The sequence below is a fragment of the Blautia sp. TM10-2 genome (assembly GCF_003480845.1).
Classification (GTDB): domain Bacteria; phylum Bacillota; class Clostridia; order Lachnospirales; family Lachnospiraceae; genus Fusicatenibacter; species Fusicatenibacter saccharivorans.
The window spans coordinates 115,344-173,014 of the sequence record NZ_QUJZ01000008.1 but is presented as its reverse complement, the minus strand read 5'-3'; the positions used below and the strand labels follow the sequence as shown (position 1 = coordinate 173,014).

General features: G+C 48.9%; 52 protein-coding genes, 1 pseudogene and 1 other annotated feature (2 of these 54 cut by a window edge). Of the genes and pseudogenes, 14 read left to right on the top strand and 39 right to left on the bottom strand.

Features of this window, described 5'->3' with window-relative positions; all coding sequences use genetic code 11:
- From DXD92_RS09975 to DXD92_RS09945, 7 genes and pseudogenes are all read right to left on the bottom strand, one after another.
- Positions 1-412, bottom strand: partial view of an ABC transporter ATP-binding protein gene (locus DXD92_RS09975; RefSeq protein WP_022462667.1) — the beginning only. Its footprint begins 620 nt before the window's first position; the window shows 412 of its 1,032 coding nt (coding positions 1-412); the start codon lies at positions 410-412; its stop codon lies off the left edge, out of view.
- An 18-nt stretch (positions 413-430) separates the two neighbouring features.
- Positions 431-1,348, bottom strand: coding sequence for an ABC transporter permease (locus DXD92_RS09970; protein ID WP_022462668.1), 918 nt, complete (start codon positions 1,346-1,348; stop codon positions 431-433).
- Between the two features lie 10 nt (positions 1,349-1,358).
- Positions 1,359-2,315, bottom strand: a complete 957-nt coding sequence (locus tag DXD92_RS09965; RefSeq protein ID WP_117509869.1) for an ABC transporter permease — start codon at positions 2,313-2,315, stop codon at positions 1,359-1,361.
- 115 nt (positions 2,316-2,430) lie between these two features.
- Positions 2,431-4,182: a peptide ABC transporter substrate-binding protein gene (locus DXD92_RS09960; protein ID WP_118640485.1), complete on the bottom strand. Its 1,752-nt coding sequence runs from the start codon at positions 4,180-4,182 to the stop codon at positions 2,431-2,433.
- A 358-nt stretch (positions 4,183-4,540) separates the two neighbouring features.
- Positions 4,541-5,332 carry a shikimate kinase gene (locus DXD92_RS09955; protein ID WP_117761637.1) on the bottom strand — a complete coding sequence of 264 codons (792 nt, stop codon included), beginning with the start codon at positions 5,330-5,332 and terminating at the stop codon, positions 4,541-4,543.
- A 292-nt stretch (positions 5,333-5,624) separates the two neighbouring features.
- Positions 5,625-7,664 carry a diguanylate cyclase gene (locus tag DXD92_RS09950; RefSeq protein WP_330427580.1) on the bottom strand — a complete coding sequence of 680 codons (2,040 nt, stop codon included), beginning with the start codon at positions 7,662-7,664 and terminating at the stop codon, positions 5,625-5,627.
- Positions 7,665-7,855: 191 nt separating this feature from the next.
- Positions 7,856-8,092 (bottom strand): annotated as a pseudogene (locus DXD92_RS09945) (TIM-barrel domain-containing protein); the annotation flags it as partial.
- Between the two features lie 256 nt (positions 8,093-8,348).
- Here DXD92_RS09945 and DXD92_RS09940 point away from each other — a divergent pair.
- Positions 8,349-9,563: a GNAT family N-acetyltransferase gene (locus tag DXD92_RS09940; RefSeq protein WP_022462381.1), complete on the top strand. Its 1,215-nt coding sequence runs from the start codon at positions 8,349-8,351 to the stop codon at positions 9,561-9,563.
- Between the two features lie 67 nt (positions 9,564-9,630).
- On the opposite strand, the gene DXD92_RS09935 is transcribed toward DXD92_RS09940, so the two are convergent.
- Positions 9,631-10,857 (bottom strand): dicarboxylate/amino acid:cation symporter, encoded by a 1,227-nt coding sequence (locus DXD92_RS09935; RefSeq protein ID WP_117802377.1) that lies wholly within the window; start codon positions 10,855-10,857, stop codon positions 9,631-9,633.
- Positions 10,858-11,019: 162 nt separating this feature from the next.
- Positions 11,020-12,351, bottom strand: a complete 1,332-nt coding sequence (locus DXD92_RS09930; RefSeq protein ID WP_117804950.1) for an MATE family efflux transporter — start codon at positions 12,349-12,351, stop codon at positions 11,020-11,022.
- A 212-nt stretch (positions 12,352-12,563) separates the two neighbouring features.
- Here DXD92_RS09930 and rfbD point away from each other — a divergent pair, with 212 nt between their 5' ends.
- Positions 12,564-13,409: a dTDP-4-dehydrorhamnose reductase gene (gene rfbD / locus DXD92_RS09925; RefSeq protein WP_117509864.1), complete on the top strand. Its 846-nt coding sequence runs from the start codon at positions 12,564-12,566 to the stop codon at positions 13,407-13,409.
- Entirely contained in the window at positions 13,409-14,707 is a 1,299-nt protein-coding gene (locus DXD92_RS09920) for a dicarboxylate/amino acid:cation symporter (protein WP_022462385.1), read from the top strand. Before rfbD ends, DXD92_RS09920 begins: the two co-directional genes overlap by 1 nt.
- 150 nt (positions 14,708-14,857) lie before the next feature.
- Here the strand turns inward: DXD92_RS09920 and DXD92_RS09915 are convergent, their stop codons facing one another.
- The 4 genes from DXD92_RS09915 to DXD92_RS09900 all read right to left on the bottom strand — a co-directional run bounded on the left by DXD92_RS09915 (position 14,858) and on the right by DXD92_RS09900 (position 18,825).
- Positions 14,858-15,361, bottom strand: a complete 504-nt coding sequence (locus DXD92_RS09915; RefSeq protein ID WP_117804932.1) for an NUDIX hydrolase — start codon at positions 15,359-15,361, stop codon at positions 14,858-14,860.
- A gap of 74 nt (positions 15,362-15,435) precedes the next feature.
- A complete protein-coding gene (locus DXD92_RS09910; RefSeq protein ID WP_022462387.1) occupies positions 15,436-17,139 on the bottom strand; it encodes a proline--tRNA ligase in 1,704 nt (567 codons plus the stop codon).
- Positions 17,140-17,319: 180 nt separating this feature from the next.
- Positions 17,320-17,622: a binding site (T-box leader), on the bottom strand.
- A 79-nt stretch (positions 17,623-17,701) separates the two neighbouring features.
- Positions 17,702-17,974 (bottom strand): hypothetical protein, encoded by a 273-nt coding sequence (locus DXD92_RS09905; RefSeq protein WP_022461797.1) that lies wholly within the window; start codon positions 17,972-17,974, stop codon positions 17,702-17,704.
- Between the two features lie 20 nt (positions 17,975-17,994).
- The gene (locus tag DXD92_RS09900) at positions 17,995-18,825 is read right to left on the bottom strand and encodes an alpha/beta hydrolase (protein ID WP_055219937.1); all 831 of its coding nucleotides are present in this window, start codon (positions 18,823-18,825) and stop codon (positions 17,995-17,997) included.
- Positions 18,826-19,156: 331 nt separating this feature from the next.
- Here DXD92_RS09900 and DXD92_RS09895 point away from each other — a divergent pair, with 331 nt between their 5' ends.
- Positions 19,157-19,972, top strand: a complete 816-nt coding sequence (locus DXD92_RS09895; protein ID WP_117509860.1) for a Cof-type HAD-IIB family hydrolase — start codon at positions 19,157-19,159, stop codon at positions 19,970-19,972.
- A gap of 55 nt (positions 19,973-20,027) precedes the next feature.
- On the opposite strand, the gene DXD92_RS09890 is transcribed toward DXD92_RS09895, so the two are convergent.
- The 10 genes from DXD92_RS09890 to DXD92_RS09845 all read right to left on the bottom strand — a co-directional run bounded on the left by DXD92_RS09890 (position 20,028) and on the right by DXD92_RS09845 (position 33,544).
- Entirely contained in the window at positions 20,028-21,068 is a 1,041-nt protein-coding gene (locus DXD92_RS09890; protein ID WP_118640484.1) for a YeiH family protein, read from the bottom strand.
- 66 nt (positions 21,069-21,134) lie between these two features.
- Positions 21,135-22,484 (bottom strand): MATE family efflux transporter, encoded by a 1,350-nt coding sequence (locus DXD92_RS09885; protein ID WP_118640483.1) that lies wholly within the window; start codon positions 22,482-22,484, stop codon positions 21,135-21,137.
- Positions 22,485-22,600: 116 nt separating this feature from the next.
- Positions 22,601-23,158, bottom strand: a complete 558-nt coding sequence (locus tag DXD92_RS09880; protein WP_117804929.1) for a hypothetical protein — start codon at positions 23,156-23,158, stop codon at positions 22,601-22,603.
- Positions 23,159-23,249: 91 nt separating this feature from the next.
- Positions 23,250-23,735 carry a hypothetical protein gene (locus DXD92_RS09875; RefSeq protein ID WP_117804928.1) on the bottom strand — a complete coding sequence of 162 codons (486 nt, stop codon included), beginning with the start codon at positions 23,733-23,735 and terminating at the stop codon, positions 23,250-23,252.
- 25 nt (positions 23,736-23,760) lie between these two features.
- The gene (locus DXD92_RS09870; protein ID WP_117761627.1) at positions 23,761-24,243 is read right to left on the bottom strand and encodes a hypothetical protein; all 483 of its coding nucleotides are present in this window, start codon (positions 24,241-24,243) and stop codon (positions 23,761-23,763) included.
- Positions 24,244-24,370: 127 nt separating this feature from the next.
- On the bottom strand, positions 24,371-24,625 hold the full coding sequence (locus tag DXD92_RS09865) for a hypothetical protein (RefSeq protein ID WP_055219949.1): 255 nt from the start codon (positions 24,623-24,625) through the stop codon (positions 24,371-24,373).
- A gap of 158 nt (positions 24,626-24,783) precedes the next feature.
- Positions 24,784-25,503 (bottom strand): N-acetylmuramoyl-L-alanine amidase, encoded by a 720-nt coding sequence (locus tag DXD92_RS09860; RefSeq protein ID WP_118640482.1) that lies wholly within the window; start codon positions 25,501-25,503, stop codon positions 24,784-24,786.
- Positions 25,500-25,919 carry a phage holin family protein gene (locus DXD92_RS09855; RefSeq protein WP_118640481.1) on the bottom strand — a complete coding sequence of 140 codons (420 nt, stop codon included), beginning with the start codon at positions 25,917-25,919 and terminating at the stop codon, positions 25,500-25,502. Before DXD92_RS09855 ends, DXD92_RS09860 begins: the two co-directional genes overlap by 4 nt.
- Before the next feature lie 95 nt (positions 25,920-26,014).
- Positions 26,015-26,500, bottom strand: coding sequence for a hypothetical protein (locus DXD92_RS09850; protein ID WP_055219954.1), 486 nt, complete (start codon positions 26,498-26,500; stop codon positions 26,015-26,017).
- Positions 26,501-26,581: 81 nt separating this feature from the next.
- On the bottom strand, positions 26,582-33,544 hold the full coding sequence (locus DXD92_RS09845; RefSeq protein ID WP_118640480.1) for a DNRLRE domain-containing protein: 6,963 nt from the start codon (positions 33,542-33,544) through the stop codon (positions 26,582-26,584).
- A gap of 249 nt (positions 33,545-33,793) precedes the next feature.
- On the opposite strand from DXD92_RS09845, the gene DXD92_RS09840 reads away from it, so the two are divergent.
- A complete protein-coding gene (locus DXD92_RS09840; protein WP_055219958.1) occupies positions 33,794-34,210 on the top strand; it encodes a helix-turn-helix domain-containing protein in 417 nt (138 codons plus the stop codon).
- Positions 34,211-34,215: 5 nt separating this feature from the next.
- Positions 34,216-34,659 (top strand): ImmA/IrrE family metallo-endopeptidase, encoded by a 444-nt coding sequence (locus DXD92_RS09835; protein ID WP_055219960.1) that lies wholly within the window; start codon positions 34,216-34,218, stop codon positions 34,657-34,659.
- Positions 34,660-34,737: 78 nt separating this feature from the next.
- Here the strand turns inward: DXD92_RS09835 and DXD92_RS09830 are convergent, their stop codons facing one another.
- Both DXD92_RS09830 and DXD92_RS09825 read right to left on the bottom strand, forming a co-directional pair.
- Complete coding sequence (locus DXD92_RS09830; RefSeq protein ID WP_118594866.1) at positions 34,738-36,291, bottom strand: DUF3794 and LysM peptidoglycan-binding domain-containing protein; 1,554 nt, start codon at positions 36,289-36,291, stop codon at positions 34,738-34,740.
- A gap of 15 nt (positions 36,292-36,306) precedes the next feature.
- Positions 36,307-36,729 (bottom strand): protease complex subunit PrcB family protein, encoded by a 423-nt coding sequence (locus DXD92_RS09825; RefSeq protein WP_022461788.1) that lies wholly within the window; start codon positions 36,727-36,729, stop codon positions 36,307-36,309.
- A 177-nt stretch (positions 36,730-36,906) separates the two neighbouring features.
- Here DXD92_RS09825 and DXD92_RS09820 point away from each other — a divergent pair, with 177 nt between their 5' ends.
- A complete protein-coding gene (locus DXD92_RS09820; RefSeq protein ID WP_055228029.1) occupies positions 36,907-37,638 on the top strand; it encodes a lysophospholipid acyltransferase family protein in 732 nt (243 codons plus the stop codon).
- A 131-nt stretch (positions 37,639-37,769) separates the two neighbouring features.
- Here DXD92_RS09820 and DXD92_RS18995 read toward each other — a convergent pair whose 3' ends face one another.
- The 6 genes from DXD92_RS18995 to DXD92_RS09795 form a co-directional block, all read right to left on the bottom strand.
- On the bottom strand, positions 37,770-37,886 hold the full coding sequence (locus DXD92_RS18995; protein ID WP_226906323.1) for a putative holin-like toxin: 117 nt from the start codon (positions 37,884-37,886) through the stop codon (positions 37,770-37,772).
- Between the two features lie 81 nt (positions 37,887-37,967).
- Positions 37,968-39,347: a UDP-N-acetylmuramoyl-tripeptide--D-alanyl-D-alanine ligase gene (locus tag DXD92_RS09815; RefSeq protein ID WP_055228032.1), complete on the bottom strand. Its 1,380-nt coding sequence runs from the start codon at positions 39,345-39,347 to the stop codon at positions 37,968-37,970.
- Positions 39,344-40,393 carry a D-alanine--D-alanine ligase family protein gene (locus DXD92_RS09810; RefSeq protein WP_055228033.1) on the bottom strand — a complete coding sequence of 350 codons (1,050 nt, stop codon included), beginning with the start codon at positions 40,391-40,393 and terminating at the stop codon, positions 39,344-39,346. Before DXD92_RS09810 ends, DXD92_RS09815 begins: the two co-directional genes overlap by 4 nt.
- A gap of 55 nt (positions 40,394-40,448) precedes the next feature.
- Positions 40,449-41,867 (bottom strand): L,D-transpeptidase family protein, encoded by a 1,419-nt coding sequence (locus tag DXD92_RS09805; RefSeq protein WP_118640479.1) that lies wholly within the window; start codon positions 41,865-41,867, stop codon positions 40,449-40,451.
- A gap of 130 nt (positions 41,868-41,997) precedes the next feature.
- On the bottom strand, positions 41,998-43,284 hold the full coding sequence (locus tag DXD92_RS09800) for an aminotransferase (protein ID WP_118640478.1): 1,287 nt from the start codon (positions 43,282-43,284) through the stop codon (positions 41,998-42,000).
- A gap of 218 nt (positions 43,285-43,502) precedes the next feature.
- Positions 43,503-44,369 carry a class I SAM-dependent methyltransferase gene (locus DXD92_RS09795; RefSeq protein WP_022461781.1) on the bottom strand — a complete coding sequence of 289 codons (867 nt, stop codon included), beginning with the start codon at positions 44,367-44,369 and terminating at the stop codon, positions 43,503-43,505.
- Positions 44,370-44,532: 163 nt separating this feature from the next.
- Here DXD92_RS09795 and DXD92_RS09790 point away from each other — a divergent pair, with 163 nt between their 5' ends.
- Positions 44,533-44,913: a DUF3783 domain-containing protein gene (locus DXD92_RS09790; protein ID WP_055219975.1), complete on the top strand. Its 381-nt coding sequence runs from the start codon at positions 44,533-44,535 to the stop codon at positions 44,911-44,913.
- Positions 44,914-45,023: 110 nt separating this feature from the next.
- On the top strand, positions 45,024-45,617 hold the full coding sequence (locus tag DXD92_RS09785; protein WP_022461779.1) for an ECF transporter S component: 594 nt from the start codon (positions 45,024-45,026) through the stop codon (positions 45,615-45,617).
- 82 nt (positions 45,618-45,699) lie between these two features.
- On the opposite strand, the gene DXD92_RS09780 is transcribed toward DXD92_RS09785, so the two are convergent.
- Complete coding sequence (locus DXD92_RS09780; RefSeq protein WP_082424949.1) at positions 45,700-46,812, bottom strand: NUDIX domain-containing protein; 1,113 nt, start codon at positions 46,810-46,812, stop codon at positions 45,700-45,702.
- Between the two features lie 278 nt (positions 46,813-47,090).
- On the opposite strand from DXD92_RS09780, the gene proB reads away from it, so the two are divergent.
- Positions 47,091-48,173, top strand: a complete 1,083-nt coding sequence (gene proB, locus DXD92_RS09775; RefSeq protein ID WP_243104878.1) for a glutamate 5-kinase — start codon at positions 47,091-47,093, stop codon at positions 48,171-48,173.
- Positions 48,174-48,348: 175 nt separating this feature from the next.
- Positions 48,349-49,551, top strand: coding sequence for a MalY/PatB family protein (locus DXD92_RS09770; protein WP_055219980.1), 1,203 nt, complete (start codon positions 48,349-48,351; stop codon positions 49,549-49,551).
- 99 nt (positions 49,552-49,650) lie between these two features.
- Here DXD92_RS09770 and DXD92_RS09765 read toward each other — a convergent pair whose 3' ends face one another.
- The 3 genes from DXD92_RS09765 to spoVAD all read right to left on the bottom strand — a co-directional run bounded on the left by DXD92_RS09765 (position 49,651) and on the right by spoVAD (position 51,860).
- Complete coding sequence (locus DXD92_RS09765) at positions 49,651-50,313, bottom strand: methylated-DNA--[protein]-cysteine S-methyltransferase (RefSeq protein WP_055220159.1); 663 nt, start codon at positions 50,311-50,313, stop codon at positions 49,651-49,653.
- A 157-nt stretch (positions 50,314-50,470) separates the two neighbouring features.
- Complete coding sequence (locus tag DXD92_RS09760) at positions 50,471-50,827, bottom strand: SpoVA/SpoVAEb family sporulation membrane protein (protein ID WP_055220161.1); 357 nt, start codon at positions 50,825-50,827, stop codon at positions 50,471-50,473.
- 13 nt (positions 50,828-50,840) lie between these two features.
- Positions 50,841-51,860, bottom strand: coding sequence for a stage V sporulation protein AD (gene spoVAD / locus DXD92_RS09755; protein WP_055219982.1), 1,020 nt, complete (start codon positions 51,858-51,860; stop codon positions 50,841-50,843).
- 157 nt (positions 51,861-52,017) lie between these two features.
- Here spoVAD and DXD92_RS09750 point away from each other — a divergent pair, with 157 nt between their 5' ends.
- Genes DXD92_RS09750 through spoVAC form a run of 3 tightly spaced genes read left to right on the top strand, consistent with a single transcriptional unit; the run spans position 52,018 to position 53,558 of the window.
- The gene (locus tag DXD92_RS09750) at positions 52,018-52,686 is read left to right on the top strand and encodes a stage V sporulation protein AA (protein WP_118640476.1); all 669 of its coding nucleotides are present in this window, start codon (positions 52,018-52,020) and stop codon (positions 52,684-52,686) included.
- Positions 52,643-53,065: a stage V sporulation protein AB gene (locus tag DXD92_RS09745; protein ID WP_055219986.1), complete on the top strand. Its 423-nt coding sequence runs from the start codon at positions 52,643-52,645 to the stop codon at positions 53,063-53,065. The genes DXD92_RS09750 and DXD92_RS09745 overlap by 44 nt, the downstream gene beginning before the upstream one ends.
- A 19-nt stretch (positions 53,066-53,084) precedes the next feature.
- The gene (gene spoVAC / locus DXD92_RS09740) at positions 53,085-53,558 is read left to right on the top strand and encodes a stage V sporulation protein AC (RefSeq protein WP_022461770.1); all 474 of its coding nucleotides are present in this window, start codon (positions 53,085-53,087) and stop codon (positions 53,556-53,558) included.
- A 1-nt stretch (position 53,559) separates the two neighbouring features.
- On the opposite strand, the gene DXD92_RS09735 is transcribed toward spoVAC, so the two are convergent.
- The 4 genes from DXD92_RS09735 to DXD92_RS09720 form a co-directional block, all read right to left on the bottom strand.
- Entirely contained in the window at positions 53,560-54,939 is a 1,380-nt protein-coding gene (locus tag DXD92_RS09735) for a DUF4129 domain-containing protein (protein ID WP_118594861.1), read from the bottom strand.
- Positions 54,930-56,060, bottom strand: a complete 1,131-nt coding sequence (locus tag DXD92_RS09730) for a DUF58 domain-containing protein (RefSeq protein ID WP_022461768.1) — start codon at positions 56,058-56,060, stop codon at positions 54,930-54,932. The genes DXD92_RS09735 and DXD92_RS09730 overlap by 10 nt, the downstream gene beginning before the upstream one ends.
- A 6-nt stretch (positions 56,061-56,066) precedes the next feature.
- Positions 56,067-57,011 (bottom strand): AAA family ATPase, encoded by a 945-nt coding sequence (locus tag DXD92_RS09725; RefSeq protein ID WP_055219993.1) that lies wholly within the window; start codon positions 57,009-57,011, stop codon positions 56,067-56,069.
- 187 nt (positions 57,012-57,198) lie between these two features.
- Positions 57,199-57,671 carry the 3' end of an iron-containing alcohol dehydrogenase family protein gene (locus DXD92_RS09720; protein WP_118594888.1) on the bottom strand. 712 nt of this gene lie beyond the right edge of the window, so the window shows 473 of its 1,185 coding nt (coding positions 713-1,185); the start codon falls outside the window, past its right edge — the gene reads right to left on this strand; it ends in the stop codon at positions 57,199-57,201.

Genomic DNA, 57,671 nt, shown 5'->3' with positions numbered 1-57,671 from the left:
CCTCCTTTGCCGCTTCCTGTTTTGTCATGTTTTTGTGGCCCATCAGATTTTCCATAATCTGTTTTCCGACACGCATCGTCGGATTTAAGGAAGCCAGCGCATCCTGGAAAATGATTGCACACTCGCCGCCTTTGTAATGCTGCCACTGTTTTTTGTTGTATTTCAGAATATTCTCTCCATGATAGAGAATTTCACTGTTCTCTTTAATCTCACCCTGCGGGGCCTTGATGAGGCCCATGATGGATTTCGCCGTTACAGATTTTCCGCAGCCGGATTCGCCCACAATTGCGAGCGCCTGACCTTTCTCGAGAGAAAACTGTACACCGCGGACTGCCTTTACTTCACCGGCATAGGTGTGATAAGAGACTCTTAAGTTTTTTACTTCCAGAATCGGATTGTTTTGTTCGTTCATATCGTTATCTCCCACTTATTACTGGCGAAGTCTCGGATCCAGGGCATCGCGCAGGCCGTCTCCCAGAAGGTTGAATGCCATAACGATGATACAGAGCACGAGACATGGGAACAGAAGCTGTGACGGATAGAAATCCATGTTCTGCTGTCCCATCGAAATCAGGACACCAAGGCTGATCGATGGTGCCTTGAGGCCGATGCCGAGGAAGCTAAGACCTGCCTCCGTAAAAATAAACATCGGGATTGCCGTCGCCGTATCCAGAATCAGGATACCCAGCATATTCGGTACATAGTGTTTTAAGATGATGCGGAGCGGTTTTGCACCGAGCACCTCCGCCGCGTAAACGTATTCCGTCTCACGGAGCTGTTTGATCATACCGCGCACCTGACGTGCCGTGTTACACCATGCGGTGACACTAAGCGCGACCAGAAGTGCAAACAGGTTATTTCCAAGAATCATCATGATCAGAATCGTAAGAAGCAGAGACGGAATCGAGTTGATAACCTCGATGATCCGCATCAGAACCTCATCGACCCAGCCGCCGAAATGTGCCATCAGCGCGCCATATACCGTTCCGATGATGAGTTTGATTGCCGTTGCAACGATCGCGATGATCAGTGATGCCCGCGCGCCGACCCAGACTCTTGAGAAGAGGTCACGTCCCAGGTTGTCGGTTCCAAACCAGTATTTTGACGATACGCCCTGGTTTTTCTCGGCGATATTCATGGATACATAATCATATCCTTTGATATGCGGTCCGATGATGACCATGACAAGCAGAATACCGAGCACAACAAGAGATCCCATTGCGATCGGGTTTTTGCGGAGCCGTCTCCAGGCGTCCTGCCAGTAGGAAATGGTCGGGCGGTCAATCCGGTTCGCATCTTCCTCGGTGTATCCTATTACTTTAAATTTTTCCGGTGTTAATGCTGCCATAATATCCTCCTTATCTGCTCTTTCCTGTCAGACTGATTCTCGGGTCAACGACCACGTACAGCAGGTCCGTGATAAAGAGAACACCGATGTAAAGTGCTGCGATAATAACCGTCTCTCCCATGATAATGGAAAGATCCTGGTTATTGACCGCCGTCACATAATACTGTCCGATTCCCGGGATGGAAAAGATGCTCTCGATGAAGAAGGAGCCTGTGATACACATGGCAACCGACATCGGAAGCTGTGTGATAACCGGGATAAACGAGTTCCGAAGGATATGGCGGCGGATAATCTGTCCGCGGCTTAAGCCCTTCGATTCAGCAGTCAGCACGTAATCCTGATTGATCACATCGAGCATCGAGGTTTTCAGCAGACGCGCATACGTTGCGATATAAGAAAAGCATCCTGTCAGGGTCGGAAGAATCGTGTATTCCCATCCTCCGAACCACAGATCCTTTCCCGCAGGCCAGCCGATCGTCGGCAGAACCTTCAGGTTACCTGCGAAAATTTTCTGAAGCATCAGACCAAAGATCAGGTTCGGAATGGAAATCAAGAGGACCGACAGGGCGATCACCATATAGTCCCAGAAGCTTCCCCTCCTCATTGCCGCAAGAATTCCAAGCAGCAGACCGATCGTGATACCGGCCAGCACCTGCTGGATACCAAGGCGGGCGGATACCGGAAGACGGTCATGAATCAGCTTCTGTACCGTCTGTCCCGCATAGACAACAGATTCCCCGAACTCTCCCTTGCAGATTCCCTTCATTGTGATCACATAGCGCTCCATCATCGGCTTGTCGAGGCCGTAGCGCTTATAGAGGTTTTCCTTTACGGTCGGCGAGAGCTTGCTCGCACGCTCCGTCAGCGGATCTCCCGGAACCGCTTCCAGAAGGAAAAACGTGGCCGTTGCAATCAGAAACAGTGTGATCAGCATTTCCGCGAAACGGCGCAGTAAATATTTTGGCATAAAAATCCTCTCCCTGTCCGGTCTTTTTCGACCGGAATTTTATTATGATAGCGAAAGAAGAGCCTATTGTTTCATAAGCCCTTCTTCCCTCATTTCTTCTGTTTTGCTGCTTTTTTTATTTCTCTACAGTTGCTCTGTAAAGCTCCTGGCTTGCGCCGAAGGAGGATGTGTAGAAATCTTTTACCCAGTTCTGATAATAGTAATGTTTATCAGAGTAGTACAGCGGTGCAACACCACAATCCTGTGCAACCAGCAGATCTTCCAGCTTCTGGTAAATCTCAAGGCGTTTTGCGTTGTCGTTCTCTCCGGTCAGAGAATCGATCAGGCTGTCGTACTCGCTGTTGCTATAGAGGCCGTAGGAATCATAAACGCCTGTCTTCATGATGTTCAGGAAATCCAGCGGATCGTTGTAATCGCTGAACCATCCGCCTACAAAGATATCGTAGTTCTTGTTATCGCGCTCGTTTGCAAACATCTGGTAATCGCCAACGGTATTCAGCTCTACCTTTACGCCCAGATTCTGGGAAATGGACTGCTGCAGGTACTCTCTCTCGAGCTGATTCTCGGTAGCAGAACCCTGGGACAGCAGTGTAATGGTGATGTCTTCCGGTTTATCGGTGATACCAAGCTCATCAAGGCCTTTCTGGAACAGTGCTTTTAACTTGTCTGCATCTCCTGCATACTGCTCATATTCCTTTTTCATCGTCTCCGACGCCTGCTTGCGGTAGGAAGTTCCGTCGAGCGTGATCGCCGGGGAAACGAAGCCGTAAGCTGCGGTGTATCTTCCGTAAACAGCTGATACCATCTCCTCACGGTTGATGGAGTAGGAAATTGCCTTGCGGATGTTTACGTTTTTCATCAGACCGGATTTTCCGCCCTCAGACTGCTCGTAGCACAAAACCATAGTTCCCGGGTACTCGGTGGTCATGGTCTGCATATTGCCTGCTTCTACTTCTTTGTCATATTTTGCAATGTAATCGCCTGCTGCATCGAAAACGTCCAGCTGTCCGTTATCGAACATGGTTGCTGCTGTTGCGTTCTCTGCTACACAGTACCAGTTTACCTGATTCAGTTTTACGTTGTCCTTATCCCAGTACTGGTCATTCTTTACCCATGTCATGGAGTTATCTTCTACCAGGTTGGTCATGGCAAACGGTCCGTTGTAGACACACTTTGTCCAGTCTTTTCCCCACTGGTCTCCGGCTGCCTCTGCGACATCCTGACGGGTCGGGTAAAGCGGAGTTGCTACCAGCTTGGACTGGAAGGTCGGATCCGCTACCTTTAAGGTAACCTCGAAGGTGTAATCGTCAACTGCTTTGATTCCGATCTCATCGGCAGAACCCTGTCCGTTATAATACTCCTCTGCTCCTACTACGTTAAACAGGAAGAAAGAATAGGAATATCCGTATTCCGGATTTAACAGACGTTTCCAGCCGTACTCATAATCTGCTGCGGTAACCGGCTGTCCGTCGGACCATTTTGCATCCTTTCTCAGATGGAAGGTATAAACCAGTCCGTCGTCGGATACGTCCATGGATTCTGCACCGGCGTACTCGAAACGGTCTCCGTTCTCATCTGCTACGTCACGCATCAGTCCTTCGTAGCACTCTGCCATCATCCAGCGCCATCCCATATCCTGTACATCGAAGTTGTTTCCAAAGGATACCGCGCGAAGATTGATCTGTCCGTCCACTTCACCTGCAGTCTCCGGTGCTGCAGAATCCGCTGCTCCAGTACTGGTTGATGCCGCTGTAGCATTGTCAGCAGTTGCTACCTGTGCCTCTCCGCTGCTTCCGCATCCGGCCAGAAGACCGGCTGCCATGCATCCTGCCAAAAGCAGAGAAACGACTTTGTTTCTTTTTCTCATTGGTGTTCCTCCTTTGTTTTCCGCAGACCCTCCCCGGCTGATCCGGCTATGTCTGCACACGGGCCATTGTTTTTCATATAATTATCCTGAATTTTTTCTCTTATTCGGACAATAGCACGAAATAATACCTTGTTTTTTCAATCTTTTCACGTGATTTTAGCCCAACTTTTATCAGAATATCGAAAAATATCTTTTTTGTCAATCTTTTTTCCTACACATTTTGTATTTTTTAAGTGCGCAACAATTCGGTATCAAAAGGAAAAGAAGGAGGCTGCCGTCGCACACAGCATTCTCCTTCTTCTTTTTCTTTCTTTTTCTTGCTTTTTCTTGCTTCTTCTTTTTCTTTGCTTTTTCTCTTTTATTCCGCTTTTGCATCCATCTGCCGCAGGCTGTGGATCAGCTCCTCACAGATCTCCAGCTCGCTCTTTCCGTCCGTCTCGATGATAATGTCGGCTGCGGCCTCATATTTCTCACGGCGCTTGCTCATCAGATCTGCGATAAACGGAACGGTTTTGTTGTTCTCGATCAGCGGTCTGTCGTGGCTGTCTTTGACACGGTCTAAAATCGTCTCCGGCTTTGCAGTCAGAAGAACAACGCGGCCGTTCTTTTTCATCTCCGCAACGTTGCACTCACGCATCGGAGTTCCGCCGCCGCACGAAATGACAACGTTTGTTCTCGACTGCATTTCAATCAGAAGATTCGTCTCGCAGTCACGGAAATACTGTTCGCCGTAAGTCTCAAAAATATCGGAGATGCTCATACCGGCACGCTCTGCGATGATCTGATCCATCTCGATGATATCCATGGCAAACACGGTTTTGAGATAATCGGAAATGGTGCTCTTTCCGGCTCCCATGAAGCCAATCAGTACAATATTATAATTGAACAGCTTTCTTGCCTGAATCTTTTTACTGTTTCTTGTGATGCTCTCGAAAACATCCGCCACTTCGTTTTTATGGCGTTTTTCCTGCATCCGGCGTTCCAGCCATTCCTTCTGTTTTGCTTCCTGCTCCGGCTGGAGAATCGGCACGTTATTTGCTTCTTTATATACCATAATGTCCTCGACAATACGGTTTCTCATCAGCAGCGCATCCAGAATAATCTCATCGCACTGTCCAAGGCTCTCTCGTAATACTTCCAACTGATTCATGATATTTATCCTTTCCAGACTTGTGTGTACTTGTTCGCACAGCCCTCTTCCGGTATTTTTGTCGTATTTTTTGACATTTTCTGTTATTATAGCAGTTGTCCTCCGGAATCACAACAAAAATTTGCACAAAGGTGCGAAAAGCCCATGGAATCTTTTCAGAAATCCATGGGTTTTGGTATATTTTTATTTAAGATCGTCTTTCGAATCCGCATGATACCTGTTCTCCCAGGCATCTTCTGTGGATAACTTCTCATCAGAGTTCAGAAAACTCAGCTCTGCCCCCCCCCCGATTTCAGATTTTTTTCAGCTTTTCAATCTGAATCGAAGTCTGTTTTTCTTCGGATATGGTGTTCAGCTCCTCGCAGATGGCATCTTTGATATCGAGCAGACACTCGAGCATCAGCGGGCTGAAGGCACCGCACTCGCCGTTCAGGATCATCTCGATGGCTTTCTCGTGCGTGTATGCCGATTTGTAGACACGCTCGCTTGTCAGCGCATCGTAAACATTGGCAATTGATACAACCTGGGCTGCAATCGGGATCTCCTCACCTTTTAAGCCGTCCGGGTAACCCTTTCCGTCGTACCGCTCATGATGCCAGCGACAGATCTGGTACGCAATCTGTACCAGCTTCTCGTCCTGATACAGTTCCAGGCTCTTCAGCATGGACGCTCCGATCAGGGTATGTTTCTTCATCTCCTCGAACTCTTCTTTCGTCAGCCTTCCCGGCTTATTTAAAATGTTCTCGTCAATGCCCATCTTTCCGATATCGTGCAGCGCGGATGCCGTTGTGATCATCAGCTGATCGGACCAGCTTAAGTGGTAGCGGTCTGTCTTCTGTACCAGACGCTCGAGGAGCATACTGGTCAGAACGTTGATGTGGTGGACATGAAGTCCGCTCTCGCCATTCCGGAATTCCATGATATGACTCAGGATACTGATCATCATCTGATTGTTTTTCTCTTTTTCGTAAATCTGCTCGGTGACGAGCGTCACGAGACGGCGCTGTTTTGCATATAATTTGATCGTATTGAAGACACGCTGGTAAACAACTTTTGCATCAAACGGACGACTGATATAATCGGATACGCCCTGCTCATACGCACGGCGCACAAATGTGGTGGAATCCTCGCTCGATATCATGATGACCGGAACCTCTTCGATCCAGTGGTTGCGGTTCATGTAGTCAAGCACTCCGAAACCGTCCATGCCCGGCATGACGATATCCAGAAGGATCAGCGCAAGGCCTGTTCCGTATTCTTCCAGCAGACGCAGGCACTCTTCGCCGGTGGAAGCCTCGATGATATCGTATTCATCCTGCAGAATCTCCGAGAGGATGATACGGTTCATCTCGGAATCATCCACGATCAGGATGCGCTGTTTTTCTCTGCGGTTTTCCTGACGGACAACATCGTCCTGACAACCCAGGATCTGGTCTTTCTCGGTGACAACCATGTTTTTCCGTTGTTTTGCAAGATACATCAGCTGGTCGGCACGCATCGCAGCTTCGCCGATCGTCTCATCTCTTGTCAGAACACCTCCTACGCTGACGGAAAGACGCATCTTCGAGTAGCCCGGCACCTGTGCCTCATGGATCTGTGACTGAATCTGTTTTAATTTCTGTACAAAGTTTTCCTCATCCATCTCCGGCAGAACCAGCAGAAATTCGTCTCCTCCTAAGCGGATCAGACGGTCGGTACGTCGGGTGCAGCGCTTGACGGTCTTTACAATGGTGTCAAGCGCCATATCTCCGGCATTGTGGCCGTATGTATCGTTGTATAATTTGAAATCATCGAGATCGATCATGGCTACGCCGCAGCAAAAGCTGGCGTCCCGGATCTGGTCTTCGAAGTAGCGGCGGTTGAATACTCCGGTCAGCGCGTCACGATACAGCTCTTCGCTGTAGCTGTTCAGCTTGCTTACCAGATTCTGGCGTCCTTCGGAGTCCATCAGTGTTTCATCGTCGAGACGGTTGATCATCTCGATCACGCATGGTTCTCCTTCGATCTCCACGTATCTTGCAATGACCTGATACACATTCGACGCAATGCATTCCATTTTTGATTTCTGCGATTTCTCCCGCAGGGCTTTTTCGGAAATACAGTTAAGGCACGGCATCGCTTTGTTCCATACTGCGTAGCATTCACACAGCTTGCCATTCTCTTCATCGATAATAAAATCTCCGATCTCATCCGGACGGAGAACCCGCACATACATGAAAATATTCTTCAGATGTTCCACCAGACGTTCTGCCTGTTTCTGTGTCATCTGAACATCCTTAGAAGGCTCTTTCTTATTTATTTTTTCACATTCCGGCAATTCGGTCTGATTCATCTGTTTCCCTCTCTTCTCCCCGGTACACACAAAACTTCATTACCCCTTTGTGTGCTTCCGCGTTTTGCTACATTTTCCCATTTTAATTACAGTTATACATAATAGTGTAACGATTGTTTCCCGTTTCGTCAAGAAAAAAGTGTACAAAAACCGTCCTGTAATGGAAATTTATTCAAAAAAACCGACCGGTTTTACGCGGTCGGTTTTTTCTTCTTATCATAGAAGACACGGCTGTATAACTGCGGATAGATGTTGCTGCAGGAGAGCGCCGGTCCTTCAATATAGCGGTAATGATCGAAATCGTAAACACCGTAATCCGGCTCGGAGTTATCCAGCCAGAAAGCATTGATGCCGTAATCGTAGTAGTTCTTCTTGCATACGTCCCAGACATATTTTCTTGTCTCCGGATTGAACACGTCGATCTCAACGCAGTCACCCTGGAAATCGTATGTCTACTTTTTCGCGCAGACTATCCCTGTATGTTTTTCATTTTATTAGATTTTTTTGTCTGTTTCTTGAAGTTTTTATCCGATTTCTAACACTATTTTGATCTTTTTACCAAATTTGCGGAATGGGCTTTATTTTTAACTGCACAAATTCCATTTCTTATGATAGAATATTTACGAAAAAATAAAGTATCTGATTCACTATACTTTGATTCACAATAAAATGAGGGAGTAATCCATGATTCAAACGAAAGATTCGAACTTAACCTTCCGCCCGCTGACCATCGACGACGCAGAGCAGTACAATGCACTTCTGCGCTACGCCTTTCAGGTTACAGAGCAGGAGCTTTCCGAAAGCGGATGGAAAGACGATGAAATCAAGCAGTCCAAATTCCCGGTTCTCGTCCGTGCCGATGTGCTCGGCTGTTTCTGCGAGGAGGATCTGGTATCACAGTTCGCGGTTTATCCGCTGGACATGAATATCTACGGTGTCCGCTATCCCGTCGGTTTTGTCACCAGCGTCTGCACCTACCCGGAATACACCGGCCAGGGCATCATGAAAAAGCTGATGATCCGGAGTCTCACGCGCATGCGGGAAAACCACCGTTCCTTTGCGCTTCTCTATCCCTACTCTATTCCGCTCTACCGGAATCTCGGATGGGAAATCATTTCCAATAAGATGACGTACACCATCAAGGACACGCAGGTGCCGCGGAAACTCAAAGCCCCTGGCTATGTGCGCCGCGTAGCATGGGATGACAAGGATTTTAAGGAACTACATACCAAATTTGCTTCGAAGACGCACGGCTGCCTCTACCGCAACAATCTGGCGTGGGAAGAATATTTCCGCTGGGATGAGGATGATACCGTCGTTGCGATCTACTATTCCGCTGATGATGTGCCGTACGGCTACATGGTCTATCTGATCAGCTCCGATATCATGCATATCAAAGAGATGATCTATCTGAACCGCGAAGCGCAGCTGGGACTCTGGGAGTATATTCATGCGCACGATTCCATGATCGATGAGGTCAAAGGAAATAACTACTACAGTGAACCCATCGCGTTCGAGCTTGAGGACAGCGATATCAAAGAAACGATTCGCCCGTACTCGATGGGGCGTATCATCGATGTCGTGCAGTTTATGGAACATTACGCCTGCGACCCGGACGAGCCGGATGTGTGTATCCGTTTTGAGATCGAGGATGAGCTGCTTCCGTGGAACAATGACAGCTTCACATTCTTCTTTGAAAAAGGACACTGTGTGCCGACCGACCGCGAGCCGGACCATGTGATGAAAATGACGATCGCATCGCTCACGACACTGCTGCTCGGCTACAAGACGGCTTCCAAGCTGTATGAGATGGCGCGCATCGAAACGACGCCACAGACTGTGGAATGCCTGGACGACCTGCTCTTCCACCATATTCCATATGTTTCGGACTATATTTAATTTATTTTACGCATTGCAAAAGAGGGACTCCCGTGAAAGGAATCCCTCTTTTTCTATGTAACATTTTTTAGTTTTCTTCCAGTTTGATTTTCTCCTGCAGCACAACGCAGCCTGCCATATCGCCGATGACGTTGACGCATGTGGCACCCATGTCACACAGTGTATTGATACTGATGTAAACGCCCATGACGCCGGCCGGAAGACCTGCCATCGTGGCGAGTGCTGCGAACGATGCGATCGCACCGCCCGGGATACCCGGTGTTCCGACAGAAAGCAGGACGTTGGCAAGCAGAATGATCACCATCATCGAAATGCTGACGCTGATGCCGCAGGCATTTGCGAAGAACATGATCATAAACGACATCAGGATCGATACCGCATCCATGTTGACGGTGGCACCGAGCGGGATTGCGATACTGCTGATCTGGTTCGAAACGCCGAGTTCTTTCTCGACACAGCGCTTGCTGATTGGGATCGTCGCGGAACTGGAACATGTTCCGAATGCATTCAGGGCTGCCGGCATGATCGCCTTAAAGAACTTGACCGGACTCGTCTTTCCGATGAGTTTTACAGCGCCGCCGTAGACGACGATCGCAAATCCATAGAATGCCACATACAGAATGATGAGCTGGGTTGCCAGGGAAACGATGGTTTTGGTTCCGTTTGCCTCGACAACCGGCACGATCGTACAGAAGACACCGATCGGGGTGAAGTACATAACGGTGCTGATGACTTTTAAACAGACCTCATTCAGGGAGTCGATCACGTTTAAGAGCGGCTGTCCCTTCTCTCCGACCGCAATCAGCGTAAAGCCGACAACGACAGCGAACACGAGTACCTGGAGCATGTTGCCCTCCGCAAATGCTTTCACCGGATTGGACGGAATCAGGTTTTTGATCGTGTCGAGGATGCTGGTCATCTCGGTCGCCTGGATATCGGAAGTTGCCATCTCAAAATGGACTCCCTTTCCGAGGCGGATCAGTCTTGGAATGATAATGCCGACTGCACTTGCAATCGCGGTGGTGCACAGGAAGAAAATCATCGAGTAGCCGGTGATCTTACCTGTCGTTTTTGCATTTCCGATGCTGCAGATGCCCATGACAATTGAGCAGAATACCATCGGGAAAATCATCATATTCAAGGCGTTCATGTAGATGCCGCCGATGACGCCGGTTACGGTCAGAATCGGCGTAAAGCGGTCCGCCAGAAGAAGTCCGGTTAAGATACCGAGAAGCAGTCCGGTAAAGATCGCACCTGTAATATGCTTCTGATACCATGCATAAAACTTTTTCATATGTTCTCTCTTCTCTCCTTTTTCACAGAGTAAGAGGCAGGTGTCCCTGTATCTTCTACCTGCCTCTTCGCATACAGTCATCTTATCACACAACCGCGGATAATTCCACCTAAAAATGGATTTATCCGCGGTTTTTCTGGCTTTTTGTCTTTTTTCTCTTTTTTATACGGCTGCTGCCCGGCTGTAGACTTTCTTCCGCATAATCAGATAGCAGATCACCTGCATGATAATCGTGATGATCCACGATCCCGGATACGAAATGAACAGCACATACAGCGAGCGGTGCTGCGGGAAAATGCCGAAGATCCACACGATTCGCGTTCCGACCGTTCCGATGACGGACAGAATCATCGGCACCGCCGAGCATCCCATACCGCGCAGGGCTCCCGGGAAGAGGTCCATGATGCCGCAGAGGAAATACGGAACCGTCGTGATCGACAGAATTTCCATACCGCAGCGGATAACCTCCGGGTCCCCGGTGTAAATCTGCAGGATTTCCGTACCGAACAGATACGCGCCGCCACCCATCACCAGTGCGATGCCGCTGGAGAGAATCAGGCAGTCGATCAGCACCTTATCCATTCGTTTGTATTTTCCGACACCGTAGTTCTGGCTTGTGAAGCTCATGCACGCCTGGGTGACGGAGTTGACTGAGGTGTATAAAAATCCCAGCACATTGTTGGCCGCCGTGTAGCCTGCCATTGCAATCGAACCGAAGGAATTGACGGATGACTGCAGCAGCACGTTCGAGAAGTTGATGACGGTACTCTGAATACCCGCCGGGATGCCGACCTGGAAAATCGGGATGATGTAATCCTTTTTCAGGCACAGCTTCGAGAACCGGAGCTGATAACTTCCCTCGCTCTTATAGAGGCACCGCAGAACCAGCACGCAGGAGATCGCCTGCGAAACCACCGTTGCAATCGCCACACCTGCCACGCCGAGACTGAACACGATCACGAGGAACATATTCAGACCAGCGTTGATCACACCCGATACAATCAGGAAATACAGCGGCCGCTTCGTGTCGCCGACGGCACGCAGAATCGCCGCACCGTAGTTGTACAGCATGAAAAACGGCATTCCCATAAAGTAAATTCTCATATACAATGCCGACTGATCAATGACATCCGCCGGTGTATCCATCAGCTCCAGCGCGCCTTTTGCAAAAAATACGCCCACAAACGCCATCACAACGCCGCTGATCAGCGCCAGCATGATCGATGTATGTACCGTTTCCGACATCTCCCGGTCGCGCCCCGCCGCATAATACCGCGCCGCCAGTACATTCGCACCGAGTGAAATTCCCATAAACAGGTTGATGAACACGTTGATGAGTGCCGTTGTCGATCCGACAGCCGCAAGCGCCTGGCTTCCGCTGAACCGTCCGACTACAATAATATCAACCGCATTGAACATGAGCTGTAAAATTCCCGACACCATCAGCGGCAGCGAAAAGGAAATCAGCTTATCCATAATCGTGCCGTTGCACATGTCGATTTCATATTTGTTCTTTTTCAAAAATACTCCTCCTTCTTTTGTAGCAGATATGCAGTCTTACACTGCAGACATATACAGAAATGATACCACTTTTTTCCGGTTCTGCACAGAGACTTTCCATAATTTATTGACTTCTGTAAAGTCCACAGGTAAAATAAATACAATTACAGTTTTTCTGTATATAAATCAAGGACAGGAGAGAACCTATGAAAAAAATATGGATTACAGGTGCCGAAGGCCACATCGGTACTGCCCTTCTGGAACTGCTGGAGGGTGTGGAATATCAGCTTCTTCCAACGGATATTCACGAGGTTGATATTACCAAAATCGATGAAGTCACACAGTTCGTTTATGTCAACCGTCCCGACGTTATCATCAACTGCGCCGGTATGACCGACGTTGCCGAGTGTGAAAAAAACATCGACGAAGCCTATCGTGTCAATGCCATCGGTGTGCGCAACGTAGCGCTTGCCGCCAATGATATCGACGCAAAGGTTATTCAGATCTCAACGGATGACGTTTTCGACAAGGAATCCCGCATCCCGTACAACGAGTTTGATACCGTGCATCCGCGTACGATCTACGGAAAATCAAAAGAGGCCGGAGAGAAAATCCTGACACAGCTTTTGAACCGCTTTGTCATCATCCGAAGCTCCTGGATTTACGGGATCGGCCGCGATTTTGTGGACGAAGTACTCCGCAATGCGGCAAAGGGCGGCACGATGGAGGTTCCAAACAACCAGTATGCGGCTCCGACCAGTGCTTTTGAGCTTGCGCGCGTGATCTGCCACTTTATCGACAGCGAGGAGTATGGTCTGTACCACGTTGTCTGCCCCGGAAGCTGCAGCCGCTATGAGTTTGCAAGAACCATCCTCGAGTATACCGGAAAAACCGGTGACCTTGATCTCTACCCGGTTGTCGCACGCGATGATGTCCGCCCGACCTATTCTGTTCTGGACAACATGATGCTCCGCCTGACCGGTATTCCTGAGCCGCTCGACTGGAAAACGGCACTGAAAGAATATCTCGAAGAAACCGGAGGAATCGAATAATGGTCCGAAACAGAAAAGAAACAACGGAAAAGTCAAAAAAGAAGCCCGGGCTTTCCACCCAGATTTTTATTGCCCTGCTGGCCGGTGCGCTGCTCGGCGTGGTGATTCACTATTGGATCCCGTCCAGCTATATCAAGGACACCGTCATCGTAGAAGGTGTGCTGTATGTCATCGGACAGGGCTTTATCCGCCTGATGCAGATGCTTGTCGTACCGCTTGTCTTCTGCTCCCTCGTCTGCGGAAGTATGTCCATCGGAGACAGCAAAACCCTCGGAAAGGTCGGCGTAAAAACGATCGGCTTTTACCTTGTTACCACAGCACTTGCCGTCTGCATCGCACTTGGAACCGCCCTGCTCATTCACCCGGGTCTCGGACTTAACATGAGTGCGGTTCAGAAAGCCGACCTGTCCTCGACAGCAGCAGATTCCAGCGTCAGCCTGGTGGATACACTGCTCAACATCATCCCGAAGAACCCGATTGGTTCCATGGCAAACGGCGATATGCTTCCCATCATCGTATTCGCCCTGTTTGTCGGCGTAATGCTGGCAAAGCTCGGAAACCGCGCTTCGGTCGTTTCCAACTTTATCAGCCAGTTTAACGATGTCATGATGGAAATGACCATGACGGTCATGAAGGTGGCCCCGGTCGGCGTTTTCTGTCTGATTGCACGTACCTTTGCAACGGTCGGCTTTTCTGCGTTCGCACCGATGCTGAAATACATGGGAAATGTAACACTGGCGCTGGCACTGCAGTGCTTCGTCATTTATCAGGTTCTTCTGTTCGTATTCACACGGCTGAATCCGATTAAATTCGTGAAGAAATTCCTTCCGGTTATGGGATTTGCATTTTCCACCGCAACCTCCAACGCGACAATCCCGATGTCGATTGATACACTGAACAAAAAGATGGGTGTCTCGAAGCAGATTTCTTCGTTCACCATTCCGCTCGGCGCAACCATCAACATGGATGGTACCTCCATTATGCAGGGTGTCGCTGTCATCTTCATCGCAGAGGCGTACGGTATTCATCTGACCCCGGCAAACCTCGCAACGGTTGTTGTTACCGCAACACTGGCTTCCATCGGTACCGCCGGTATCCCAAGCGTCGGACTTGTTACCCTGGCTATGGTACTGAATTCCGTCGGACTGCCAACGGAGGGTATCGCTCTTATCATGGGTATCGACCGTATTCTCGATATGCTGCGTACCGCCGTCAACATCACAGGCGATGCTGTCTGCACAACGATTGTCAGCCATCAGGAAAAGGCGCTCAACCGCGAAGTGTTCAATCGCGATTAACCGCAAGGAACCGCTTACGCGCTTACGAAAAGCCCTTTTCAGGCATGCCTACGGCAAGAAAGAATCCTGTAAATTACAAAAACGCGTTCCCGTTTTCGGAAACCCCTGTGGTTTCCGGCGGGAACGCGTTTTTATTATCTTATTTCTCTGTTACAGTTCAAATGCCTGGCGGATGCTGTCGTAATGCAGGAATTTACCTTCTGCGGCGTACCCTTTGATTTCGTCCAACGTAGCAAAACGGTAGCCGTCTGTTTCTTCCTCCTGAAGATGGAGATCTTCGTCTTTGACATCCATCACGAAGCGATAGACATCGACAAAGTAATTGTCTCTCTCATCCGGGTTGATGCGCCGGTAGGTAAAGAGATAACCGCCGTCAGCCTTGCTCACATCGAGTCCGGTTTCCTCTCTGACCTCACGGCGCACGGCCTCCCAAGAGCTCTCTCCTGCCTGTGCCGCGCCGCCGGAAACCTCCCACCAGCCCGGTGCCCAGGCTTTCGTCATGACACGTTTTGTGATAAGGAAGGTTCCGTCCGGTCTTGCGATTACGCCGAGCACCGTCAGGTGAAACTCGTCCGGCTTCATATGCCAGTCATTCCGCTTCATCGTGCGGCCGGTCGGCTGTTTGTTTTCATCATAGATATCCCAGAGTTCCATATCGTGTTTTCTCCTGTCGAACTTCTTCCGAACCCCATCGCGATTTTTCTTCCCTTTCGCATGGTTCTGAATCATTACAGATACTGTTTAATCTCTTCCATCACATTTTCCAGCGGAATCTGTGTTTTCAGAGTCTTATCGCGGGATGCAACCTCGACAACGCCCTGTTTCATATTTTTCGGGCTTACGATGATGCGAAGCGGAATGCCGAGCAGGTCGGCATCGGCAAACATTACGCCGGCTCTGACGCTTCTGTCGTCGTAGATCACTTCGATGCCTGCGTTCTGCAGATCCTCGTACAGCTTGTCCGCGTATGCTCTTACTTCCTCGTCATCGACGCGGACCGCACAGAGGTGTACCTGCCACGGAGCGATAGCTTTCGGCCAGATCGGGCCGTACTCATCGTGATGTGCCTCGCAGACCGATGCTGCCAGACGGCCGACACCGATACCGTAGCATCCCATGATCGGGGTCTTGCTCTCGCCGTTTGCATCGACATAGGTCATATTCATGGATTTTGTATATTTGGTTCCAAGCTGGAAGATATTTCCGACCTCGATACCCCTGGAAATCTTCACGGTCTTTTTGCCGCATTTCGGGCAGATGCCGCCCTCCTGGATTTTTGCAAAATCGTGATACTCGGCATTCGGAACGTCGCGCTCCATGTCGAGTCCTTTGTAATGATGCTCTGCCTCGTTGGCTCCGCAGGAAAGGTTGTTTCTTCCCTCGAGGGATTTATCATAGAGAACAACGGCATCTCCGTTCACCTTCAGGTTCACAGGTCCGATATAGCCTGCGTTCAGTCCGCATTCTTCGGTGATCACGGCTGCGTGAACCTGCTCGCCGAGGAAGTTGACCAGCTTCGTCTCGTTGACTTCGAGATCACCGCGGATGAAAAGGACAACGTATTTATCATCAACATTCTGCTGATAAACAACGGCTTTGCAGGAGTTCTTTGTCTCGTCTCCGAAGAAATTGCAGACGTCTTCAATGGTGTGGACGTTCGGTGTATAAACCTTTTCGAGTGCAGCGGATTCTGCGTCTCTTGCGATATCGGAAATGTTCTCAGCTGCCTCCATGTTGGCTCTGTAATCGCAGGAATCACACAGAACGATGGAATCCTCTCCGACCGGAGTCAGAAGCATGAACTCATGGGAGATGTTTCCGCCCATCATACCGGAATCGGATTTGACAGATACCACCTCCGGCACGCCGACACGCTCGAAGATGCGCTCGTATGCTGCGTGGCATTTCTCGTAATACTGCTCCAGATCTTCCTGGCTGGTATGGAAGGAGTAAGCATCCTTCATCGTAAACTCACGCACACGGATCAGTCCGGCTCTCGGACGGGCCTCATCACGGAATTTTGTCTGGATCTGATAGATCATAAACGGATATTTGGTGTAGCTCTGTGCATACTCGCGTACAAGGTGTACGGCTGCCTCCTCGTGGGTCATGCCGAGTACCATTTTGGCATTGTTGCGGTCGGTGAAACGCAGCAGTTCATCGCCGATGCTATCGTAACGGCCGGACTCATCCCACAGAGAAGCCGGCATGACAACCGGGAACTGCACTTCCTGGCCGTCGATTTTGTCCATCTCCTCGCGCAGGATCTGCTCGATTTTGCGCACAATGCGGCGCAGCGGCAGATAGGAAGAATAGATTCCGTTTGCCATATATTTGATGTATCCGCCTTTTACCATAATAGCATGGCTGTCGATGACACAGTCAGCAGGTCTTTCTTTGAAGCGCTCTCCTACTAATTTTTCAAGTTTCATTTTCTGATTTCCTCCTTATTCTTTGGGTTTTCAACATCTGAAGTCTTCCAGACGCGAGAACATTCCAGCCTGTCCGATTTTAAGCTTTTAGTCAACATTTTACGCATCTAACTCATCACTGAAGTAACGAGTTAGATGCTTCGTTTTCAAACAGAAAAAAGCCCTAAACCGCAAGCTGCAGTTTAGGGCGAATTTTTTTATCCGCGGTACCACCTAAATTCAGGAAAACTCCTGCACTCTGACACAAAGCATTTGTACCCCACGATTTTTGTATTTTGTAATACGCGTGATCTCTGCTCTCTGTACCTTCTCTGTAACGGGAGATCCCGGTGCAGCCTACGAAATAAATTTTCCCTGATGGATTTTCTTCTCTTCGGTGCACAGCTCCAAGACCGGTTCACGATAGATTCTGCAAAAAGCTTTCACCTGCCGCTTTCTCTCTGAATGCGCTCTGTCGCTACTGTTTCTTTTCGTCGCTTTTTCACTGCACTGATTGTAGCAGAAACCGGAAAAGAATGCAAGCCCGTTCCTTCCGCTTTTTCTGCATAAACGCCCGCACAGGTTACAGACCTTCCCGGTACATTCTGCTGATTGCCGCCTGGGCTTCCTCAGACTGTTTTTTCTCAATCCATGCTTTGCGGTCACTCAAAATAGCCAGCATCTCATCGACAACGTCCTCGGCGCGCGGGCTTGTGACGCGGTAGAGATAGCCGAGCATCCGCGTGGCGGTAAAGTCCGTGTTCATCTGGCGGTATGCAATTTCCCGGCAGAAGTCGTCCGGGTAACCGTTGTGTTTTAACGCACGGTACAATTCGTCATTTCTCGTTTCTGGCATTGCCTGTCTCCCTTTTTCCTTTAAACATTTACGTTTCCGCTGTTCAGGCCTTCCGTCTTTTCCTCAAGTGGCAGCCAGTCCAGTGCCTTTTTGATCCACTCATCCCAGAAATCCCATTCATGGCCACCCTTACTCTCATAGTAGACAATGTCCATGCCGCTCTCTTCCATCCGTTTATGGTAGAGACGGTTTACTTCCAGAAGTCCGTCCTCTGTTCCGCACGCCTGGAATACGGTCGGCACATTGACAGACGGATCTTTTTTCCGTGCTTCCTTTAACTGCTCGATAAGAACAGCCGGGTTTTTGTCACTCTTTGCTGCTTCGACCAGATTTCCGAAATAACCTTCTTCATGTGCAAAGCTGTCCGCTCTGCTCTCTTCCGGATTTTCCAGCACATGAAGTGCACCGGACAGGCAGATCACAGCCCCGAAGGTATCGTGATATTTCAGGCCATTTCTGAGTGCTCCAAAACCACCCATGGAAAGGCCTCCGATAAAGGTGTCTTCTCTTTTTCTGGACAGCGGAAACATTTTTCTTGTAATCTCAACCAGTTCTTCTCCGATAAACTGTCCGTGCATGGCACCGATGGACGGCTGATCCACATAAAACGCATTCTCGCCGGCCGGCATGACAACGGCAAGGTTTTTCTCCTCTGCCCATCTTTGGATTCTGGTTCCATGAACCCAGTCTGTCTCATTCCCAAAAATGCCATGCAGCAAATACAGCGTTTTAAACGGTTTTTCCTCGCGCTCCGGCTGCCCAAAGGTAAATTTGTCGACCGGCAGAATAACCTGCAGCGGTACGGTGCGCATTAAAGTTTTTGACATGAAGCTTACCTGAATAAATGCCATAATAAAAATCCCCCTGTGGATATATATTTTTCTTTATTTTACGCCTTATTTCCGCGTTTCGTCAACGTGGAGTTTTGCGTTCCTCCGGTTCCGGCTTGCACCCCGAAGCAATTCACGATATAATCATGTTTATAGCAATCCCAGAAAATAATGCAAAAAATTCAGCACTGCAGAACGTGAATTACTGCGTCACGGATTTTCGTCGTACCCCGGTACGCCTTCAAATCCGTTCCTTGTAATTCGCGCCCTGCAGCACTGCCTTTTTTGCGTTATTTTCTGGTCTTGCTATAGTTTGAATTTTTTCTGTGACAAGATAAGGAGATTTTCTATTATGATAAAGTTGATTGCAACCGATGTCGATGGAACGCTCGTCAAAGACGGCACACTTCTGATCGACCCGGAATATATGACTGTTGTTTCCAGGCTTGTCGACCAGGGCATCCATTTTGTTGTCTGTTCCGGCCGCCAGTTTTCCAGTGAACAGAAGCTTTTCGCTCCGATCAAGGACCGCCTGCTCTACATCTCCGATGGCGGAACTGTCGTGCGCACACCGGAAAAGATTCTGAAAACATATCCGATGGAAACGGCACTCTGGAAATCCATGTGCCGCATGGTACACGACGAACTTCCGTCCTGCGACTGCTTTGCCGCCACCCCGGACTACTGCCTCGCCGAAGATGCCGGAAGCCGCATGTTTCACTGGCTCCGCGACTCCTACGGCTTCGATGTCCGCGAAGTACCGGATCTATCGAAGGTAGAAAACGAGGACATTATCAAATTCACAATCTACCATCCAACCTCCTGTGAAGAGCTTTGCTCCCCAAATTTCATCCCGGCGTGGAATCATCAGGCAAAACTCGCTGTCGCCGGTAAGGAATGGTTGGACTGCAACGCCCGCGGCGTCAGCAAATGGACCGGTCTCTCATTTCTGATGAACTACTTTGGCCTTACCCCAGACGAAGTCTGCTGCTTCGGCGACAACCTGAACGACATCGAGATGCTTCAGAACGCTGGCGAAAGCTACGCCGTCTCCAACGCCCGAGCGGAAGTCATCGCCTCAGCAAAACACACCTGCCCGCCGTACTGGGAGAACGGGGTGCTGCAGGTTTTGAAAACGTTTTTGAAGGAAACGACAAACCCGTTTTGATTTAAAAAATCCAGGCATCCTATACGGATGCCTGGATTTTTAATTCTCTGTTTCTTTACAGTACCCCATGCGGCGCAATGCCGATCGCAAATTCGACTGCAATCGCTACCAGGACTACCAGCAGCGAAATGATGAATCCGTGCAGCATCGGCTTTGCGCCGGAGCGGCAGAGGGATTTGAAATCGGTGTTCAGGCCGATGGCCGCAAGGGCGGCCACCATCAGAAATTTGCTGATGGTTTTTAATGCGGCTGCTGTGCCTGCCGGGATAAGACCTAAGGAGGTCAGTGCTGACATGGCGAGAAAGCCTAAGATAAACCATGGAAAAATGGATTTGATGCTTACCTTTACGGCGGTTCCTTCTGCTGCCTGTGCTTTTCGCTTCAGATGTACGTTGATTGCGGCGAATGCCAGGACAGCCGGGATAATGGCGAGGGTTCGCGTCAGTTTTACCATGGTGGCGAAATCACCGGCAACCTCGCTGAATGCGTAACCGGTGGCAACGACGCTTGAGGTATCGTTGACCGCAGTTCCGGCCCAGAGGCCAAACGCGGCATCCGAAAGGCCCATCCAGTGACCGAGGATCGGGAATACGACAATCATGACCGTATCAAATAAAAACGTTGCGGAGAGGCCATAGGCAATGTCCATATCGGTTGCCTCGATGACCGGCGCGATTGCCGCGATCGCGGAACCGCCGCAGATACCCGTGCCGGCGTTGATGAGGCTGCTCGTCTTCCAGTTCAGTCCCATTGCTTTTCCGATCAGTGCGCCAAGGCCGAAGCACGTTGCCAGGGTAAATACCATAACCGTCAGGGAAAATCTTCCGACCGTCAGCACCGTGCGGATATTCAGGCTCGCACCGAGCAGAATAATCGCAAATTTCAGGATCTTCTTCGATGTAAATTTAATTCCCGGCGCCGTCACGCTGTTCGGCTTGTAAAAGGCGTTCACAATCATACCGATAAACATGGCGATGACCGACGCTCCGATAAAGTGCAGGCCGGCGCTCTCCTCCAGGCTTTCCAGGAATTTCGCCGCAACGGCAATCACCAGCGCAATCGCCGCTCCGGGAATCAGTTTCTTTGCGTTTTTCATAATAATAACTTCCTCCAGATGTATCGTTTTTTCTTTCTCTCTCCCCAAAACATTCCGTATTTTTCATCACGTCTGATGCTGCCACTTCCCGCTTCGATAGCGAAGGACAAAGAAAATGGCACGAACAACCCAGTCCATCGTCATGGCGACCCAGACACCGAAGACGCCGAATCCCATACGCACACCGAGCACATAGCTCATGCCGATTCTGCAGATCCACATGGAAAGAATCGAGAGAATCATGCAAAATGCCACATCATTGGACGCGCGGAGTACATTCGGCAGATTGAAGGCAATTGGCCAGATTATCATACAGCAGATGCCGTGGTAAACGATGATATCTTCCGTCATGGCTGTTGCCTCCGCAGACAGACTGTAAACGTGAAGCACCGCCGGAAGTGCCGCGATGACACCGAGACAGCAGACGATCATCATGCCATAAATGATGATGTGCAGCTTTTTCGCATAGTATTTTACCTGCTCATAGTCTCCCGCTCCCGCGCACTGTGCGCTTACGGTCAGCACTGCATTTCCGATCGCCATACCGGGCAGTGTCTGGAAGACAGCAATCGTGTTGGACACGGCATTTGCCGCGATCGACGCTGTTCCGAACTGTGTGATCATACTTAAGACCATAATTTTGCCGAGCTGGAACATACTGTTCTCGAGGCCGTTCGGAATGCCGATGCCAAGGATTTTTTTCAGCATATGGAAATCCGGTTTTAATTTCACCGGATAAGAGCACCGCACTGGATACCGCTTATTATGTACGAGAACAAATGCTGCCGCAGCCGCGTACATACGTGAAAGCAGCGTCGGAATCGCAACGCCGTCCACGCCGAATTTCAGCGCATAGACCAGAAGCGCATTTCCCGAAATATTGATCAGGTTCATGACGATGGATATTTTCATCGGCGTTTTCGAATCACCCTGCGCACGGAAAATGGCCGCACAGCCGTTGTAAACCGCCAGAAACGGAATGGAGGCCGCTACGATCATCAGATAAATATTGCAGTTTCTTTCTACCTCTGCCGTAATGTTTCCAAACACAACATGTAGAATAAACGGCTTTAAAAGATAGACCGCCGCCATGATCACAACTGACAGCGCCGTTGTCACCAGCAGAAGCTGGTCAGCTGCCTCACATGCTTTATGCGGCCGCTTCTTTCCGATATACTGGCCGCACACGACGGCTCCGCCGGTTGCAATCGCGGTGAACATGTTGATCAGCAGAATAAAGATCGTATCAATCAGCGACACACTCGACACCGCCGCCTCGCCGACACTGGATACCATAATTGAATCCGCCATGCCGACTGCGATGGCAAGAAGCTGTTCAATCAGAAGCGGCACAATCAGCTGTTTCAGATCCGCATTGGAGAACAGGTCACCATCCCGTTCCTTCAGATAATTCATCTTTTGTTTCCTCCATTTTCATACCTTCTCCGTTGATGAGTTTTTACGCATGTGTATTACACTTATGCTGTTTTTATCTTACCTGCATTTTTACGTAAAAGCAAGAAGAACCGGCATTATCTCTTTACCGGTTCTCCATTGATTGTCTGTACCAGGACTTTGTCAAATCTTGCGTATTTTTTTACTTCTTTCATCAGCGTATCGAGGTCTTTCACAATCTGCTCGCGCTTTCCTGTCGGTCCTATGAAATATTCTCTGCCGCCCATTTCCAGCGGATTTCCTGTCGTTCTTGTGCGCACACCGAAAGTAAGTCTTCTGCTTCCTCTCCGGTAATAAATTGTATAGGTACGCGGCACATAGTTGAACAGGGAACTTTCTATTTCAGAAACCGTATAAAATTCACCACTCTCTTTCGCCGCCGCATACCGCCTGTCCTTCAGGCAGTCCATTTCGGCTACAGAAATAAAGCAGATCAGATAGTCCAGAAACGAAAACACAACCAGAATCAGCGCTTCCACGATTCGCCCCGTCTTTGTTTTATCCAAAATGTGAACATAGATATCTCCGTAAAATACCGCAAAGAAAAGAATAATACTCAAAATAATCTTAATCCACGGCCAGAGACGGGATTTAATTTTCCGGTTTACTTTAAAAACATTGATCCAGTCAAGCAACTGTTTTTCCTCCAAAGCTGTAATTATACATGTATTATACTACTCTCTTTCCCCCGTAAAAACAACAGAAATCCGATCACTTCCACTCTTCTCATGCTTTATTTTCCTTATACTTGACACCGTATGAAGTGAGGAGATCACAAAATTCGTCGGCACTGATTGGCATAGTACGGACACAACTAAATTGTGACTTATCAAATATCACAAAGCTAGTAAATGGATGATATGTTGAAAAAAACAGACCACTATCTTTTTGTTTTGATACGTTAAAGAAAAAATGATTTTTATATCTTTGTATAACGGAAAAATCCTCCCATACAATTTTTTTCTTATATCCCAAAAAGGCAAGTTCCATTCCCCACTTATGGATGTAAATACGTGTTAAAGCATCTACACTTCCCCATGACACTATCCCACAAATAAACATTATTCCAAATATTACCCAAAGCTTTTGAGGCAAATTATATAATTCACATTGTTTTTTTGCATCTTCCCAAAATCTTGTCATAAGATACCCGATGCCTATTAATGTAGCAACTTGTGCAAACATAAAAAACTTACGATATCCTGCTCTCATATTTTCTCTTTAATTCCTTCGATCTTTATTTTCTTTCCGTGTACTGAACACCATATGAAGTGAGCAGTTCACAAAATTCGTCGGCGTTAAGCGGCATGGTATGAACAGAACGATTTCGCGAATTATCGAATATTACAAAACTGGTAAAGGGATGAAACATTGCCCAATACGGACCTGCATCTTTTTGTTTTGACATATTGAAGAAAAAATGATTATGATATCTTCGTATAACAGAAAATTCTTCCCATTCGATTTTTTTCTTATATTTCAAAAATGAGATCTGCATTCCCCATTCATAAATGTAAATACTGGTTAAAGTATTTATAATTCCAGCAGCCGTACCAAAAGTATAAATCATAAACCACAATATCATAAGTGCTTTATCTTGCATGTTATAAGAACTAATTTGACCTTTTCCCTCTTCCCAAAAATTCAGCATAAGGTATCCGCAGCCCATAAATACCAATATACTAAAATATTTATAAAATTTACGATATCCTGCCTTCATATTTGCCACCTACTAATTTAACTTTTTGAACATTTCCGCTTTTACAACATCAAAGTTGTCTGCGCAAAGGAATCTGCACAATTCCAGATCGTAATAGCGGCTGGCGGTGACATAGAGCTTGGTGTCGTCATCGTAGCAGTAAGCACGATAGCGGAATGGATTGAGCTTTCCGATATTTTCTCCGCTGGTATCGGTCAGACCGGTCTGTTTTCCCCATATTTAAAACGAGCATTACCTCTATTAGAAATATAATACTTGTTTTTAATGAATATGCATGGAACTCATCTTTTCCATTTACCCATATACTCACCACATAGTAATTAATAATAACACACAGAATCAAATCTACACCTGTACCAAATTTTCCCCATATTACTTTCATACAATTTTCTCCTCGTTATTTCTTTCGACTGTGCAATATTCGCACCACTTGTATCCATGGTATTTACCAGTTCTCCCCCTGCATCGTAAGAATAGTTTACTCCCTGCTTTCCATCGCTGTCAATCCGTCCGATGACATCGTTTTGCAAAGATGGGATTTTATACTCTTCCCCCGTAAAAACAATATGCTTTATGGCAGTTGATCCATCCCGCTCCCGACAGCAGTCTGCCCCAGCTTTTGTTTCTGATTTCTGTGATCGTATAGCTTCCCTGGTCTTTGATGACTCCCACCACCGGGTATTCTACTCCGGGACCTGTGCGGATGTTGAGCGCCGGGTCTGTTACACGGTAGATGCCGGGATTGTATTCACTTTTCTCACTGCCGTCTTCTGTTTCCCGAATCAGACGCTGGAACCGCTCCCAGTCTCCCCGCTTCTGAATCTGGGACGGGCAGTTTTTGCTGCAGATGTCGTAATGCCGGTAAACTGCATCTGATGGAATCCCCGTCCCGTTCATCAGGTTTTTCACCAGCTCCACCGTATGTAAAAATGCGGTTTCGTAATCATATCCTTTCTGCACGCACATCTCAACCGCGATGCTGTTCCGGTTTCCATATCTGCCGAATAGATTTTTACTTCCATAATTTCTCCCGACATGCCAGCATCCTCTGCTGTGCGGCGCAGCCTGATAAGCGATCTCCCCGTCATCTACGTAATAATGCGCCGACATAATCTGAAAATTTCCCTGGTACTGCGCTCTTGCATGCGCGCGGGCATCGGCTCCGGCGGCAAAATTGTCTGTATTGTGTACCACAATACACTGCGGATGATTTTCCGACCATGTATTCTGGTTGCTACAATAGCTTCTGTCAACCCTCATTTACTCTGCTCCTCCTTTCTCAGCACATCAATCCTTGACCGCAGAACCTCAGGGATTTTCACACCCATCAGCCCTGCATTTTCCAAGATCGAAACCGCTTCATTTAAAATAAATCCAATGCAGACGGCATCCCGCAGGTAATTCGTCTGTGTGAGCTGATCCAGTTTTTCCGCGACCAGCACAAAGAACAGCATCATCCCTTTTCTGCAAAGCCCTTTCCATCCCGCACGGCTCTCCAACGTTCCGTTTTCAGATTTCGGACTCTTTTTAAAAACAACAGGAAGCAGAACACCTCCTGTGATCCAGTCAATTGCCATGAAGCAGACCAGCGTTTCCAGCGCAGCATCCCAGCCTCCAAACTGTGCCGCAAGGAAGCTGCCTGCTACGGCAAGGATCGTGCGATAAATTGATTTCATTGGCATTTCCTTCTTTCTTTTTCTAAATTTGCATATAAAAAGGGAAGTGGCTGGTAATTCGTGGATCTTACGGCCACTTCCACTCTTTTTGTATGTTATTTACTTTCCGTATACTTGACACCGTATGAAGTGAGGAGTTCACAAAATTCGTCGGCGCTGAGCGGTATGATTCCCCAGCCCGGTCCGCGGAACTTGTCGAATATCATGATACTGGTAAATGGGTGATAGGTACACCAGAACAAACTGTCATCTTTCTGTTTCGATATGTTGAAGAAAAAATGATCATTGTATCTTTGTATCACAGTAAAATCTTCCCATTCTATCTTTTTTTCATAGCCCCAAAAAGATAACATTATTCCCCATTCATAAATATAAATTCGTTTTAGTAGAAATGTCACAGTTCCATAAGCTGCTATGCTTAAAAAGAACATTATTCCTAGAAACACTATGATACTTGTTTTTAATGAATAGGCGTGGAACGCATCTTTTTCATTTACCCACAGGCTCACCCACCAATAACTACTAATAGCACACACAATCAGGTCTACGCCGGTACCAAATTTTCCCCATACTACTTTCATACAATCTTCTCCTCGTTATTTCTTACGCTTTGCCTTTGTACAAAACTATTTTTCTTCGCGCAAAGGCATCTTAAAACTTTTCTATCTAAGCGCTGGAAGTCCTATATTTTGCATTTTTCTGGAAATTGCAGGCTTATTACTCTGCCAGTTCTTCTTTTTCCCCCCAACTTTTTTTGTACTAAAGTTGATGTTGCTGTTTTTCTTAAGTGTTGATCCATTTTTATTTGCCTGTTTCTTGGGTTTTCCAAACACTCCATCCAAAACACCGCTTTTGGGATAGCTCAGTAATGGAGACTGAAAAAAGTCTGTAAAAGCACCCAATGCATTCTCAATAGTTTCATTTTTTACATATGCGTTATACGTTTTAGGTTCTAACAAGGTCATTATAGCATCGTAAAATCCTGCCCCCATTGCTCTTGCCATATCTCCTGATTCCTGATACTCTAAATATCCTCCTTTCAAACCACTTACTACTACTGAAAAGATAATTCCTTGGCTATCTCCCAAAACACTACTGATTGCACTTTCTATGGCCACCTCTGCAATTCCTTCTAAGGTTACTTTCTCATTCGCCATTCCGCACTGTACCGCATATACAAATACATCTTTTAAGATATTCCATGCTACTTTTCTGGGATCGATTCCTGGGAATGCCAGCATTAAAATTCCAAAATCACCATCATCATCTACCGCATTCACCGGATTGTTGCAACAGTACACATAAAGGTTCTTTCCATTCATGCTAAACATTTTCGCTTTTACAGCATCAAAGTTGTCCGCACAAAGGAATCTGCACAATTCCGGATCATAATAACGGCTGGCGGTGACATAGAGTTTGGTATCGTCATCGTAGCAGTAAGCACGATAACGGAATGGGTTTAGTTTTCCGATATTTTCTCCGCTGATATCGGTCAGACCAGTCTGTTTTCCCCATGCATCGTAAGAATAGTTTACTACCTGTTTTCCATCGCTGTCAATCAGTCCTATGACATCATTCTGGCTGTTGTACAAGTAATAATACTCTTTTTCTCCCTTTTTCAGCATCAGCGGGGATTTATCCGCACCGTAAACAAACTGAACCAGTACATCTCCATACTTCGTTCCCATCAGTTTGTTTCCGCACCAGTAGTTCTTATGGCTGATTCCGTTCAGGTCTTTCCACTGGACTCTGTGTCCTTCGCTGTCGTAATGGTAAACTGCTTTCTTTCCGTTTAAGGTCAGACTCTGCAGCAGGCTTCCTCTGTACCAGGTCAGTGTTCTTCCCTGATAAGCTGTAATGTTGCCGACCGCATCATAGGAAATGCTGCTGCCATTATAGGAAATAAGCTGATCTTTCCATCCTGAAGCACGGTAGGTAAACAGATCTGTCTTTACCGCATTGCCCAGTGCTCCCGTTGTATAGGAATACTCTTTTCTGGACGTCATATTCATTCCGGCATCGTAGGTATACGTAATACTCTTATTTTCCCATGCAGAATCCACACGGGTCAGTTCACTCAAAGCATTATACGTATATTTTACTTTCTGAACACCATTCTCGGAAATCGTAACAATATTTCCCACAGCATCATAAACAAAGGACAGTTTCTTTCCGTTATTGTTGATTTCTTTGAGAAGCAAGGTTGTAATTCCCGCTTTTCTTCCCGGCACAAAGGTATAGTCGACCGGATATGTTTTGTCCTTCAGATGAATGGTTTTTCTGGTAACACGACATAACGTGTCAAAGGTATACGAAATTTTGACTGCATCATTTACCTTGATCTGATAAATCACATCCGGTGCCTGTGCTTTTCCAACCTCTCCAAATACGCACGATGTTGAAATTTTGCTGTCATCAATCTGATGTACCATGCCTGTGCGTCTGTTCTTGTTGTCATACTGAATGCGCGCCGTTTCTCCATCTGTTGTGCGGTATCCTGCCATTCTCTGGATCATGTCATAGTCAAAGAAAATCTTTCTGTCGTTTTCCAGATCCTCATGGTAAAATACATTTCCATAGTCATCATAGATATTTCGGAAGACTGTCGTTCCATTCCACTTCTGCTCCACGATCTGCTCGTACTTGTCATAGCTGTTTTTCAGCACTTCTCCTGTCGCATACTTTACTTCGCTGAGCGGTCCGTCCGACGGAAGATAATCGTATTCTTCCAGTGCATTTCCGCCTGCCAGAATTCTGGTCTGATTTCCGAGGAAATCATATTCATAGGTATACTCGAATCCATTGTGGGCAATCGTTTTTAACCGGTCACCTTCATCATACGTATAACCCAGTTTTACCGTATTTGTTCCATCAGAAGCCGTCGCACCGGTCAGAAGGTCATTCTTGGTATCATACGTATACGTTACCTTATTCCCTTTTGCATCGGTAACTCCCGTCAGCAGGCGTTCTTTGCTGTCGTATTCGTTTGTTGTTACAAATCCTCTGGCATCTGTCAGTGTTTTTACATTTCGGCCGGTTGCCGTGTAGGTATACTGCGCCGTCATACGTTCGCTGCATTTCTCCAAAATAAATTCCTGTGGACTCATGGCTTCTACTGTTGGATATGCTCCGTTAATTGCTGTATTCTCTTCATGTGAGAGACTTGGAATCATAAAATACCGGCTGTTCTGTTTGATGCAATAATTATTTTTATCCTCTTCACTCACTTCAAACCAGAATTTCTGTTTGCTGTCCGATGTATTTTTCACCTGCAGCGTGAGTGTTCCATCCGAAGCCATAGAAAGTGCTTTTCCCTCTGCATTGGCCGGTTCCAGGAAAAATCCACCTGTTTCATCTCCATGAATCAGAAACATCTGTGCTTCTTTTCCTAAATACCGATTCTGAACAACTGTTGATCCCGCTGTTGTTCCATTTACCTGCATATACTGTCCACTGTATCCAAGACGCATCATATAAATCCCGCCGGAAATCGGCTGGTCACTCTTTCGTTCATATGCAACAGGCTCAAAATACCACTGCTGATTCGGATGTGTTTCTGACTGATCCCAAATCTGTAACTGAATCGAATTATCAAGCTGTGCTCTCGGAAGATCAATCGCTTTTTTGTCCTTAGAAATTTTACTTGTGATCAAATACATTCCTTCTCCTACTGGTTTGATACGAAATTTCTGTGAATCTTTGTTTGCGTATGCAGCTAACTTCGCCTTTGCCCCATTTGCATCCGTTCCGATATCCAGTACATATGTCTCATTTCCGTCAAATGCTTTGAAAATAATATATCCTTCTCCGGCATCCTCAATACGCCATTTCTGCTCCGAACTTCCCGAAAACTCATACTGCTGAACTGCTGCTCCATCTTTATTAGATGCATCTTTTACATCGATATACTTACCAGATTTTCTGTGGCGAATATAATAACTTCTGCCAGCCATTACCGACGTACTTACCCTGTCATGATGAATCACTACGTCCTGCGGATTTCCCTTGTTATCATAGGTATAACGGTACTGAACTCCCTCTGAATTTCTTGCCGCTGTCATATTTTTCTTTCCATCATATTCATACTCAAACGAAGAGCCGGTCACTTTAACCATTTTGGAAAGCAGGTCTGTTTTGTTGCAGATAAATGCATTCTGCTCCGCTGCTGTCTTGGCACTTACAATATTTCCATTTGCATCATACACGTAACTTTCCGCATCATCACGGATCAGCTGTAAGCCGGTAAAGAATGCATCATTCTGCTGTTTCTGGTATTCGAGATAGATCTGAATGGATTCGTAGGTCTTATTTGTTGTGGAACCATCTTTCCTGGTCAGGATTACGCCATTGACAAACTGCCACTCTGTCACATACGGATTGCAGTTCACAATTGTCTCTGTCGTTGTTTTGTCGGTAAAATGAACCACTGCACGAACACGGAAGGTTCGGCCCGGAATGGCGTCTGCTTTCACACTGCATCCGAGCACAAATACATCGCCTTCTTTTCCGCTCACCTTTACGGTTTGCATCAGGCTCTTATCTTTGGACAAGTTACCTCGTAATCTTGCACATTTACCTTTAACTGAATCTGTTACAATCTGGTCTGCACTTTCTCCCTGACTTAATTTCCAGCCATATTCCCCTGTTGTGTCAAATGTATCTTCGAAAAATGCATCGTGCAGCATGTTAAATTTGTTTGCTGCCATTGATTTTTCCAACTGGAAACAGGAAAAACAAGCCCATCCCTGCATATTATCCAAGAAAAACGCGGTAGTTACCTCCGTCTGAGATGCAATCGTAATAGTTACCGATACACGAGTCCATTCATCCGAATCTGTATCTTTCACCTCTGTTACCAGATCCATTTTCTCTGTATTTCCGGAAGAAAGTAAAATTCCGGCACCGCATTCGGAACGCTTTTTCTCCGGATCTGGTACACATTTTTCAACCTTAACATAACAGGAAAAAGTATAAGTTCCTTTTTCTAACGTATACGTTTTAGAGTATCCATATCTACCATTTACGGTATCTTTATTTATTGTACAAAAAGTTCCCGAAGGGAATCCCCCTAACGCTCTAAATCCAATAACTGCATTTTCATTTCCTGTGTTAATCTGATTCCACTGTAATAAAAATGGTTCTGGATCCATTCGGTTCCTGACGGCTTTCTGTAAAGTTCCTGTCATGCTCAGCTTGTTATTCTTTCGTCCTTCCCGTAAAAACTGATAACTGTTTGCAGCACCATCTTCATCCGACACATCCGCCGGGCAGCCGAAATTGTCAAAGTGGTAGGTAAACTTTCGATTATCACCTGTCCGACTGATTTCTCCATCCAATCCCTGTGTTTCAAACACCGTAGTATTTCCATTTCGATAGGAAATTTTCATTCTCTGCCCATTCTGTGGTCCTGTATGTTCAAAAACTTCTGACACTCGTTTTACTCCGCAGTCATCCTGGTACTTATATGAAATCTGTCGCCCATCATTATTCTGTACGCTCACCAGAATATCTCCATCGTAGAAAAATTCCGTACTTTTATTATCCGGATAACTAATTCTGGTCAGATGTCCTGCACTGTCATAGGAAAAATAAATGCTTCTTCCATTCGCATTCAGATTGCCCAGATTATTATCTTTTCCATATCTGAAGTCCATTCTTGCACCGGTAGGATCAATCAGATATGCCAGATAGTTACCTGCTGTGGACGGACCATACTGCGCTTTCTGCAGATTTCCGTTGGAATCCTTGATACTCCGCATGTATTTGTCCTGACCAAACGCATATTCCCAGCCGTTTTTGTCCTTCATGATGTAATAAGAATCTCCGTCAGAAGAACTTGTCTGCGTCAGCTCATATCCAAAGCCATCTTCATCCTTTAATTTATTTCCATCCGCTGTGTCTTTATAAAAGTAATGTCGGGTTCCGTCTCCATCTGTGTAGACATACGGGAAGTTTGCGTTTCCTGTGGCTTCCATTTCCTGGATGAAGTTCATTCTCCAGCCTTTTCCCATACGGTTGTTTTTACTCCGTTCTGACAGATTATACACATGACGGATATGAATCGGCAGCAGCCCACCGCTGGTTGACGCATCTTCATGCACCCATACAAGGTTTCCATTGAAGTCATTAACATAGCCATGGCCTGCGCGTCCGGCATCCTGCTCATGGTAGCTGTAATAGTCCTCGAGTCCTGTTGTACTACGGTAATAAAAGATTCCTTGCGGGAAATACTCGGAAGTAATTCCATAAGAGTTATTGGATGGATAATCAGAAGAAATGAAAACGGCTTCCTGATATGGTGTCTCATTCTGTGCCGTGATAACAATTCCATGATTTACCCCTGTGTTGTACCACTCACGCACCAGTTTTGTTACGTTGAATCCGCACGGTGTAACGGTAATTGTATTACCGGACTGTACCTGCTTTACACTGCAGTAATCCAGTACATTCGACTGATATGCCGGCTGATTGTTCCATGTGGTTGATCCCGGATTCCATCCTCCCGTTACTTTATGGGCGGTAATAAAAAACGGCTGGTTGCTGTCCGAAGAATACCGGTACTGCCATACATAGATTTTTGCATCGTAGATAACCGCTCCAGGTTCCATTGCAGGCAAGCTGGTAAATTTCAGGAAAGAACGGCATTTTCCATATTCCCGGTTATGGCCTACGGTAAAAGAACCATAAGAAGCTACCACCGCGCTGTCCGGACTTTTTTCTCGGACAAACGTATCGTCAATTGCCCTATTTGTTTTCGAGGTTTCTGCCGATGGATCAATCACAACCGGATATACTCGGTTTTCGTCCTGAAGCCATGTCTGATCCGGTACGACGCTTAAAATACTGCAATGCTGCTCCGCATCGGTTTCCAGTTCATAGTGTACCTGTTCCGAATAATTTCCGGCTGCATCGTACATACACGGCGGGGCAAAATAATAAAAAACTTCTTCTGTTTCTTCATCAATCAGGTCAATTCCTCCGTCTTCCCGAATGACAATCATCATCCCCGGGAACTGCAGGGAAAACGAATATTCAAGAGCTGCTGCTTTTACCGATTTTAAGATCAGGTTTTCTTTTACCTGTTCTCCGATGATTTTGTATTCGAGATCTACATTCTCTGCAATCTCTGCATAATGTCCGGCAGCCACAAGACCCGGAACACTCATTTTTTCCTGATTTTCCTGCTCCACGCTTTTTTCTTCTGTTTTCTGCACTGCGGCTCTGTTCTGCATTCCTTCTTCTGTCGGATAGAGATTTTCCGGCTGAAATACAGCTTCACGCTTCTGTGCCTGTACTGCCGCCTGGCTTCGGATGTTCTGTTTTTTCTGCTTTTCTGCCAGAAATCCCCAGCTCAGTTTTCTTCCCGTTTTTTCAATAGTAACCATTTCATTTGCATTACTGCTTTCTGCAAAATGGACTTTTACCCGGGATGCATGGTTCTGATAACCGTTTTCTGTTTTTTCCAGTCTGTTATCAATTTCCTTCCACTCTTCTCCTTCTTTATAATGAACCGGGTATCCGTAAATGACGGCTGCACCGCCATGATTTTCTGTTCGGAAGTTTTTGGTAAAACGGTCTCGTTTCTGTAAAATTTCCGCGATTACGCGATCTGTTTTCTGACTCATTTTAATTTCTCCTTTTTCTTCATCCTGTATTGTTTCTGGTTTCGTAAATACTTTATCTGCGCGCTTCTGATAAAGTTCTAAATTTAGAGAATCACCTATTGACTTTTCTCTATGGAAACTCTAATATAGAAATATAATCTTCTCTATCTTTAGGTTTTTCTCTAAATTTGATCTCATTATATAGAGTATTCTCTATTTTGTCAATACATTTTTTAGGCTTTTATCTATTTTTTTTATTGGAGGTATGTTATGAACTGCGTAGAACGTGTAAAGCAAATCTGTAAAGAGCGGAAAATTCCAATATCGAAGCTGGAAAAAGACCTTGGGTTTTCCAACGGTTATGTCGGTCAGCTAAAAAAAGGATCCTTCCCCGCTGAGCGTCTTTCCAAAATTGCCGACTATCTGAGTCTTTCCCCTCAATATCTGATGTACGGAGAGGAACCTGCACCAGATCCGGTACTGACTTCCCGTGACGAACGGGATATTGAAAAAATCCTCGCCCGCACCAAAGAACAGCTTCTTTCTCAGGAGGGGCTGATGTTTGACGGCGATCCCGCTTCCCCGGAAGCCATCGATTCCATTCTTTCGGCAATGCAGATCGGTATGGAACTCGCAAAAAAGAAGAACAAAGAAAAATACACACCGAAAAAATATAAAAAGGACTGATGTCTATGGACATAAAAAAAAGAGCGAATCAGATCGCTCACCGATTCCAGTCACGGAATCCTTTTGAAATTGTCCGTGGACTGAATGTGATTCTCGTGGATGCTCCTTTAAGCGGAGTCCGTGGTTTTTATCAGTATTTTCAGAGAAACCATATCATCTATCTCGATGAAACTCTTTCCGAGCAGGAGCGCACACTGGTTCTGGCACACGAACTTGGGCATTTGTTTCTCCATAAAAAGGCAAATGCCATCTTTATGGATACCAGAACTCATTTAAAAACGGCAGAATATGAAACCGAAGCTGATACCTTTGCCATTGAGCTGCTCCTGCCTGATGACACTTTCTCAGAATATCTTTCTGCGGGCTATACCTCAGAGCAGATATCACGGATTACGGGCTATGCGCAAAGATTGATTGATTTAAAAGCTTCTCATATCAAAATATTGTAATTTCGTTAACTCACAAAAAGACAGCTTCCTGCCTGATGGATTGACTCCATTCTTAAGGCAGGAGGCTGTCTTTTCCTACTATACCCGCTCTACTAAAAGCTGCTGCATCGGCGTAAGATTTTCGGTTTTAAGGTCGTTCAGTTCCCGAATTTTTTCCGTTGTCGTATAAAATTTCTTTGCGATATCCCACAGGGTATCCCCCGGCTTGACGAAGTAGCAGGTGATGCCCGGGAGGCTTTGCAGTTCTTCCGGATCTCGGTCTTTTTCTTCGACGTACTGCATTACCATCTCTTTTCTACGGCGGAATACGAGGGCGTTCAGGTTCAGTACGACTTTGGCTTCGATGTCGCTGCTGTCCGGCATGGTTGTGGAGAGCTGGTCAATGGAGGACTGGAGTTCGTAGCGGCAGTCCGGTCCGATTTCCGGGACTTCGATGGTGTGGCGGAAAGGGAGGGCGGTTTCGGCGGCGTAGAATGGCATTTCATCGTCGCTCACGACATAGAGCGCCCTGAGTTCCACCACACCGGTTACTTCGATGCCGTTTTCTACGTTTCTTTCCTCGTCGATCTTGATTTTGCCGTCGCTGTGGCAAATCTGCAGAATTTTATTTTTCGGCACGCGCATCTGCAGTTTGTCGGTCAGGCGGCATTTGGAGGAATTGCGGATCAGAAGGCTCTCCAAAGTCTCCTCCTGCACTTTTGGAATGCATTCTCGGTGCGGATGGTAAACGTCCTGCAGAAGTGATACGGTTTCTTCCTGATACAGACAGATGTCAAGTTCGAGTACGGCCTCCGCCTGCAGGACCCGCTCCTCGCCGTCGGAATCGGGCTGGATTTCGAGTGTGGTCTGGCCGAGTGTGCTTTCGATCCGCGGGATCATCTCGGAGATGCAGCCCTGGCATTCCACTTCTGCCTGGAACGGGAGCGCCTGCTCCACCCACTGCAGCGGGTGATCCTCCTCGCCGTCGCTGTACAGGCAGAAGACAAAGAGTTCTCCCTGCGCACTGACCCGCCCCTCCTCAGAGCGGAGATCGAGACCGCGCACTTCCAGATCCTGCCAGAGAATCTCGTGCAATTCCGGCTTGCCGGACGGAATCGTAAGCTCCTTTTTGACACGCAGCACATCTTTTTTCTGCACTGCAAGCTCAACCACGCGGTATTCCTGCCTTTTTACCGCGACGTCGCTCTCCCCGCGGATTTCCATCGGCACGGCAAGGTCGCACAGTTCCTCGATCCACGCGTGCAGCGTGACGATCGCGCGCACGCCCAGCTTCCGCGAGTTGATGAGATGCAGGTTCAGATCTTCCACTTCCCAGGTGATGCAGACCTTGTCGCCGCCGGTCAGACCATCGAGATGGATCGTCTCGTCGATCGGAAGCTCGCCGGAGAGCTGGCAGATCCGGCGCCGTTCGCCGTCGGAGACGTACAGCAGATGAAAGGCGAGGCCGCCGAATACACGCGCTTTTCCTTCCGAAATCTGCACATCCCCGATCGTCACCTCGCCTTTTTTCTGAATCATCCGCCCCACATCGGGCCGTGCGTCCGGCACATTGTAGTCCTCATCAAACGTAATCTGTGACACCGCTTCGCTTTTTCTGCTGATCTGATGCAGAATCTTTTTTACAAAATCCATAAGGCTCCTCCCACTCTAATCCTCAAATACGACTGAGATTCCCGCCGCCGCTTTCGTTTTCAGCACGACGTAAGGGCAGGAGGCGGCGCCTTTCTGCTCCTCCTTTGCGGCAGGTCCGACGAGTTTTGTCCGCACGAAAACGGCGTTTTCCGATTTCGATACTTCTTCGATCTGTATGGAAAAGCCTCCGCTTTTCTGCTTTCCGTAGCCGCGCAGTATGTAGAGATCGTCCCCGCTCTCGTACGCCATCTGGAACGCGGATTCTTTTTTCCTGCGCAAAATCTGATCGATTTCCGGCGGAAAATCGCCCGGCTTTACAATCGCATACGACAGTTCTTTCCGCTCGCCCTCGCTCACATCTGTGATCCGGCACGATGCCAGGAGCATCAGAATCACCGCCGCCAGAAGAACTCTTCCCCGTCTCTTTTTCTTCATCATTCCAAACGCCGCTTCCTGCTCTTTCTATCCATTGTATGACGGGCCGCAGTCTTCTATGACGCAAAATCTTTTTCTGAAAAAGACGAAAGTTATTGCAACATGCCCCGTCAATGACGTATACTGAAAAGTACGCAATAACTGAATACCACTATTTTTACCAAGAGGAGAAAAAGATTCATGATTCGTTTTATTCTGGTCATTCTGACCGCTTTTCTGTATCTGATTCTGTCGATCCCGGTGCTTCTTGTTCTGCTTCTGATCCGGAAGAAAAAGCCGGAGGTCTGTGACAAGGTAAGCCGCTCCCTGATCCGCTGGATTTTTCGCGTAATTCTGTTTTTTTCCGGCACGAAGATCACCGTAAAAGGTCAGGAAAATATTCCGAAGGACCGGGCTGTTCTATACATCGGCAATCACCGCAGCTATTTCGATATCCTTGTAACCTATACAACGGTTCCGGGTTCCTGCGGATTTGTCGCCAAAAAAGAACTTTCACGCATTCCGCTGTTAAAGAACTGGATGGAACTCATCCACTGCCTGTTTCTCGACCGTTCCGACATCAAGCAGGGTCTGCAGATGATTCTCTCCGGATGTGAGGAGATCAAGAGCGGCACTTCCATCTGTATCTTCCCGGAGGGTACCCGCGGCAAGACGGAGAGCGAGCTGGAGCTCGGCGAGTTCCACAACGGTTCATTCAAGATGGCAACGAAAACCGGCTGCCCGATCATTCCGCTTTCGATTTCCGGATCCAGAGAAATTCTGGAAGCACATTTCCCGAAGATCCGCGGTACCCACGTTACCGTAACGTACGGCAAGCCGATCATTCCGGGCGAGCTTACGAAGGAAGAGAAAAAAGAGATTGGAAATTATACGAAAAACATTCTATTAGAACAATTGAAAGAAAATGCTTGAAAATGCCAGACCCCTGCGATATAATAAATATATAAAAAGAAAGCACCCACTCCAAAGTGGATGCTCTCGAGAAAAGGGTTAAATGTTCTTACGAACACCGCCTATCCCGTTTGCCGACGGGGTAGGCATTTTTATTTTCGCTTATTTCTCTTATCGAGAAAGGTAAGCAACGCAATGATGAAGCCTCCGAAGGAAATCAGTAAAGCTAAGATTCCCAGAAAAACCATAATAATTTCGTATGCTGTCATTTACGCCACCTCCCTTCCTATGTATTCATTAGCTCGGGAGGCTACCACCCTGTCATGGGTACTTTCCAGTTTAAAATTTTATCATAATTTCTGTGCTGTTTCAAGCATCTCCACAATCTTTCCATACTCCATAAAATGCGATGCCTTTACCAGAATCTGATCGCCGTCCTGTAAGAGCTTCGGCAGTTCTGCCATCAGGCTCTCGCGGTCTGCAAAGTGGCGTACCTCAAGCTTCGAATCAGCCTCTTTTGCCGCTTTTGCAAGATGCTCGCAGAGCGGTCCCGCACAGTAGAGGGCGTCAATGCCGCAGGTTCCGGCGTGTGTGCCGACTTCGGCGTGGAGTGCTGCCTCATCGGTTCCAAGCTCTCCCATATCGCCGAGCACGGCCACTTTTCTTCCCTTCGCCTCTTTCAGAACATCGAGAGATGCCTTCATCGAAACCGGGTTTGCGTTGTAGCAGTCATCGACAACGGTGTATTTTCCTGTCTCGATGATGTGGAATCTTCCGCTCACCGACTGCAGTGTCTCGATTCCCTGTTTGATCTGCTCCAGCGTCAGCCCGTACGTGCATCCGACTGCGGTTCCGGCCAGCGCATTGTAGACCATGTGGCGGCCCGGGATCGGAATCAGTGCAGAAAAGCTCCCCTGCGGGGTATGAATCCGGCAGGAAATGCCGCGGAAGCCCTGGCTCTCGATCTCATCGGCATAATATTCGTTCTTTTCATCCAATCCGAAATGAACCGGCTTGATGCCGTGAACCGTTCCAACAGTAGACAGCTTATCATCGTCCCCATTGATGATAATGTGCCCGTTCTCACGCAGATGATCAAAGATCTCGGTCTTCGCCTGTAAAATACCGTCTCGCGTCTTCAGATTTTCCAGATGGCACCAGCCGATATTCGTAATGACTGCGGTCTCCGGGCGTGCGATCTTCGCCAGACGGTGCATCTGGCCGAAATCGTCGATTCCCATCTCGAGAACCGCCATCTCATCTTCCTCACGCAGACGGAAAACAGTGAGCGACAGACCCAGCTCATTGTTGAAGTTCGCATCCGTTTTCAGCACACGGTATTTCTGCGCCAGCACCGACGCGATCGTCTCTTTCGTGCTGGTCTTTCCAACGCTTCCCGTAATGCCGACAACCGGAATATTGAGCTGCTGCATATAGTATTCTGCCATTGCTTTAATGGCCTCCATGGAATCCTTCACGAGGATATACGGGCATGGCGGTGTTTCAAGTTTCTGCTCGGAAATGACAGCAAGTGCGCCCTGGGAAGCCACGTTCGGGATAAATTTATGGCCGTCCACACGCTCACCCGGAATTGCAACGAAGAGGCTTCCCTCTCCCGCTTTCCGGCTGTCCGTCACGATATCCGTGACTTCCGCTGTTTTCTTTTCTTCCGGTCCGAAGTAGATTCCGCCGCACACCTCTGTGATGTGCGCAAGTGTCATATTTTTCATGCGTTGTTACCTCTTTTTCTGAGAGAAAGCTGGATCAGCAGCTCGCAGAGTTCCGGATAGGAAATGCCGAGTACCTGTGCCTCCTGCGGCAGAAGGCTGGTCGGGGTCATGCCCGGAAGGGTGTTTGCCTCGAGGCAGTACATTCTTCCGTCCTTGCGCATCATAAAGTCGAGACGGCAGTAGTTTTCGATACCGAGAGCGGCAGCGCCGTCCTCTGCGTGCTTCTGCATTTCTTTCGTCTGCTCCTCCGTCAGTACGGCCGGGCAGGTATCAACAGTAGCTCCGGCTTTGTATTTGTTCGTGTAATCATAGAAGCCTTCGATCGGTGCAATCTCGATGATCGGGTAAGCCTTTCCGTCTACCACGCCAACGGAGAACTCTCTTCCCTCGATATACTCCTCAACGACAACCTCCGGTTCGTAGGAGAAAGCATCCTTCATAGCCTGCCAGTATTCTTCGTTCGTGTGTGCAATATAGACACCGACACTGGAACCGCCGCAGCACGGTTTTACGACAACCGGAAGCTCCAGGCCAAAGCCGGACAAAGGCTCGCTCTCCTGGCCTTTTTTCAGGGTCACGCCGTTCGGGGTCGGCACATGGTGTGCACGGAAGAACTGTTTTGTGATGGATTTGTCCATTGCGAGGGCGCTGCTTAAATAGCCCGTTCCGGTATACGGAATGCCGAGCAGATCGAACGTAGCCTGTACCTTTCCGTCCTCTCCGTTTGCGCCATGCAGGGCAAGGAAAACAACATCCGCTGCCTCGCAGAGTTCCAGTACGTTCGGTCCGAAAAATCTGCGGCGGGATTCGATCATTTCGTTTAATCCTGCATCAAAGCTGTGCATATATTCTGCTGCTTTGTCTATATCGTACGCCTCCTCTGCAAATACATCTTCCAGGTTCCCCTTCACATCGATACCGCAGAAAACGTCTACCAGAACTGCCTGATGGTTTTTCTCGCGGAGTGCCTTGCAGACCATAGTTCCCGATGTAATGGATACCGAACGTTCCGTGCTGGTTCCTCCAGCTAATACTACTATTTTCATCTATCAAAATCTCCTTTATTTGATGTGCTTCTGCTGTGATGCTTAAGCGTTTTTCCTACAGGCTGTTTTTCTGTGTAGGCTGCGGCCCGGTTACATCATCCAGGCTATAGTATACGATAACCGGGTCACCAATTTCAATAGCATTGAACACTTTTTCTGCTTCTGTGTATGGGGTATTCACACATCCGTGGGATCCGTTCGTCAGATAGATGTCCCCGCCGTACTCGGTACGCCAGCTCGCATCGTGGATTCCGACGTCGCCGTTAAACGGAAGCCAGAACATGACATGGCTCGGATAGAGCTTGAAATCACAGTCACTTTTTTTCGCATCCACCGCCCAGACACTGCCTGCCGGAGTGTCATAGCCCGTCGCATGATTGCCCGTTGTGACCGGTGTTTCCGTCACCAGAACGCCATCCTTGTAGCACCACATTTTCTGCTTGGAAATGCACACCTCGACGTATGTATTTCCGATATCATTGGCCGAGCGGTCATTGGCCGTATAGAGGTAAACCGGGTCGAGATTTCCCTGTGTTTCGTCCTCGATCGCCTGCAGAAGTGCCTGCGTCGTCTCCTCCTTGTCGATGCACCAGCCGTAATCGCCGCCCGCATTCAGGTTAATGGTCGCGCCAAGACTCGTTTTGAAGGTATGCGCCAGCCCGAAGGTGTCCGTCTCATACGCCATATGGCGCACAAAAGCTGCCGCTTCGTCCTGCGAAATCGTGTAGGTTCCATCCTCCCCCTGTACGAGCCAGCTCTGTAAGGTCGCCCGGTCTATGGCATAGCTGTTTTCACCGATTGCATACGTGATCCGCGCCGCTGTCAGGTGGTTCAGTTCCGCCATTTTCCCATTCAGTGCTTCATCATCCTGCGTAATGTCCGGTTTCCGGTAAACATCTTTTTCTTCCAGATCCACGCTCGCCGCTCCGGCATCCAGCGCCTCGATGACAGCCTGCTCCGCCTTCTCATAGTCCACCTGCTCGCCCTCTGTTTCCGGCACAATAACGTACGAGGTTCCGTCATCCGTCAGATACGCATCCGTCGGCGCTTCCTGCTGTTCTTCCTGAAACCCTTCCATCGTCTGCAGTTTTTCCTGCACCATTTCTTTGTCATAGACAGAGTCCGCCGCCACCTGGTTTTCTTTCTCTTTCCAATAGAATGCAGGCCATGCAAGAGTATTCTGGGACTCCAGCAGTTTTTCCACCGCGTGGTCGTCCACATACGTGAGGCCGATCTCCGTGCCGCTTAATGTCTCTGTTTTTCCACCGCGCTCGGTAATGCTGAGTGTATAATCCACAATGTGCTTCTGAATTTCCTCTTTGACCTGCTCTGCGGTCAGCCCTGCGCAGTTCAGTCCGTTGATCGCGGTTTTCGGGAAAAAGTGGGATGCATAGTAATGCCCCACGCCCGCGTAACTGCCTGCGGCCGCAAGGAGTATGATTCCTGCGGCAATTCCTATTACTTTCTTTTTCATGTTTTTCCTTTCTGTCCCATAGAAAATTTCTTTTTAACTTTCTAATAGAAAAAAGCCGGAACTCCCACACCAGAGTTCACAAAAACTGTGTCCCCCGGGAGAATCCGGCTTTTGTATTTTTACTTATCTGTTATTTGCTTTCCAGAATCTTATCCACGCTGACCAGTTTGACACTCAGCACGAATACCTGACCTGCGATTTCCAGCTCTTCCGGTGTCGGGAAAGACGGTGCAATACGGATGTTGGAATCCTGCGGATCGTTGTGATATGGATACGTTGCGCCCGCGCCTGTCATGGTAAGACCGGCCTCGTTTGCCTTTGCAACGATCTTCTTTGCGCATCCCTCCATCGCATCGAAGGAGATAAAGTATCCGCCGTTCGGTTTTGTCCAGGAAGCGATGCCAAGGCCGCTCAGCTCCTGATCCATTACCTGCAGAATTGCCTCGAATTTCGGTCTTAAGATCTCAGCATGCTTTTTCATCTGATTCATCACGCCGTCCAGGTTCTGGAAGAATTTTACATGGCGCAGCTGATTCAGTTTATCATGACCGATGATCTGGAAGTTCATGTACTCCTGTGCCTCTTTGATGTTTGCCTCAGAAGAAATGAGAGCTGCAATTCCGGCTCCCGGATAGCTTACTTTCGAGGTGGATACGAACTCATAGACCATATCCGGATTTCCGGCTTTCTCGCACTCCTCGATGATGTTCAGCAGGTGATCCTGTCTGTCATCATACAGGTGATGGATGATATATGCATTATCCCAGAAAATACGGAAGTCTTTGGCTGCCGGTTTCAGGTTTGCAAATCTTCTGACGGTCTCATCGGAGTAGGTGTAGCCCTGCGGGTTGGAGTATTTCGGTACACACCAGATTCCCTTGATGGCGTCATCTTCTGCAACGAGTTTTTCTACCATGTCCATGTCCGGTCCTTCCGGCGTCATCGGAACATTGATCATCTCAACGCCGAAGTACTCGGTTACACCGAAGTGACGGTCATAGCCCGGTACCGGACAGAGGAATTTTACTTTGTCCAGCTTGTTCCACGGAGTGCAGCCTGCAACGCCCTTCAGGAACGAACGTGCTACGGTATCAAACATAATGGTAAGGCTGGCGTTTCCGTAAACGATGACGTTTTCCGCCGGAACCTCACAGATATCTCCGATCAGTTTTCTTGCTTCCGGAATACCGGTCAGCACGCCGTAGTTCCGGCAGTCGGTTCCATCTTCTGCGAAGGTGTCTTCATTTTTCGAGAGAACGGTAAGCATTCCTTCCGTGAGATCTAACTGGGCTGCTGCAGGTTTTCCTCTGGAAATATTCAGATTGAGGCCTTTTGCTTTTACCTCTGCAAATTCCTGCTCCAGTCTGGCTTTCTCGGCAACTAATTCTTCTTTGGTCCATTCGATATACGGTTTCATGAAACGTCCTCCCTTGTACTTTCCTTACCCGTTTTTCAGGTTTCTTGCTCAACTAAAGACCATTTTACCAGATCATGAGTTTCTGTCAAGGAGAACTTGCATGTTTTATACACTTTTCAGCATTTTATCCCACTTTTTGCAGTTTTATACTTCATTTCCTGCAATTTCAGCCAAATGTTTTTCGTATGACGGACATACGTCCGCTTCCAAAAGATGTTTTAAACGTTGTCAGACTGCCATCTTCCCGATGCACCGCACGGCAGAACAAGGCCGGTCGACTTGACCGGAAGGCCGATTTCCTGTGCTTCTACGTGGCCTTTGTACTGTTTTAATTCCAGGGAAATCATGTACGTCAGGACAGCCGGTGCAAGTCCTGTCGTGTAAGAATTCACAAGGAAGAACAGCGGGTCATCGCTTAAGAGCTGCGTGCAGAGCTTGATGAACGGATGAATCGACTCCTCGATTTTCCAGATCTCGCCCTTTGGTCCTCTTCCGTAGGACGGCGGGTCCATGATGATCGCGTCGTAGTGGTTGCCTCTGCGGATCTCGCGCTCGACAAATTTGGTGCAGTCATCCACAAGCCAGCGGATCGGCTTGTCCGAAAGGCCGGACACGGCAGCGTTCTCTTTTGCCCAGTTGACCATGCCTTTGGATGCATCGACATGTGTGACGCTTGCGCCTGCTGCGGCCGCTGCGAGCGTTGCGCCTCCCGTGTAGGCGAACAGGTTCAGCACTTTAATCGGGCGGTTGGCACGGCGGATCAGATCGCCGAACCAGTCCCAGTTCGTTGCCTGCTCCGGGAAAAGGCCGGTGTGTTTGAAGCTGAACGGTTTCAGGCGGAAGGTCAGGTCTTTATAGTTGATCTCCCACTGCTCCGGCAGATGGAAAAACTCCCATTCTCCGCCGCCCTTGCTGCTTCTGTGATAATGACCGTTTTTCTTTTTCCAGCCCGGATTTTCTTTTTTCGTGTTCCAGATGACCTGCGGGTCTGGTCTTACCAGAAGGTAATCTCCCCACCGCTCCAGTTTTTCTCCGCCGGACGTATCCAGCACTTCATAATCTTTCCATCCATCTGCTATCCACATTTTATTGGTTTCCTTTCTCTTTTATCTCAAAATTTATCGTGTTCTGAATTGTACGTTCCTATGATACCATAAAAGTATTGTTTTTCCAAAACATTTCTTATATCATAGTTCTGGGCATCCGCGCATTTGATCCGGAAATCTGCCCGTGGAAAGGATTTTTCTCATGGAAACCGTACTCTTATATCAGATCAAAGGAACGAAAACAGCTGTGCTTTTAAAGCCGGTTCTCTTAAAGCTCGGTATCCGCGTGCGCATTGTGGAACCGGAACAGTATCTCCAGTCGATCGGATTTCTTGCCGGAAATAAAGCATTTGCAGAATCCCCCGAAGCCTATGACGGTGCCGGATTTGATGAACCAATGATGGTCATGGCCGGCTTTTCCGAGCGGAAACTCGATCTTTTTCTCACCGAAATGCGCCGGAAAAAAGTGCCGCCGATCGCCCTCAAAGCCATCGTCACAACGCAGAACCAGGCGTGGAATTCGCTGCAGCTCTACAGAGAATTAAAAGAAGAACACGAAAAAATGAAATCGTACCGGAAATAACTGGTCTGGTCAAAAAATCCGGAATTGGAACTTTTTCTTCATGCCACCACTCCCTATAATAGGGTGCAATCAAGGAACGAAAGTTCCAGATACCAAAGGAGTGCGTTGTTATGAAAAATGAAAAAGTCTGGAAAATCGCAATGACAGGTGTCTTTGCAGCCCTTTCCTACGTTGTCTTCACCTTCCTGCAGTTCAAAATCTGGCTGCCAGGCGGAGATGCCACCTCGATCCATTTCGGAAACGCTGTCTGTGTGCTCGGTGCGCTGATTCTCGGCGGTGTTTACGGCGGAATCGGCGGTGCGATCGGCATGACCATCGGAGATCTTCTCGATCCGGTCTATGTGGTATACGCACCAAAGACCTTTATCTTAAAATTCTGCATCGGCCTCATCGCAGGACTGATCGCACACAAAATCGGTAAAATCAACGAGCAGACCGATCAGAAACAGATCTTCAAATGGGCACTGCTTGCAGCCATCGGCGGACTTCTGTTCAATGTGATCTTCGATCCGCTCATCGGTTACTTCTACAAACTGGTTCTTCTTGGAAAACCGGCAGCAGAGGTTACCTTAAGCTGGAACGTAGCGGCAACTTCCATCAACGCCGTACTTTCCACCATCGCTTCCGTTGTCATCTACATGGCACTGCGTCCGGCTCTTCAGAAATCCGGACTGTTTAGCCAGGTAAAGGCAGCAGCGAAATAAAAAAACAAATTTCATTTACGCGATATCCAAAAAAGTCACCATGTTCTATTTCGAACCGGTGACTTTTTTCATGCATTTCTTTTTATTTTTCAGCGGTGGCTGCTGCCTCTTTTTCTGCCTCATCTTTTGTTTTTTCTCCGGCGAACCACGCTTTTTCAATCATTTCCAGTTCCCGTATATCAATACAGTTGGGAATGCTTCCTTCTCTTACCGCCTTCTGGCACTCTTTGAGATCCATCCAGCGGACTGCTTCTACTTCCGACTCCTGTAGATGCAGTTTTTCCGCCTCGACCGGCTTCGTGTAAAGATACACGGCGCTGACCTCATGATCGTGGAACGGTTTTCCGTAAAAAACACCGTGTGATACTTTTTCCAGCAGGCCAAGATCCCTCAGCTCCTCTGCCTCTGCGTGGATGCCGAGCTCCTCGCCGATTTCCCGCAGAGCCCCTTCCAAATACGTATCGCCCGCCGAAAGATGGCCGGCGCTTGAAATATCGTAGCAGCCCGGATTCGAATCTTTCCAGGCACTCCTTTTCTGCAGCAGTACCTCACAGCCGCTCTTCTCATTCGCCCGTGCAATCCAGATATGTGCCGTTCCGTGACACCGTCCCTCACTGTGCGCCACGCCGCGCTCTACGATGGTTCCGGTCGGCGTGCCGTCGCCTGAGCGCTCCTCAAAAAGTTCCATCTGTTTTCCGTTCAGCACCGCTTCTGCGAGCGTGTCGCCCACATACCGCAGCTTCAGGGAGAAAAACGGCTCGTCTTCATTCAGAAGGCGGAAAAAGATTTTGTCTCCCTCCCACAGATTCAGGTGCAGGACGTCCTCTTTTTTCACCCAGGCGAGTTCGCCCTCATCACATGCAGTCGGTTCTCCCGTAAATCCGTCTGCCGTGTAGAGACACATATACTCCATGTACTCCACCGTTTTGCTGTTTTCTGCCTCTGTCACAAAGGTAACGAGACCGCGGAAACGCCAGCTCGTCAGCGTGTAGCCGGTTTCCTCTTTTACTTCACGCAGCAGGCATTCCTCCGGGCTTTCGCCAAGTTCCGCATGGCCGCCGACGCCGATCCACTTGTCCTTGTTGACATCGTTCTTTTTCACCGTGCGGTGCATCATCAGATAGCTGTCATCCTTTTCGATGTAGCACAGCGTTGTCATGCAGCCTCTGCCTCTTTCTTCTGTTTTTTCCTCCATCTTTGACTCCCTCCGTCGTGTGCCGGACTTCTTTCCGCTTCTTTTGTTTTTCAGGAAAAATGTATTTCTGCACACACCTTTTTCTCGTTTTCTATTCTACCATACTTTTTCAGAATTCCAGCAACAAATTTCTATCTTTTTGCAGATCTTTCACGAAAAATGTAACGACCATTCCGCATCTTCTTGACTCTCACACAGTACTGTGTTAAAGTGTCTGTAATTGATGTTTTGTCACCCGTAAACAACGTTTCTTATCATTTCTTACATTTGAGGTTTTCATGATGGAAAAACAGACGATAGTTGTGAAAGTCGGCACCAGCTCCCTGACACTCTCAGACGGAACCATGGATGCTGAAAAAATACGGAACATTACGACCCAGCTTGCCGCGCTGCAGACGGCAGGCCACCATGTGATTCTCGTTTCCTCCGGTGCGATCGCCGCAGGCTTTTCCCGTCTCGGCTTTAAAAAACGGCCGACGAAAATTGACGATAAACAGGCTGCCGCTGCTGTCGGCCAGGGCCTTCTGATGGAGGAATACACGAAAAATCTGATGGCGTACCAGATTCCGTGTGCGCAGATTCTTTTGAACCGCAGTGACTTTGAGGACCGCCGCCGCTATAAAAACATCTTCGGCTCCCTCTCCGTCCTGCTCGGGCGCGGTGCGATTCCGATCATCAATGAGAACGATACGATCGCGATTGAGGAGCTGAAGGTCGGCGACAACGACACGCTCTCTGCCCAGGTGGCTGCGATGCTGCATGCATCGCTTCTGATTCTGCTGACCGATATCGACGGGCTCTACACTGCCAATCCAAAGAGTGACCCGAATGCGCGCCATATCGACGTGGTAAATGAGATCACGCCGGAGCTCACTGCTGCGGCAGGCGGTGCGGGATCGGGCAACGGAACGGGAGGCATGACAACGAAGCTCTCCGCCGCTTCGCTTGCCACAAGAGCCGGTGTGCCGGTTCTGATCTGCTCCTCGGCGGAGGAAAACAACATTGTGCGTGCGGTGAAAGGAACCGCAAAAGGAACGTACTTTACCGCCAGCGGCCACAACATGAAAACGCGTCTGCAGTGGATGGCATTCTATGCGCCGAGTGCGGGCAACCTCTACGTCGATGAGGGTGCCGCAGAAGCACTTGCTGTTCAGGCAAAGAGCCTGCTTCCCAAAGGCATCGTGGCAGTCGAAGGCGATTTTAAGAAAGGCGATGTCGTCAGCGTCTTCCGGCGCGGCAGCCATGAATATCTCGGAAAGGGCATTGTCAACTATGACCGGCCGGATCTGCAGAAAATCATGAACGAAAGCACCAGCCACACGGAAGCAATCAACCGCGATAACTGGATCGGCGCGGAATAAATGGTGCCGAATAAAGCATTCTTTTGTTTACGAAAATTCCCCTCCGTGTTATAATATTTGTATTCAGCCGGCTGCAGGTTTTTCTTTCAGCGAGGAAAGGAAGCTGCATCCGGTTTTCCATGTGCTTTTGGTTTTACTTCGAGAGCACAGCAAACACAAAGGAGGGTTTTTACCAATGAAATACGATTTTACATCTCTGATGAACCGCAGCGGCCACGATTCGATCGCTGTCGATCAGATCCCGATTCCGGGTGCGGAAGTCAAAGAGGGCTTCTCCCGCATCCCGATGTGGGTGGCCGACATGAACTTCCCGTCTCTTCCGACCATTCAGGAAGCAATTCACGCGAGAGTCAACGAACCGCATTTTGGCTACTTTAATCTGCCGGATGCATATTTTGACAGCATCATCCGCTGGCAGAAAGAGCGCAACGGTGTGGAAGATCTGCCGCGTGAGGCGATCGGCTATGAGAACGGCGTGCTCGGCTGTGTTGCTTCGGCTGCTGCCGCTTTTACATCCCCGGGCGAATCCATTCTTCTGCATTCCCCGACATACATCGGTTTTACCGGTGTTCTTGAGAACTGCGGACGCAATATCGTTCTCTCCGATCTTGTTCAGGATGAGAACGGCGTATGGCGTATGGACTACGCTGATATGGACCGCAAGTTAAAAGAACACAACATTCATTTCGCGATTTTCTGCTCTCCGCACAACCCGACAGGCCGTGTCTGGGAGCGCGAGGAAATTGAAAAGGCGATGGAAATTTACAAAGCAAATGAATGCGTTGTCATCTCCGATGAGATCTGGTCTGACCTGACACTGCCGGGCTTCAAACATATCCCAACGCAGTCCGTTTCGAAGGATGCACGCGAGCGCACCATCGCACTTTATGCACCGTCCAAGACCTTTAACCTGGCTGGCCTTGTAGGCTCCTACCACATCATCTACAACCGCATGCTGCGCGACCGTGTGGAGAAGGCTTCGTCCCTTTCTCACTACAATTCTCCGAACGTACTCTCTGTTCATGCGCTGATCGGCGCTTACCGTCCGGAGGGATACCAGTGGGTGGATGAACTGCGCGAAGTGCTGAAATCGAATGCGGATTATGCGTACAACTACATTCTCGAGCATTTCAAGGGCGTGAAGCTTTCCAAACCAGAAGGAACGTACATGCTGTACCTCGACTGCGAGGAGTGGTGCAAGGAGCATGATACCGATATGGATACACTGCTGAAAGCCGGTGTTGCTGTCGGCGTGATCTGGCAGGACGGACGGCCGTTCCACAGACCGTATGCGATCCGCCTGAATCTGGCACTGCCGCATGTGCTTGTGAAAGAGGCATTTGACCGTATGGATAAGTATGTATTCAATGCGAAATAATTGTATTTTCTAATTTTATAAGCCAAACATAATGAAAGACCGAAACGGACATTTTCCTCTGCCGTTCCGGTCTTTCGCTGTTTTGTGCATCCTATTTTTTCAGTTTTGCTCCAGCTCCCGCTGTGCCAGCATCTCTTCCACGTTGATGCCGTACTTCTTTAAATTGACGCGGCCGTTTTCCAGCACAATGCCGTCTGCCTCCAGCATATCCGCCTGTTTCCCGGCGCCGCCGAAGACAAATTCCGCGGCCAGTTCGCCTTTGGAGTTTACCACACGGTAGCATGGAATGTGCTCCGGATCTGTGTTTTTATGTAAGGCGTTTCCCACGGCACGCGCCATCTTCGGCTCGCCTGCAAGCGCTGCTATCTGGCCGTATGTCGCCACTTTTCCGCGCGGAATCTGCTTTACCGCCTCATAGATTCTTTTGGTCGGGCTGTCCGTGATGATGTCGTAGCTCTCGGCGATCATGGTACGCACAGCGTCATCGGGTACGGTTCCGTCGAGGAGAATCGTGTTCCAATGTTCTTTGTTCTGATGATATCCCGGGATAACTGACGCGAATGCATCGCGCCAGTAGTCCCGCCATTCCGGGTTTGCTTTTACATTCAGCTGAATGATTCCGTCCTTTTCATAGACCCACAGAAATGCCTTTTTGCTTCCTTTCACGCGGATGAGCTGCCAGTTGTCATCGTGGAACGGTGCTTCCTGATATGTGTCCGGGAAGGAAAGGCCATAGGATAGCGCTTCTTCTCTTGTCTTCATTGCAGACTTCCTTTCTTCCTGTCGCGGGTGTTTTGATGTTTTTTCCGCAAAACACCCGCTTTTTTCTGTATTCGTCCTGCCGCTGCGATTCTGCTTTTTTCTGCGGCATTTTTCTTTATTATATCAGTCCGCCTGCTTCTGCGCAATTTTTCACCTGCTATTTTTTCATCTTCGGCTGGAAAATCCAGCTTGCAAGATACGCGAAAATCAACGCCGCTGATGTTCCGACAGCCCCCGCCTTTAATCCGCCCTGGAACAATCCTAAAAATCCGCTTTCTTTTACGGCATCTTTTACTCCCTGAAACAAAAGATGCCCGAACCCGAGCAGCGGCACCGACGCGCCTGCCCCGGCGTATTCTGCAAATGGATCGTAGAGTCCCAGAAAGCTCAACACCGCGCCCGTGCACACAAGCGTTACCATAATTCTTCCCGGCAGCATTTTCGTGCGGTCGAGCAGAATCTGGCACAGGGCACAAATGAGGCCGCCGACCCAGAAGGCATTGAAATATTCCATGAACGTTCCCATTTTACACATCCTCCTCCCTCTCGATTACAACCGCCTGTGCAATACCAGGCACGCTGCTGCCCTCCTGAAAGCTGACCTTCGACATCAGCGCACCAGTCGGTACAAACAGAATCCTCTTCCACTCTCCGTTTTCCAGCTTCGGCAGCAGATACTCCGCCAGCACCGATGCCGCACAGCCGCAGCCGCTTCCGCCCGCACCGGTGTCCTGTTTTGCCGGATCGAAGATCAGCATGCCGCAGTCACTGTGCTGTTCCGAGATATCGTATCCTTTTTTCTTCAGCAGCTCCAGCAGAATTTCCCGCCCCACAACGCCGAGATCTCCCGTCACAATGCGGTCGTAATCGGCCGGTTCCCGGTTGAAATCGACGAGGTTCTGTGCAATCGTATCGCACGCAGCGGGGGCCATGCAGGCGCCCATGTTCTGGTTGTCTTTCAGCCCGTAATCAATGATTTTTCCCGTCGTAGCGCCCGTGATTTTCACTCTGCTCTTCGTTTTTCCAAGCACACACGCGCCGCTTCCCGTCACCGTCCAGCTCGCGGACGGCGGGCGCTGGTTTCCGTAGGCGAGCGGAAAACGGAACTCCTTCTCCGCCGTTCCAAAGTGGCTCGATGTCACCGCCAGCACCCGGTCACCGTATCCTCCCGCGACTGCCATCGCGCCAAGCGAAAGCGCCTCTCCCATCGTCGAGCAGGCACCGAACAGGCCGTAGAGCGGGCAGTTCAGATCCACCAGGCCGAACGATGATGCGATTGACTGTGCCAGAAGATCGCCCGCAAAAATCATGCGGATCTGCTCCGGCCTCACATTGGCTTTCTGCATTGCCAGCTTCGCGGTGGCAAGCTGCAGTTCACTCTCGCCCTCCTCCCAGCTCTCCTGCCCGCACATCGGGTCCGAAAGCGTGTGCGAAAAGTATTCGCCCAGCGGTCCATCCTTTTCCTTTTCTCCTACAATCGCCGCGCTGCCCTCGATATAGACGGCTTTGGCAAACGAGATGCTCTGCTTTCCTGTCATCTGTCTCATCGGCAAATTCCTCCGTTTTCTTATTTTGCGTCTTACCATTTCTGACCTTCAGTATTTCCGTTTTTTCCATTCTTACGCATGATTTTCCTGTTTTAGGGAACTCTGTACGCTGTAGCACAAAAATCCTGTTTCAGAAACTTTTAGAGGAATGTTTTTCATGAGTGAAATGCTGTATCTTCAGACGGAGCGTAATATCAAAATCACCAGTCCCGTCGTGACGCTCGGCGATGTGGCGCAGCTTTCCTGTTCAGACGGCGCTGTCCTTGCCCGCAATCAGGTCCGCCGCGTGGCGCATCTTCCCGATGACGGATACGGGCGCTACGTCTGCTCCGCCTCCACCCTCGTCCGCCTCGTCACGGAGGCCGAGGAGCACGTCGATGTCACCCACATCGGCGAGCCGAATTTTATTTTAACGTACGAGGATCCGCGTCAGAAAAACACCTGGATCAGCTGGTGCAAAACGATTCTGGTCGGCATCCTTACGTTTATCGGAACTGCGTTTTCCATTATGACCTTCCACACCGACATCGGCGTCCGCGAGCTGTTTTTGGATGTTTACACCCGTTTTCTCCCGCAGATGACGCCCGGATTTTCGGTGCTGGAAATTTCATATTCCATCGGCATCGGCCTTGGCGTCGTGCTCTATTTCAACCATTTCGGACGGCGGAAATTCACGCAGGACCCGACGCCGCTCGAGGTGGAAATGCGGGTCTACGAGGATGATATCGATACGACCATTCTCGAACAGAACGACCGCTCCGGTAAAGGAAAGGAGGCTTTTCATGCGAATCCTGCCAGAGATCCTGCTGATCACAGCCGGTCTTAGCCTTGGCTTTTTCATCGCGAGCGGCCTTGTCGCGCTTGTGATCGGCCTTGGCATCGTGACACGGTACGCCGGCATCACAAAGACAGCAGAGAGTCTGCGTTTTTACGAATGCTGCTGTATGGCCGGGGCGCTGTTCGGCGATCTTTTCTCGCTTGGCACCTTCTCGTTTTCCCTGCCCTCCTGGACGGCCGGTGTGTTCTGGCTTTTTGCGGGCATTTATCTGGGAAGCTGGATCATCGCGCTCGGCGAAGTCGTCAACCTGTTTTCGATCCTCTGCCGCCGGATCGGACTGACGCGCGGACTGCCGTTTGTAATTCTCTGCATGGCGGCAGGGAAAATCGCGGGCTCTCTCTATTATTTTGCAAGTGGATTTCAATAAGAACTGGAGGTAAGATGTGATGCAGAGTTTAAAAAGTGAACGGGCAAAAAAAGAATACGAACAGTTTGTCAAAGAGGTGACGCCAAAGCAGAATCTCTTCTGCAATATGGCAAAAGCCTTTATCGTCGGCGGTCTGATCTGTGTCGTGGGGCAGATTCTGCTCCATATCGGCAAAACGCAGTTCTCACTCAGCAAAGATGACGCTGGCTCCTGGTGCTCGCTGATTCTGATCCTTAGCAGTGTGATTTTAACCGGCCTCAACATCTATCAGAAAATCGTCACCTTTGCCGGCTGCGGTGCGCTCGTCCCGATCACCGGCTTTGCCAACTCGGTTGCAGCTCCTGCGATTGAATATAAAAAAGAAGGACAGGTCTTCGGCATCGGTGCGAAAATTTTCACCATCGCCGGACCTGTCATTCTGTACGGTGTCTTTGCAAGCTGGCTGCTCGGCTTTCTCTATTGGCTGTGGACCGCTGCTGGGAACTGGTTTTAAATCAGTTCCGCAGCGCTTCCGCCTCTTCTTTTGTGCAGCCCTCGCGGCTGTAACGGGCTTTTTCATAGCCGTCGTGCAGCCGTCTCATGCCGTCGCCGGAAAGCTCGTTTCTCTCTTCCAGCTCCGCCGGGGTTTCGGCTCCGGTCGGCTGGTATTTTCCGGCTTTTTTGATCGTTTTTTTATACTGCCGGCGGATACGCATATTCGGGGAGAGATAGCCCTCTTTCTTTTCCCGCCGCCACGGCAGATTTTCCCGTTCGTCGTTTCCCTGATGCAGGAAGAGAACTTCGTCCTCCTCATCCTCTGAGAAGGCTTTTCCCGCATTTTTTACGCTCTGGTAAATCGCCCGCAGAACCGCGGTTCCGACGGCAACCATCACAAGATACATGACCGCCGTAAAAAGATTCTGGATCCACTGCGGCATCGGTTTGTACTCTTTGTCCCCCAGCATATCGGACAGATCGGCCTGCTCCATGCCCTGCGGCGTCTCGGCCTCCGGTGTTTCGATCGTAAGATCGCTTTCCAGCTCTTTCGGCTCATATCCTGCGATCGCCTCCGCAATCGGATCCTTTCCGTAGAGCGCCGATGGGAGCACGAACAGTACCAGAAGGAGTACTGCAATTTTCAGGATCAGTTTTCCCGTCCGCTGCATCGTCTCCACCGGGAGATTGGCGATTTTCTGATGGTCACGGATGAACCCGTGCATGCCGTCGAGGTACTGGCAGAAGAAGCACAGGAATACATCTGCAAAGAAAAACCAGTAGATCAGATGCCAGTAGAACGGCATTTTCATCAGCACACCGATCACATACTGTATCATAAACCAGAGAAAATGAAGGGGCTTTGGCTCATCGAGGAGCGTCGGGATCTCCCACGCTTCCATATCCGCCAGCGGCATTGAGCCGGCCGGCAGTTCCTGCGCTGCTTTCTTTAACTGGCCTTTGCGGATTCTGACATAGCCGCGGATCAGGAAAATCACAGCGGCCATAAGACCCGTCATCACGCCGGAAAGGCTCTCCAGAAATGCAGGAGAAATACCGTTCTCAAACTTGTTTTTTCCATCGTTTGCCGCCACAGACGCTTCAATTACCGCTGCCGCCTGCACACTGAACAGGGAACAGAAAAATTTCGCTGCCAGATACGTCACCGCGCAGACCGCAATTCCGCCAAGCAGAAACTGCCAGAGTGCTTTCGTTTTCCGGATCAGAATCCAGCTTGCAGCGGCCGGAATCAGCAGCAATAAGGATATGGCGCAGAAATACAGCGCCTCCCTTCCCGTCAGCTCCAGAAAACCGGCGGCAAAGCCATAGATGCCGGCGAATAAAAGCCAGACATGAAGCCAGGTCAGCGGGATCTGTACCGGTGTCTTTTTTATTTCCATGGTTTCACCTCCCAGCCGATTGCGGTGTACGCACGGTTCTGCTCCGACGGAACTTCTTCGCCCGGCAGATACGGAATCACCCACAGCACCTGGTTCTGCGCACCGGAGAGCAGATGAAGCGCCTCACGGACCTCATCGGTTCTGTTTTTGGATACGACAACGTAGGTGTGGCCGGTGAGCTCTTTTTCCGCCTCTTTGTGCAGAAACTCCGCGCTGCCTGTGAGATTGCCCCCAAGCTGCACGCACGCCAGTTTCCGGTTCAGCTCCGCTGTTTTTCCGGCGCCCGCTGCCAGATGGACACGCAGCTCCTCGCCGGTCTCCTCATCTTTCGCATTGCTCTTCACCCACAGATTCATCTTGTTTTTCACCATCCGCGCCGCAAGCGAAGACGTGATGCGGATGCTCTCCTCGACCTGCGCTTCCTCGCGCAGAATGTTGGCGTCCTCGATATCGAGAAGCACCGTAACTTCCACGCTCGTCGTCGCGTCAAACTGGTTGACCATCAGATCTCCCATCCGTGCCGACGATTTCCAGTTGATGCGGTTCATCGGATCTTCTTTCCGGTAATCGCGGATACCGGAAAATTCAAACGGGTCCTCGTACAGGCGATTCCGTGACAGAACCATGCCCGACACGGCACGGCAGATCATCTGAATCCGTGCAGTATCGACCTGGCGCGGGTAAACGTACATCTGTGTCTGCTGCGGGTAATCGCTGTAAAGACCCTCCCGGAAAAAAAGATCGTACGCTACGGCATGCGCACCGGTGATCTCGTAGAATCCTCGTTTTTTCGCCTGAAACGGCAGTGTTCTCGTGACCTGCTGATGAAACAGGAACGAAAAGACATCGCGTTTGTAGCTCTGGTCGGTGATACTTGCGTTTGCTTTTGCCTCGCGGTCGAATTCCAGATTGCGGCTCATCGAAATGCCAAGCTCGAGTGCCGGAATCGGCAGCAGTTTGTCGTTTACGACGACCTCTTTTAACGTACTCTCCTCGCCCTCATAGATCGCGGAATCCTGGAAGCTGACCTGGATTTTCAGGTTTTTCTGCCAGTTTTTCTGGTACAGCTTTTTCTGCAGAAACCAGGCGAGCGCCATTCCAAATAGTAATAAAAGAAGCATAGTCCGTTACCTTCCTGACCAGTTTTCGGTCGGCAGATCGATGCGGTTTAAAATTTCCTCGATCACCGATTCTGCGGCTCTTCCGTCGTCTGCGCCGATCTGCATGGTGAGACGGTGTGCGAGTACCGGAACAGCCACGGTCTTGAAGTCCTCCGGCACAACGTAGTTTCGTCCCTGCACCAGCGCGTGGCCCTGTACGGCACGTAAAAATGCGAGTGTTCCACGCGGGCTCACACCGCTTGCAATTTTGCTGTTGACTCTCGTCTCCTGTACGATGCGGACGAGATACTGTACCAGTTCCGGATGCAGGTAGACTTCTTTACACGCCTCCTGCAGGGTACGGATTTCTTCTTTTTGGCAGACAGACGACAGCTCGGCGAGCGGCTCCTCGGTCAGGAAACGGGCGATCATCTGCGTCTCTTCCGCCGGGCTTAATGCTTCCATCGAAAGTTTCATTAAAAAACGGTCCATCTGCGCCTCCGGCAGCGGGAAGGTTCCGAGCGTCTCGAGCGGGTTCTGCGTGGCGATGACGAGGAACGGCTCCTCGAGCGGCCGTGTCACACCGTCCACGGTGATCTGGCGCTCAGCCATGCACTCGAGAAGGCTGCTCTGCGTCTTCGGCGTTGCACGGTTGATCTCATCGGCAAGCAGAATGTTGCAGAAGGCAGGGCCTTTCGAAAAGACGAACTCTCCGCTTTTGGCATCAAAATAATTGAGACCGGTGACATCGGACGGCAGTAAGTCCGGTGTGAACTGGATGCGGCCGAACTCTGCCTCGACGGATTTCGCAAGGGATTTCGCCATGACCGTTTTTCCTGTTCCCGGGACATCCTCGAGCAGGATATGACCTTTGGCAACAAGGCAGGTCAGGACAAGCTCTATCGTGCGCTCGTTTCCGATCATGACCTTTGCGATATTTTCTTTTAATTGCTGCAATACATTATTTTCCATGTTTTGCTTCCTCCAATAGTAAGATTTAATAAAAAAATCCACCCCTCGCTGCTTTGTTTTGTAAGAACAGCACGATAAATTTATTTTACAGCACATATTTTCGGAAGACAAGCAGAAAAAGGACGATTCTGTACATACTTTTCACAGCATCGCCCTTTACGGTTTCTTCTATAAATTAGCTTGTCTCTTACAGTGCTTTCCGGTACAGCGCCTCGATGTCCTGCTGACAGGACGCTCTCGGGTTGACGGCGATGTTTCCGCTCTTCATCGCATCTACCGCCATCGGCACGATTTTGCTCTCGATCTCCTCTGCTGTCACTTCTTTTCCCTTTGCCGCCTGGCGGATCGCATCGGTCAGGCTGGCCGGGATTCCGATGGCTGCGGTCAGCTCGCGGATCGCGCCGACCAGCATCATCGGCTCAAATTCATCGGCGTATGCCGGGATTTCGCTGATGTAGTTGTAGATCTTCAAATATCTTCCATGGTCTGCCAGTGCATTGTACTCTGCGATGACCGGAAGCAGAACGGCATTTGCCACGCCGTGCGGCACATCGAAGAAGGCGCTCACAGGATGACTCATTGCATGGACATTTCCAAGTCTTGCGTAGGAAAATGCAATACCCGCGAACAGCGAACCGGTCAGCATCGCCTCTGCGGCTT

Coding starts and splice junctions, on each gene's coding strand:
- DXD92_RS09970 (WP_022462668.1), bottom strand. CDS start 1,348: ATGGCAGCATTAACACCGGAAAAATTTAAAGTAATAGGATACACCGAG.
- DXD92_RS09965 (WP_117509869.1), bottom strand. CDS start 2,315: ATGCCAAAATATTTACTGCGCCGTTTCGCGGAAATGCTGATCACACTG.
- DXD92_RS09960 (WP_118640485.1), bottom strand. CDS start 4,182: ATGAGAAAAAGAAACAAAGTCGTTTCTCTGCTTTTGGCAGGATGCATG.
- DXD92_RS09955 (WP_117761637.1), bottom strand. CDS start 5,332: ATGAATCAGTTGGAAGTATTACGAGAGAGCCTTGGACAGTGCGATGAG.
- DXD92_RS09950 (WP_330427580.1), bottom strand. CDS start 7,664: ATGAATCAGACCGAATTGCCGGAATGTGAAAAAATAAATAAGAAAGAG.
- DXD92_RS09940 (WP_022462381.1), top strand. CDS start 8,349: ATGATTCAAACGAAAGATTCGAACTTAACCTTCCGCCCGCTGACCATC.
- DXD92_RS09935 (WP_117802377.1), bottom strand. CDS start 10,857: ATGAAAAAGTTTTATGCATGGTATCAGAAGCATATTACAGGTGCGATC.
- DXD92_RS09930 (WP_117804950.1), bottom strand. CDS start 12,351: ATGTGCAACGGCACGATTATGGATAAGCTGATTTCCTTTTCGCTGCCG.
- rfbD (WP_117509864.1), top strand. CDS start 12,564: ATGAAAAAAATATGGATTACAGGTGCCGAAGGCCACATCGGTACTGCC.
- DXD92_RS09920 (WP_022462385.1), top strand. CDS start 13,409: ATGGTCCGAAACAGAAAAGAAACAACGGAAAAGTCAAAAAAGAAGCCC.
- DXD92_RS09915 (WP_117804932.1), bottom strand. CDS start 15,361: ATGGAACTCTGGGATATCTATGATGAAAACAAACAGCCGACCGGCCGC.
- DXD92_RS09910 (WP_022462387.1), bottom strand. CDS start 17,139: ATGAAACTTGAAAAATTAGTAGGAGAGCGCTTCAAAGAAAGACCTGCT.
- DXD92_RS09905 (WP_022461797.1), bottom strand. CDS start 17,974: ATGCCAGAAACGAGAAATGACGAATTGTACCGTGCGTTAAAACACAAC.
- DXD92_RS09900 (WP_055219937.1), bottom strand. CDS start 18,825: ATGGCATTTATTCAGGTAAGCTTCATGTCAAAAACTTTAATGCGCACC.
- DXD92_RS09895 (WP_117509860.1), top strand. CDS start 19,157: ATGATAAAGTTGATTGCAACCGATGTCGATGGAACGCTCGTCAAAGAC.
- DXD92_RS09890 (WP_118640484.1), bottom strand. CDS start 21,068: ATGAAAAACGCAAAGAAACTGATTCCCGGAGCGGCGATTGCGCTGGTG.
- DXD92_RS09885 (WP_118640483.1), bottom strand. CDS start 22,484: ATGAATTATCTGAAGGAACGGGATGGTGACCTGTTCTCCAATGCGGAT.
- DXD92_RS09875 (WP_117804928.1), bottom strand. CDS start 23,735: ATGAGAGCAGGATATCGTAAGTTTTTTATGTTTGCACAAGTTGCTACA.
- DXD92_RS09870 (WP_117761627.1), bottom strand. CDS start 24,243: ATGAAGGCAGGATATCGTAAATTTTATAAATATTTTAGTATATTGGTA.
- DXD92_RS09865 (WP_055219949.1), bottom strand. CDS start 24,625: ATGAAAGTAATATGGGGAAAATTTGGTACAGGTGTAGATTTGATTCTG.
- DXD92_RS09860 (WP_118640482.1), bottom strand. CDS start 25,503: ATGAGGGTTGACAGAAGCTATTGTAGCAACCAGAATACATGGTCGGAA.
- DXD92_RS09855 (WP_118640481.1), bottom strand. CDS start 25,919: ATGAAATCAATTTATCGCACGATCCTTGCCGTAGCAGGCAGCTTCCTT.
- DXD92_RS09850 (WP_055219954.1), bottom strand. CDS start 26,500: ATGAAAGTAGTATGGGGAAAATTTGGTACCGGCGTAGACCTGATTGTG.
- DXD92_RS09845 (WP_118640480.1), bottom strand. CDS start 33,544: ATGAGTCAGAAAACAGATCGCGTAATCGCGGAAATTTTACAGAAACGA.
- DXD92_RS09840 (WP_055219958.1), top strand. CDS start 33,794: ATGAACTGCGTAGAACGTGTAAAGCAAATCTGTAAAGAGCGGAAAATT.
- DXD92_RS09835 (WP_055219960.1), top strand. CDS start 34,216: ATGGACATAAAAAAAAGAGCGAATCAGATCGCTCACCGATTCCAGTCA.
- DXD92_RS09830 (WP_118594866.1), bottom strand. CDS start 36,291: ATGGATTTTGTAAAAAAGATTCTGCATCAGATCAGCAGAAAAAGCGAA.
- DXD92_RS09825 (WP_022461788.1), bottom strand. CDS start 36,729: ATGATGAAGAAAAAGAGACGGGGAAGAGTTCTTCTGGCGGCGGTGATT.
- DXD92_RS09820 (WP_055228029.1), top strand. CDS start 36,907: ATGATTCGTTTTATTCTGGTCATTCTGACCGCTTTTCTGTATCTGATT.
- DXD92_RS18995 (WP_226906323.1), bottom strand. CDS start 37,886: ATGACAGCATACGAAATTATTATGGTTTTTCTGGGAATCTTAGCTTTA.
- DXD92_RS09815 (WP_055228032.1), bottom strand. CDS start 39,347: ATGAAAAATATGACACTTGCGCACATCACAGAGGTGTGCGGCGGAATC.
- DXD92_RS09810 (WP_055228033.1), bottom strand. CDS start 40,393: ATGAAAATAGTAGTATTAGCTGGAGGAACCAGCACGGAACGTTCGGTA.
- DXD92_RS09805 (WP_118640479.1), bottom strand. CDS start 41,867: ATGAAAAAGAAAGTAATAGGAATTGCCGCAGGAATCATACTCCTTGCG.
- DXD92_RS09800 (WP_118640478.1), bottom strand. CDS start 43,284: ATGAAACCGTATATCGAATGGACCAAAGAAGAATTAGTTGCCGAGAAA.
- DXD92_RS09795 (WP_022461781.1), bottom strand. CDS start 44,369: ATGTGGATAGCAGATGGATGGAAAGATTATGAAGTGCTGGATACGTCC.
- DXD92_RS09790 (WP_055219975.1), top strand. CDS start 44,533: ATGGAAACCGTACTCTTATATCAGATCAAAGGAACGAAAACAGCTGTG.
- DXD92_RS09785 (WP_022461779.1), top strand. CDS start 45,024: ATGAAAAATGAAAAAGTCTGGAAAATCGCAATGACAGGTGTCTTTGCA.
- DXD92_RS09780 (WP_082424949.1), bottom strand. CDS start 46,812: ATGGAGGAAAAAACAGAAGAAAGAGGCAGAGGCTGCATGACAACGCTG.
- proB (WP_243104878.1), top strand. CDS start 47,091: ATGATGGAAAAACAGACGATAGTTGTGAAAGTCGGCACCAGCTCCCTG.
- DXD92_RS09770 (WP_055219980.1), top strand. CDS start 48,349: ATGAAATACGATTTTACATCTCTGATGAACCGCAGCGGCCACGATTCG.
- DXD92_RS09765 (WP_055220159.1), bottom strand. CDS start 50,313: ATGAAGACAAGAGAAGAAGCGCTATCCTATGGCCTTTCCTTCCCGGAC.
- DXD92_RS09760 (WP_055220161.1), bottom strand. CDS start 50,827: ATGGAATATTTCAATGCCTTCTGGGTCGGCGGCCTCATTTGTGCCCTG.
- spoVAD (WP_055219982.1), bottom strand. CDS start 51,860: ATGAGACAGATGACAGGAAAGCAGAGCATCTCGTTTGCCAAAGCCGTC.
- DXD92_RS09750 (WP_118640476.1), top strand. CDS start 52,018: ATGAGTGAAATGCTGTATCTTCAGACGGAGCGTAATATCAAAATCACC.
- DXD92_RS09745 (WP_055219986.1), top strand. CDS start 52,643: ATGCGAATCCTGCCAGAGATCCTGCTGATCACAGCCGGTCTTAGCCTT.
- spoVAC (WP_022461770.1), top strand. CDS start 53,085: ATGCAGAGTTTAAAAAGTGAACGGGCAAAAAAAGAATACGAACAGTTT.
- DXD92_RS09735 (WP_118594861.1), bottom strand. CDS start 54,939: ATGGAAATAAAAAAGACACCGGTACAGATCCCGCTGACCTGGCTTCAT.
- DXD92_RS09730 (WP_022461768.1), bottom strand. CDS start 56,060: ATGCTTCTTTTATTACTATTTGGAATGGCGCTCGCCTGGTTTCTGCAG.
- DXD92_RS09725 (WP_055219993.1), bottom strand. CDS start 57,011: ATGGAAAATAATGTATTGCAGCAATTAAAAGAAAATATCGCAAAGGTC.